General features: G+C 69.6%; 57 protein-coding genes and 1 pseudogene (1 of these 58 cut by a window edge). 26 read left to right on the top strand and 32 right to left on the bottom strand.

Features of this window, described 5'->3' with window-relative positions; all coding sequences use genetic code 11:
• Nucleotides 1-901: the 5' portion of a LacI family DNA-binding transcriptional regulator gene (locus tag E6A26_RS10525; protein ID WP_136611159.1), read on the bottom strand. The gene continues 119 nt to the left of window position 1, outside the view; 901 of the gene's 1020 nt are visible here — the first part of the coding sequence; its start codon is at nt 899-901; its stop codon lies beyond the left edge, outside the window.
• 131 nt (nt 902-1032) lie between these two features.
• Here E6A26_RS10525 and E6A26_RS10520 point away from each other — a divergent pair, with 131 nt between their 5' ends.
• The 4 genes from E6A26_RS10520 to E6A26_RS10505 all read left to right on the top strand — a co-directional run bounded on the left by E6A26_RS10520 (nt 1033) and on the right by E6A26_RS10505 (nt 4263).
• Nucleotides 1033-2070, top strand: coding sequence for an acetylxylan esterase (locus E6A26_RS10520; protein ID WP_136611158.1), 1038 nt, complete (start codon nt 1033-1035; stop codon nt 2068-2070).
• Between the two features lie 333 nt (nt 2071-2403).
• Nucleotides 2404-3642, top strand: coding sequence for a 3-deoxy-7-phosphoheptulonate synthase (locus E6A26_RS10515; RefSeq protein ID WP_136611157.1), 1239 nt, complete (start codon nt 2404-2406; stop codon nt 3640-3642).
• A 139-nt stretch (nt 3643-3781) separates the two neighbouring features.
• Entirely contained in the window at nt 3782-3994 is a 213-nt protein-coding gene (locus tag E6A26_RS10510) for a helix-turn-helix domain-containing protein (RefSeq protein ID WP_136611156.1), read from the top strand.
• Nucleotides 3995-4164: 170 nt separating this feature from the next.
• On the top strand, nt 4165-4263 hold the full coding sequence (locus E6A26_RS10505; protein WP_003792170.1) for a 30S ribosomal protein bS22: 99 nt from the start codon (nt 4165-4167) through the stop codon (nt 4261-4263).
• 425 nt (nt 4264-4688) lie between these two features.
• Here E6A26_RS10505 and E6A26_RS10500 read toward each other — a convergent pair whose 3' ends face one another.
• Complete coding sequence (locus tag E6A26_RS10500) at nt 4689-5498, bottom strand: HAD family hydrolase (protein WP_136611155.1); 810 nt, start codon at nt 5496-5498, stop codon at nt 4689-4691.
• Nucleotides 5499-5547: 49 nt separating this feature from the next.
• Here E6A26_RS10500 and E6A26_RS10495 point away from each other — a divergent pair, with 49 nt between their 5' ends.
• Nucleotides 5548-5802, top strand: coding sequence for a glutaredoxin family protein (locus tag E6A26_RS10495; RefSeq protein ID WP_136611154.1), 255 nt, complete (start codon nt 5548-5550; stop codon nt 5800-5802).
• 113 nt (nt 5803-5915) lie between these two features.
• On the top strand, nt 5916-6638 hold the full coding sequence (locus tag E6A26_RS10490) for a redox-sensing transcriptional repressor Rex (protein WP_136611153.1): 723 nt from the start codon (nt 5916-5918) through the stop codon (nt 6636-6638).
• Between the two features lie 57 nt (nt 6639-6695).
• Here the strand turns inward: E6A26_RS10490 and E6A26_RS10485 are convergent, their stop codons facing one another.
• The 3 genes from E6A26_RS10485 to E6A26_RS10475 form a co-directional block, all read right to left on the bottom strand.
• Nucleotides 6696-7304: a hypothetical protein gene (locus E6A26_RS10485; protein ID WP_136611152.1), complete on the bottom strand. Its 609-nt coding sequence runs from the start codon at nt 7302-7304 to the stop codon at nt 6696-6698.
• A 91-nt stretch (nt 7305-7395) separates the two neighbouring features.
• The gene (locus E6A26_RS10480; protein WP_136611151.1) at nt 7396-8265 is read right to left on the bottom strand and encodes an MHS family MFS transporter; all 870 of its coding nucleotides are present in this window, start codon (nt 8263-8265) and stop codon (nt 7396-7398) included.
• Between the two features lie 179 nt (nt 8266-8444).
• Nucleotides 8445-8993 (bottom strand): YceI family protein, encoded by a 549-nt coding sequence (locus tag E6A26_RS10475; protein WP_136611150.1) that lies wholly within the window; start codon nt 8991-8993, stop codon nt 8445-8447.
• Between the two features lie 234 nt (nt 8994-9227).
• Here E6A26_RS10475 and E6A26_RS10470 point away from each other — a divergent pair, with 234 nt between their 5' ends.
• From E6A26_RS10470 to ccsB, 5 genes are read left to right on the top strand one after another with little or no spacing between them, the layout of a single operon-like run.
• A complete protein-coding gene (locus tag E6A26_RS10470) occupies nt 9228-9896 on the top strand; it encodes a histidine phosphatase family protein (protein ID WP_136611149.1) in 669 nt (222 codons plus the stop codon).
• On the top strand, nt 9897-10517 hold the full coding sequence (locus tag E6A26_RS10465; protein WP_136611148.1) for a TlpA family protein disulfide reductase: 621 nt from the start codon (nt 9897-9899) through the stop codon (nt 10515-10517).
• Nucleotide 10518: 1 nt separating this feature from the next.
• Entirely contained in the window at nt 10519-11271 is a 753-nt protein-coding gene (locus E6A26_RS10460; RefSeq protein WP_136611147.1) for a cytochrome c biogenesis CcdA family protein, read from the top strand.
• The gene (gene resB / locus E6A26_RS10455; protein ID WP_136611146.1) at nt 11271-13073 is read left to right on the top strand and encodes a cytochrome c biogenesis protein ResB; all 1803 of its coding nucleotides are present in this window, start codon (nt 11271-11273) and stop codon (nt 13071-13073) included. Before E6A26_RS10460 ends, resB begins: the two co-directional genes overlap by 1 nt.
• Nucleotides 13073-14185 carry a c-type cytochrome biogenesis protein CcsB gene (ccsB, locus tag E6A26_RS10450; RefSeq protein ID WP_136611145.1) on the top strand — a complete coding sequence of 371 codons (1113 nt, stop codon included), beginning with the start codon at nt 13073-13075 and terminating at the stop codon, nt 14183-14185. The genes resB and ccsB overlap by 1 nt, the downstream gene beginning before the upstream one ends.
• Before the next feature lie 229 nt (nt 14186-14414).
• On the opposite strand, the gene E6A26_RS10440 is transcribed toward ccsB, so the two are convergent.
• From E6A26_RS10440 to E6A26_RS10430, 3 genes are all read right to left on the bottom strand, one after another.
• The gene (locus E6A26_RS10440; protein ID WP_136611144.1) at nt 14415-14948 is read right to left on the bottom strand and encodes a DUF1003 domain-containing protein; all 534 of its coding nucleotides are present in this window, start codon (nt 14946-14948) and stop codon (nt 14415-14417) included.
• Nucleotides 14949-15151: 203 nt separating this feature from the next.
• Nucleotides 15152-15922 (bottom strand): carbohydrate ABC transporter permease, encoded by a 771-nt coding sequence (locus tag E6A26_RS10435; protein ID WP_234865367.1) that lies wholly within the window; start codon nt 15920-15922, stop codon nt 15152-15154.
• Between the two features lie 202 nt (nt 15923-16124).
• Nucleotides 16125-17009 (bottom strand): carbohydrate ABC transporter permease, encoded by an 885-nt coding sequence (locus E6A26_RS10430; RefSeq protein WP_136611264.1) that lies wholly within the window; start codon nt 17007-17009, stop codon nt 16125-16127.
• Nucleotides 17010-17362: 353 nt separating this feature from the next.
• Here E6A26_RS10430 and E6A26_RS10425 point away from each other — a divergent pair, with 353 nt between their 5' ends.
• Nucleotides 17363-18676 carry an ABC transporter substrate-binding protein gene (locus tag E6A26_RS10425; protein ID WP_136611142.1) on the top strand — a complete coding sequence of 438 codons (1314 nt, stop codon included), beginning with the start codon at nt 17363-17365 and terminating at the stop codon, nt 18674-18676.
• A 21-nt stretch (nt 18677-18697) separates the two neighbouring features.
• On the opposite strand, the gene E6A26_RS10420 is transcribed toward E6A26_RS10425, so the two are convergent.
• Nucleotides 18698-18961, bottom strand: a complete 264-nt coding sequence (locus tag E6A26_RS10420) for a PLDc N-terminal domain-containing protein (RefSeq protein ID WP_136611141.1) — start codon at nt 18959-18961, stop codon at nt 18698-18700.
• Nucleotides 18962-18986: 25 nt separating this feature from the next.
• On the opposite strand from E6A26_RS10420, the gene E6A26_RS10415 reads away from it, so the two are divergent.
• Nucleotides 18987-19367 carry a DUF4229 domain-containing protein gene (locus tag E6A26_RS10415; RefSeq protein WP_234865349.1) on the top strand — a complete coding sequence of 127 codons (381 nt, stop codon included), beginning with the start codon at nt 18987-18989 and terminating at the stop codon, nt 19365-19367.
• Nucleotide 19368: 1 nt separating this feature from the next.
• Here E6A26_RS10415 and E6A26_RS10410 read toward each other — a convergent pair whose 3' ends face one another.
• The 4 genes from E6A26_RS10410 to E6A26_RS10395 form a co-directional block, all read right to left on the bottom strand.
• Nucleotides 19369-20247: a 1,4-dihydroxy-2-naphthoate polyprenyltransferase gene (locus E6A26_RS10410; RefSeq protein ID WP_136611140.1), complete on the bottom strand. Its 879-nt coding sequence runs from the start codon at nt 20245-20247 to the stop codon at nt 19369-19371.
• 59 nt (nt 20248-20306) lie between these two features.
• Nucleotides 20307-21491 (bottom strand): AMP-binding protein, encoded by a 1185-nt coding sequence (locus tag E6A26_RS10405; RefSeq protein WP_136611139.1) that lies wholly within the window; start codon nt 21489-21491, stop codon nt 20307-20309.
• Between the two features lie 46 nt (nt 21492-21537).
• Nucleotides 21538-22503, bottom strand: coding sequence for a 1,4-dihydroxy-2-naphthoyl-CoA synthase (locus E6A26_RS10400; RefSeq protein WP_136611138.1), 966 nt, complete (start codon nt 22501-22503; stop codon nt 21538-21540).
• 109 nt (nt 22504-22612) lie between these two features.
• The gene (locus E6A26_RS10395) at nt 22613-23050 is read right to left on the bottom strand and encodes a VOC family protein (RefSeq protein WP_136611137.1); all 438 of its coding nucleotides are present in this window, start codon (nt 23048-23050) and stop codon (nt 22613-22615) included.
• A 440-nt stretch (nt 23051-23490) separates the two neighbouring features.
• Here E6A26_RS10395 and E6A26_RS10390 point away from each other — a divergent pair, with 440 nt between their 5' ends.
• Nucleotides 23491-25056, top strand: coding sequence for an ABC-F family ATP-binding cassette domain-containing protein (locus E6A26_RS10390; RefSeq protein ID WP_234865347.1), 1566 nt, complete (start codon nt 23491-23493; stop codon nt 25054-25056).
• A gap of 148 nt (nt 25057-25204) precedes the next feature.
• On the opposite strand, the gene E6A26_RS10385 is transcribed toward E6A26_RS10390, so the two are convergent.
• The 3 genes from E6A26_RS10385 to E6A26_RS10375 all read right to left on the bottom strand — a co-directional run bounded on the left by E6A26_RS10385 (nt 25205) and on the right by E6A26_RS10375 (nt 28206).
• Nucleotides 25205-26530 carry a ParM/StbA family protein gene (locus tag E6A26_RS10385; RefSeq protein WP_136611135.1) on the bottom strand — a complete coding sequence of 442 codons (1326 nt, stop codon included), beginning with the start codon at nt 26528-26530 and terminating at the stop codon, nt 25205-25207.
• A gap of 82 nt (nt 26531-26612) precedes the next feature.
• On the bottom strand, nt 26613-26996 hold the full coding sequence (locus E6A26_RS10380; RefSeq protein WP_136611134.1) for a hypothetical protein: 384 nt from the start codon (nt 26994-26996) through the stop codon (nt 26613-26615).
• Nucleotides 26997-27441: 445 nt separating this feature from the next.
• Nucleotides 27442-28206 (bottom strand): CPBP family intramembrane glutamic endopeptidase, encoded by a 765-nt coding sequence (locus E6A26_RS10375; protein WP_234865345.1) that lies wholly within the window; start codon nt 28204-28206, stop codon nt 27442-27444.
• Between the two features lie 157 nt (nt 28207-28363).
• Here E6A26_RS10375 and E6A26_RS10370 point away from each other — a divergent pair, with 157 nt between their 5' ends.
• The 4 genes from E6A26_RS10370 to E6A26_RS10355 all read left to right on the top strand — a co-directional run bounded on the left by E6A26_RS10370 (nt 28364) and on the right by E6A26_RS10355 (nt 32383).
• Nucleotides 28364-29602 (top strand): thiolase family protein, encoded by a 1239-nt coding sequence (locus tag E6A26_RS10370; RefSeq protein WP_136611133.1) that lies wholly within the window; start codon nt 28364-28366, stop codon nt 29600-29602.
• A complete protein-coding gene (locus E6A26_RS10365; protein WP_136611132.1) occupies nt 29602-30426 on the top strand; it encodes an enoyl-CoA hydratase/isomerase family protein in 825 nt (274 codons plus the stop codon). The genes E6A26_RS10370 and E6A26_RS10365 overlap by 1 nt, the downstream gene beginning before the upstream one ends.
• 2 nt (nt 30427-30428) lie before the next feature.
• A complete protein-coding gene (locus E6A26_RS10360) occupies nt 30429-31343 on the top strand; it encodes a 3-hydroxyacyl-CoA dehydrogenase family protein (RefSeq protein ID WP_136611131.1) in 915 nt (304 codons plus the stop codon).
• Between the two features lie 317 nt (nt 31344-31660).
• Entirely contained in the window at nt 31661-32383 is a 723-nt protein-coding gene (locus E6A26_RS10355; RefSeq protein ID WP_136611130.1) for a tyrosine-protein phosphatase, read from the top strand.
• Between the two features lie 47 nt (nt 32384-32430).
• On the opposite strand, the gene E6A26_RS10350 is transcribed toward E6A26_RS10355, so the two are convergent.
• Nucleotides 32431-33249: an SGNH/GDSL hydrolase family protein gene (locus E6A26_RS10350; protein WP_136611129.1), complete on the bottom strand. Its 819-nt coding sequence runs from the start codon at nt 33247-33249 to the stop codon at nt 32431-32433.
• A 192-nt stretch (nt 33250-33441) separates the two neighbouring features.
• On the opposite strand from E6A26_RS10350, the gene paaZ reads away from it, so the two are divergent.
• Both paaZ and E6A26_RS10340 read left to right on the top strand, forming a co-directional pair.
• Nucleotides 33442-35565 (top strand): phenylacetic acid degradation bifunctional protein PaaZ, encoded by a 2124-nt coding sequence (gene paaZ, locus E6A26_RS10345; protein WP_136611128.1) that lies wholly within the window; start codon nt 33442-33444, stop codon nt 35563-35565.
• 75 nt (nt 35566-35640) lie between these two features.
• Nucleotides 35641-36009 carry a VOC family protein gene (locus E6A26_RS10340; protein ID WP_234865343.1) on the top strand — a complete coding sequence of 123 codons (369 nt, stop codon included), beginning with the start codon at nt 35641-35643 and terminating at the stop codon, nt 36007-36009.
• A 183-nt stretch (nt 36010-36192) separates the two neighbouring features.
• On the opposite strand, the gene E6A26_RS17910 is transcribed toward E6A26_RS10340, so the two are convergent.
• The 7 genes and pseudogenes from E6A26_RS17910 to E6A26_RS17610 form a co-directional block, all read right to left on the bottom strand.
• Nucleotides 36193-36516 carry a 4'-phosphopantetheinyl transferase family protein gene (locus E6A26_RS17910; RefSeq protein ID WP_234865341.1) on the bottom strand — a complete coding sequence of 108 codons (324 nt, stop codon included), beginning with the start codon at nt 36514-36516 and terminating at the stop codon, nt 36193-36195.
• A 36-nt stretch (nt 36517-36552) separates the two neighbouring features.
• Nucleotides 36553-36816, bottom strand: a pseudogene (locus E6A26_RS18140) (hypothetical protein); the annotation flags it as partial.
• A complete protein-coding gene (locus E6A26_RS10330; protein WP_168928728.1) occupies nt 36813-37997 on the bottom strand; it encodes a lysophospholipid acyltransferase family protein in 1185 nt (394 codons plus the stop codon). The gene E6A26_RS10330 and the pseudogene E6A26_RS18140, both read right to left, overlap by 4 nt.
• 17 nt (nt 37998-38014) lie before the next feature.
• Nucleotides 38015-38665, bottom strand: coding sequence for a 3,4-dihydroxy-2-butanone-4-phosphate synthase (ribB, locus tag E6A26_RS10325; protein ID WP_136611124.1), 651 nt, complete (start codon nt 38663-38665; stop codon nt 38015-38017).
• A 21-nt stretch (nt 38666-38686) separates the two neighbouring features.
• Nucleotides 38687-39556, bottom strand: a complete 870-nt coding sequence (locus E6A26_RS10320; protein WP_168928727.1) for a glycosyltransferase family 2 protein — start codon at nt 39554-39556, stop codon at nt 38687-38689.
• Between the two features lie 14 nt (nt 39557-39570).
• Nucleotides 39571-40281 (bottom strand): SDR family NAD(P)-dependent oxidoreductase, encoded by a 711-nt coding sequence (locus tag E6A26_RS10315; protein ID WP_168928726.1) that lies wholly within the window; start codon nt 40279-40281, stop codon nt 39571-39573.
• Nucleotides 40282-40328: 47 nt separating this feature from the next.
• Nucleotides 40329-40595, bottom strand: a complete 267-nt coding sequence (locus E6A26_RS17610) for an acyl carrier protein (protein WP_168928725.1) — start codon at nt 40593-40595, stop codon at nt 40329-40331.
• A 216-nt stretch (nt 40596-40811) separates the two neighbouring features.
• Between E6A26_RS17610 and E6A26_RS10305 the strand changes: the two genes are divergently transcribed.
• From E6A26_RS10305 to E6A26_RS10285, 5 genes are read left to right on the top strand one after another with little or no spacing between them, the layout of a single operon-like run.
• A complete protein-coding gene (locus E6A26_RS10305; RefSeq protein WP_136611120.1) occupies nt 40812-41801 on the top strand; it encodes an ABC transporter ATP-binding protein in 990 nt (329 codons plus the stop codon).
• Between the two features lie 30 nt (nt 41802-41831).
• A complete protein-coding gene (locus tag E6A26_RS10300; RefSeq protein ID WP_136611119.1) occupies nt 41832-42977 on the top strand; it encodes an ABC transporter permease in 1146 nt (381 codons plus the stop codon).
• A 1-nt stretch (nt 42978) separates the two neighbouring features.
• Nucleotides 42979-43446, top strand: a complete 468-nt coding sequence (gene fabZ, locus E6A26_RS10295; protein WP_211129081.1) for a 3-hydroxyacyl-ACP dehydratase FabZ — start codon at nt 42979-42981, stop codon at nt 43444-43446.
• Nucleotides 43443-44504, top strand: coding sequence for a beta-ketoacyl synthase N-terminal-like domain-containing protein (locus tag E6A26_RS10290; protein ID WP_136611118.1), 1062 nt, complete (start codon nt 43443-43445; stop codon nt 44502-44504). Before fabZ ends, E6A26_RS10290 begins: the two co-directional genes overlap by 4 nt.
• Nucleotides 44501-45721: a beta-ketoacyl-[acyl-carrier-protein] synthase family protein gene (locus E6A26_RS10285; protein ID WP_136611117.1), complete on the top strand. Its 1221-nt coding sequence runs from the start codon at nt 44501-44503 to the stop codon at nt 45719-45721. Before E6A26_RS10290 ends, E6A26_RS10285 begins: the two co-directional genes overlap by 4 nt.
• Here E6A26_RS10285 and E6A26_RS10280 read toward each other — a convergent pair.
• Nucleotides 45711-46361 carry a response regulator transcription factor gene (locus E6A26_RS10280; RefSeq protein WP_136611116.1) on the bottom strand — a complete coding sequence of 217 codons (651 nt, stop codon included), beginning with the start codon at nt 46359-46361 and terminating at the stop codon, nt 45711-45713. The two genes, E6A26_RS10285 and E6A26_RS10280, sit on opposite strands and share 11 nt — an antisense overlap.
• On the bottom strand, nt 46358-47116 hold the full coding sequence (locus tag E6A26_RS10275) for a sensor histidine kinase (RefSeq protein WP_268815399.1): 759 nt from the start codon (nt 47114-47116) through the stop codon (nt 46358-46360). The genes E6A26_RS10280 and E6A26_RS10275 overlap by 4 nt, the downstream gene beginning before the upstream one ends.
• A gap of 267 nt (nt 47117-47383) precedes the next feature.
• Here E6A26_RS10275 and E6A26_RS10270 point away from each other — a divergent pair, with 267 nt between their 5' ends.
• Entirely contained in the window at nt 47384-48826 is a 1443-nt protein-coding gene (locus E6A26_RS10270) for a CoA transferase (RefSeq protein WP_168928723.1), read from the top strand.
• On the opposite strand, the gene E6A26_RS10265 is transcribed toward E6A26_RS10270, so the two are convergent.
• From E6A26_RS10265 to E6A26_RS10245, 6 genes are all read right to left on the bottom strand, one after another.
• Complete coding sequence (locus E6A26_RS10265) at nt 48817-51441, bottom strand: HAD-IC family P-type ATPase (RefSeq protein ID WP_136611114.1); 2625 nt, start codon at nt 51439-51441, stop codon at nt 48817-48819. The genes E6A26_RS10270 and E6A26_RS10265 overlap by 10 nt on opposite strands.
• A 49-nt stretch (nt 51442-51490) precedes the next feature.
• The gene (locus E6A26_RS10260; RefSeq protein WP_168928722.1) at nt 51491-52573 is read right to left on the bottom strand and encodes a lactonase family protein; all 1083 of its coding nucleotides are present in this window, start codon (nt 52571-52573) and stop codon (nt 51491-51493) included.
• Between the two features lie 44 nt (nt 52574-52617).
• Nucleotides 52618-52959 carry a GrpB family protein gene (locus tag E6A26_RS18055; protein ID WP_268815395.1) on the bottom strand — a complete coding sequence of 114 codons (342 nt, stop codon included), beginning with the start codon at nt 52957-52959 and terminating at the stop codon, nt 52618-52620.
• A 10-nt stretch (nt 52960-52969) separates the two neighbouring features.
• Entirely contained in the window at nt 52970-53266 is a 297-nt protein-coding gene (locus E6A26_RS18050; protein WP_268815394.1) for a GrpB family protein, read from the bottom strand.
• Entirely contained in the window at nt 53263-53541 is a 279-nt protein-coding gene (locus E6A26_RS10250; RefSeq protein WP_136611112.1) for an HPr family phosphocarrier protein, read from the bottom strand. Before E6A26_RS10250 ends, E6A26_RS18050 begins: the two co-directional genes overlap by 4 nt.
• 82 nt (nt 53542-53623) lie before the next feature.
• On the bottom strand, nt 53624-55336 hold a 1713-nt coding region (locus E6A26_RS10245; RefSeq protein ID WP_136611111.1), incomplete at its 5' end, for a putative PEP-binding protein.

Genomic DNA, 55336 nt, shown 5'->3' with positions numbered 1-55336 from the left:
CCTCGCCGAGCTGGGTCTGCGGGACCGACGCGGTCGTCAGAGCGGGGGAGGCGAAGCGCGCGAACTGGATGCCATCGAAGCCCGTCACGGAGATCCGTCCCGGCACGTCGATCCCGGCCTCGTGCAGGGCGCCGAGCAGGCCGAGCGCCACGAGGTCGTTGAAGCACACCGCCGCGGTCGCGCCCGTGGCGAGCACGGCGTCCTTGGCCCGGTAGCCGTCCTCGAACATCGCGCCGCACGGCACCTCGACGATCTCGGGGCTCTCCGCGTCGAGGAGGTGATGCAGGGCGTCGAGCCGCGCACGGTTGCCGTACGAGCCGTCCGGCCCGGCGAGATAGGCGAGGCGGCGGTGGCCGAGCCGCTGGAGCTCGGAGACGATCGCACGGATGCCCGCGCCGTAGTCCACGGCGAGGCTCGGCACGCCGTCCACGGGGCTCTCGCGGTTCACGAGCACCACGGGAGCGAGTTCGGGCAGGAGCTGGCCGAGCACCGCCGAGTCCATGCGCGGGGACACGAGCACGAGCGCGTCGCAGCGGCGCCGCGCCTCGCGGGCCAGGATGATCTCCTCGTCGGGATTCTCAGCCGAGTCGGCCACGAGCACGCGGTAGCCGGCCCTCGCCGCCGCGCGGCTGAGCCCACGCAGCGTGTCCTGGAACATGGGGTTGCCGAGGTCCGGGACCACGATCGCGACCGTCTGCGTGCGGCCCATCGCGAGGCTCCGGGCCACCGTGCTGGGGGAGTAGTTGAGCTGCTCGGCGGCCTCGCGGACCCGGCGGCCGATCTCGGGGTCCACCGTCGCGAGGCCGTTCATGACCCGGGATACGGTCGCGCGGGAGACTCCGGCCGCCTCGGCCACGTGCGCGATCGTGATGCGGCGCCCGCCGTGGGCGGTGCGTGCCATGGTGACCTCCTGTGCGGCCCGCCAACGGGCCGATTTCACGGGGCGGACCGCCCCGTCGCGACGAGTGTAGCAACCGGTTACCGCGCGCAGCAGGGATCTAGAAAGCGGTTTCCAGACTAGAATCCGATGTTATGCCAGCCATCGATCTGCCCCTGCCCGAGCTGCGAGCCTATCGCGGCAGCAGCCCGCTCCCGGCGGACCTCGCCGCGTTCTGGGACGCGACCATTTCCGAGGCGCAGCAGCACCCCCTCGACGCCCGCTTCGAGCGCGTCGAGACGCACCTGCCCCTCATCGAGACGTACGACGTGACGTTTGCCGGCTACGGCGGAGATCCGATCAAGGCGTGGCTCCACCTTCCCGCCCGGGGAAGGGGCACCGGGGCGGGCGGAGAGCGCGAGCCGCTGCCCGCCGTCGTCCATTTCCTCGGCTACTCCGGCGGGCGCGGGCTCGCGCACCAGAACACGCTGTGGGCGCAGGCCGGGTACGCGATGCTCATCATGGACTCTCGAGGGCAGGGCTACGGCGGGCAGGTCGGCGAGACTCCCGACCCCCATCCGAGCGCGGGCGGCGTCAGCTACCCGGGGCTCATGACCCGCGGTCTCCTGAGCCGTGAGACGTATTACTACCGGCGCATCTTCACCGATGCGGTCCGGGCCATCGAGGCGGTCCAGGCCCATCCCGCCGTCGACGCCACGCGCGTCGCCGTGCACGGTGTCTCCCAGGGCGGCGGGCTCGCGGTCGCCGCGGCGGGGCTCGCCGCGGGAAGGGTCGACGGCGTCATCGTCTGCCTGGCGGACGTCAACTTCCTCGCGGACTACCAGCGCGCGCTGGAAGTCGCGACCACCGGTCCATACCCCGAACTCGAGCGGTACCTCGTGCGCCACCGCGACCACGTCGACGCGGCGTTCGCGACTCTTCCGTACTTCGACGTGGTCAACCTCGGACGCGCGGCGCGCGTGCCGGCGTACTTCTCGGTGGCCCTGCGGGACACGACGTGCCCGCCGTCGACCGTCTACGCGACCTACAACAACTACGGCGAAGCCGTTGAGGGAGCCTCCCCGGAGCCCGTCGTGAAGTCCATCGAGGAGTACGCCTTCAACAACCACGAGGGCGGCGGAGAACATCATGTCGCGCGGCAGCTCGCGTGGCTGAGCAAGCTCTTGGGCTGAGCGGCTGCGCGGCTGAGCCGGAGGACGTTCCGCGCGAGAGGGCACCTTTCATGCGAGGGCGTACCTCACAACGCGCGGAAACGTACGCTCTGGCAGGTTAAGTGCGGTTTCGCGTAATGACGCCGCCGGGTTGGGCCGATCGGGCCGCGTGCCGTAGTGTGCTCGCATGATCAAGCGTTGGTATGCGTATTTTGCGTTGGCTCTGGAGGGCCAAGCGTAGCTACGCGCATACCAACCTTCAGAGCCGACGGGGCAGGGACTACGGTCCCTGCCCTTCGCCGTTCCAGGCAGGCTCTGACACAAGGGTCCTGTCGGGAGGAAGACAGGAACCCCATGAATCCCATCGTCACCGCTCCGATATCCGGCGCCGGCCCGAAGTCCAGCGCAGCGCAGAAGTCCAGCGCCGCCAGATCCAGCACAGCGCAGGAGTCCAGCGCCCCCAGATCCAGCACAGCCCCCACGGGCAATCTCCGCGTGGCCGAGTTCACGGCCCTTCCCACGCCAGCCGAGCTCCTCGCCGAGCTGCCGCTTACGGCCGGGGCGCAGGCCACGGTGGCCCGCGGGCGCGACGAGGTGCGGGCGGTGCTCGACGGCGTCGACGACCGCCTGCTCGTCGTCGTCGGCCCTTGCTCCATCCACGATCCGGAAGCCGGCCTTGAATACGCGCGGCGCCTCGCCGCCGTCGCCCGCGAGCACCGCGAGGATCTCCTCGTGGTGATGCGGACGTACTTCGAGAAGCCGCGCACCACGGTCGGCTGGAAGGGGCTCATCAACGATCCGCATCTCGACGGCACGCACGACATCGCCACGGGACTCCGCACCGCTCGCGAGTTCCTGCTCGGCGTCCTTGGCCTCGGCCTCCCGACGGCCACGGAGTTCCTCGAGCCCATCTCGCCGCAGTACACCGCAGACGCGATCACGTGGGGCGCCATCGGCGCGCGCACCGCGGAGAGCCAGATCCACCGCCAGCTCGTCTCGGGTCTCTCGATGCCCGTGGGCTTCAAGAACGGAACCGACGGCGGGCTCCAGGTCGCGATCGACGCGTGCGGCGCGGCTGCCGCGGCTCAGGCCTTCCTGGGCATTGACGACGGCGGCCGAGCGGCTCTTGTCGCGACCTCCGGCAACGCGGACACCCACCTCGTGCTCCGCGGCGGGGCGTCGGGCCCGAATTACGACGCCGCGTCCGTCGCCGCGGCGTCCGCGACGCTTGCTGCGAAGGGCCTGAATCCGCGACTTGTGGTCGACGCGAGCCACGCAAACAGCGGCAAGAACCACCATCGCCAGGCGGAGGTCGCGCTCGAGATCGGCGCGGAGGTTGCTGCGGGTGGTCTGGCCGGTGCCGCGATCGCCGGAGTGATGCTTGAAAGCTTCCTCGTGGGCGGGGCCCAGCGGCTGGACAGCGAGGCGGGCGCGGGCCGCGCAGGGAGCCGGGATCAGCTCGTGTACGGGCAGTCCGTCACGGACGCGTGCATGGAGTGGGGCGTCACGGCCGAGGTGCTCGACCAGCTCGCGGGCGCGGCGCGTTCGCGAAGATCGGGCCGAGGGGAACCGGAGCGAGGAATTGGCTCATGACTAGGGCAAATGGCACTTTCACAACAGTCCCTCCTGCATCTAGAGTAGCTAGCACATGCACAGTGAGGGCACGCAACAACAGTCACGCCGTCGAGCGGGCCTCATGGGGAATGCTTCGACGGCGAGCAAGGAACTGAAGATGGCTGGTTCGGGGGAGTTCGCGAACACACGCTTCCTCACGGTCGCCGAGGTCGCGGAGACGATGCGCGTCTCGAAGATGACGGTGTACCGGCTCGTTCACTCGGGGGAGATGCCCGCGGTGCGCTTCGGCCGTTCTTATCGCGTGCCCGAAGCCGCCGTCGAGGAGTACGTGCGCCGCGCCGCCGTCGACGGGCACAGCGAGACCGCGTAGCCCCGCAGCCTCCGCTGGGCCGGCCGGGACTTTCGGCCGGTCGGTGGCTCGCGCTCAGTGCTGTATCCTGTTCAGGAACGTTTTACGTCACGTCACCAGCAGTTGGTTGCAAGCGGCCCCTCGGGCGCCCCGGCCAGCAGCCCGGGGGCACCAAACCGTTAGGAACTTCTGTGGGTTCGGTTATCAAGAAGCGCCGCAAGCGCATGGCCAAGAAGAAGCACCGCAAGCTGCTTCGCAAGACTCGTCACCAGCGCCGCAACAAGAAGTAGGCGCGCCGCCTCGCATCGAGGCCAACACCGAGGCTCGTTCCCCGCAGAGGGGAGCGGGCCTCGAGTCGTTTCGGGTACGCCAACTCGGCCCTCAGCCTGTTTCGGGTACGCCAACTTCGCTCTCTGGCTGTGTCGGGTACGCCAACTTCGCTGTCTGGCTGTTTCGGGTACGCCAACTTCGCTGTCTGGCTGTTTCGGGTACGCCAACTTCGCTCTCTGGCTGTGTCGGGTACGCCAACTCGAAGCGCAACCAGCTGTACCCGAGATGGGTGTGGGGTGGTTTATCTGTACCCGAGATGGGTGTGGGGTGGTTTATCTGTACCCGAGTTGGGTGTGGGGTGGTTTATCTGTACCCGAGTTGGGTGTGGGGTGGTTTATCTGTACCCGAGTTGGGTGTGGGGTGGTTTATCTGTACCCGAGACGGGTTAGCGGCGGAACCTCGTGTAGCTCCGCCACAAGCCGTAGACCGCGCCGCCCACGGTCGCGAGCTTGAGCCCGAGCGTGGCCGCACGCCGCCCAGCCCGGAAATCGTAGATCGGCCAGTTGTGCGCGTTCGCGTGGTGCCGCAGCCGGGCGTCCGGGTTGATCGCCACGGGATGCCCCACGAGGCTCAGCAGCGGGATGTCGTTGTGCGAGTCCGAATACGCCCAGCATCGCGCGAGGTCGAGCCCCTCCCGCTCTGCGAGCTCGGCGACGGCGTGCGCCTTGGCTTTGCCGTGCAGGATCTCGCCGACGAGCCGCCCGGTGTACGCGCCGTCCTCGATCTCGCCGACCGTGCCGAGCGCGCCCGTGAGTCCGAGCCGCTCTGAGATCACGGACGCGACCTCGATGGGCGTCGCCGTCACGAGCCACACCCGACGCCCGACCCGTAGATGCTGCTCAGCAAGCGCCTTCGCGCCGGGCCAGATGCGCGATTCGATCATCTCGTCGTAGACCTCGTAGCCCACGGTCGCGATCTCCTCGACCCGAATCCCGGCTGCGAGCGAGAGCGCGGAAACCTTGACCGACTCGACGTCGGCGAGGTTCTCGCCGCGCACCAGGAACGTGAACTGCTTCCACGCGAAGCCCGCGGCGTCACGGAGCGTGAACGCGCCGCGTTCGTACATCTTGCGGCCCACGTGGAACAGGCTCGCACCGCGCATGAGGGTGTTGTCGACGTCGAAGAACGCGGCCTCGGTGGGCCTCGCCTGCGGGAGTGGTCGCGCCGGCACGGGCACGGTCTTCTCGGCAGGCATGTTCCGAGTCTAGTCATTCCCACAGCGTGGGCCGCGTTACCGTTGTGGCATGCGGACTCCCGAGATCGTCCTGGTCACTCGCCGCGAGTGCCACCTGTGCGAGGCGGCGCGGGAGGTCGTGGCGCGGGTCGCGGCGGACGCAGGCCTTGGGTGGACGGAGCGCCAGACGGACGACGACGCCGACCTCGCCGAGCGCTTCGCCGAGGAGGTCCCGGTCGTGCTGGTCGACGGCGTCCAGCGGGACTTCTGGCGGATCGACGAGGCGCGCCTGCGCCGAACCGTCGCGGCCGCGGCGCAGGGCTGAGCCCGGTGTCGGCGCGGGTTTTTGGCGGCGTGGGGCGGCGGTCCTAGAGTGATTCCGGCCGGCATGATCATGCGGCGCGCCGGACGGCGCCCGCCGACGGGGAGGAGTGCTCCGTGACCTCTCAACCGAAGTCGCCCAGCGACGCCCCCGCCGTGCCGCCCGCCAAGCGGCTGCCGAGCGCCGTCGTCGCCCGTCTGACCATCTATCTGCGGGCGCTCAACGGCTTCGTTGCGGAGGCAGTGGAGCGCGTCTCCTCCGAGGAGCTCGCCGAGGCCTCCGGGGTGAGTTCGGCGACGCTGCGGAAGGACCTCTCCCAGCTCGGTTCGTATGGGACGCGCGGCGTCGGCTACGAGGTCGACAACCTCCTGCAGCACCTCTCGGCCGCGCTGGGCCTCACGCGCGACTGGCGCGTGGCGATCGTCGGCGCCGGAAACCTGGGCCGCGCGCTCGCGCGGTACGGCGGCTTCGAGACGCGCGGGTTCGAGGTGGTCGCGCTCCTCGACACGGATCCGCAGCTCATCGGCAACGAAGTCGGATGGCTCCGCGTGACGGATGCGGTCAACCTCGAGGCGATCTTCCGCCGGACTCGCGCAAACATGGCGGTGCTCGCCCTGCCGGGATCCGCGGCGCAGATCGCGTGCGATCGCGTGGTGGCGGCCGGGGTGCGCAGCATCCTGAGCTTCGCGCCGGCGATCCTGCAGGTGCCGGCGGGCGTGACGCTCCGGAAGGTGGACATGGCCACCGAGCTGCAGATCCTCGCGTACCACGCCCAGCGCGGCGAGGCCGGCGGCCAGACCGGGGAGAACGCCCTCGGCGAGCCCGCCGAGGGCACATAACTGCCGTCTGCCGTCGCCGCTACCCACAACGCCCGCGGGTGGGGGACCCGTTGGGCCCTACCGGCGATAGCCCGAGCGGGCCGCCCTCGACATCGCGAAGAAGTAGTTCGAGGCAGGGAGCCAGATGAGCACGATGATCGTCACCCAGGCGGCCAGCTGAAGGATCGAGAGGATCGAGCTGCCTACCGGCGATTCGCCCATCCGCGCGTACTGCGCGCTTGCGTAGGTGGGCGCTGCGAGCAGGAACACGTAGCCAATGAGCGTCGTCGCGGTCATGATGCCCGCCAGCACCGTGAGCACGATCCGGACCCAATTCCGGCCGGTCCAGATGCCCAGTCCGATCAGGATCGTGACGGCCGCGACGATGAGCACGATGATCCACACGGCCGGGATCATGATCGAGATGATCTGCTCGGCGAATCCGGCGGGAAGGTTCCTTCGCGACTGGACCGGCATCTGCGCGAGGCCGGCATATACCCCGTTGCTCACGTACTGCATCTGGAACGGCAGAGCGATCAGCGGGAGGACAGCCAGGACGACGATGCCCCAGAACGCCACCTTGACGGTCGCGGGCCGCTCGACCCGGGGCGGCGGCGGGGTCATGACGGGGAACGAACCGGTGGGGAGCTGGCTCGGCCACGGTCCGGAATAGCGGCTATCGGACATGCTGCTGCCTCTCGTGCGGGTCTTTTGTTGGCCGGGTTGCTGAATCGCTGGGTCGCTGAATCGCCGGGTTGCTGGCGGGCTGCCGGACGCCCTACCGGCCGTACGGGTTGCCGAACGACTGCGGCGGATCGGTGTACGGGTTCGCGAACGTGTTCTGCCCGGCGATGAAGGCGGAGACGGTGCCGCGGAACAGCATGACGATCGTCACGATTGCGAGCGCGACCGTGACCAGCGCGAAGAGGCCCGAGGAGAGGAAGCTCAGCACCGTGAGGCACAGGAAGATGGTTCCGAGGATGCGGGACCAGCGGCGTCCCCTGCGCAGGAACACGGCGCAGAGCACGAGGATGGCCGCATTGACGAGGGCGCCGACGAACACGATCCAGAGGACGGTGATGACGATCCGGTGGAAGTCTTCGAACGTCATGCCAGTGCCGCGCGTGCTGGTCTGCTGATCGAACATGGTCTGGAGGTCGGCGGTGCTGTTCATCGCCGCCATCAGGCCGACAATCGCAAGCACGACCTCGACCGCCGCCGTGGCGATGAGAAGCCAGAAGGCCACGTTGACCCCGGACTGCTGGGCGGCGGCGCCCGGCGTCGGCGCGCCGTACTGGGGCTGGCCGTACTGGCTTCCGGGGCCGTACTGGGACTGACCGTACTGGGACTGGCCATATTGGGGCTGGCCGTACTGGGGTTGGCCGTATTGCCCGCCGCCCTGCCCGTACTGCGGCTGCTGCCCGTACTGGGGAGGGAGGGCCTGCCCGTACTGCGGCGGCTGGCCCTGTGCGGGCTGGCCGTACCGGGGCGGCTCACCCTGCTGAGGCTGCTGCTGACCGTAAGGAGGGTTGCCGGCCTGCGGCTCGTGGCCGGGTGCGTATTGGCCGTACTTGGGTGCCGGACGAGGGCTCTCCGGCTCGTGGGGCGCAGGGTTCTGCGGCTCTTCGGGCTGTTGGGGCGTGCTCATCTGGCTTCCTCCGGTCGGCTCCGCGGAGCGGACCTGACTGTCCTGCCCCCGCACTGCTCACCATACCGGCATAGCCCCCGCAATCGCTGGGAACTTCGCCCCAATTTCACGATCAAAAAGGACGCGGCGCCGGCCCGGGAATCCCGGACCGGCGCCGCGTCGTGGCGGAGCCGAGAGGCTCAGGCCTGGGGCGCGGTGAACGCGAGGTCGAGCGTGATGACGACCTTGTCGCTCACCAGCACGCCGCCCGTCTCGAGCATCGCGTTCCAGGTGAGGCCGAACTCCTTGCGGGAGATCGTGGTCTCGCCGGCAAGGCCCGCGCGGGTGGTGCCGAACGGGTCGACGGCCACGCCGTTGAACTCGGTCTCGATGGTGACCTGCTGGGTCACGCCCTTGATCGTGAGGTCGCCCGTGACGTCATAGGACTCGCCGTTGTGCTCGATGGCGGTCGAGACGAACGTCATCTCCGGGAACTCCTCGACGTCGAAGAAGTCGGCGCCCTTGACGTGGCCGTCGCGGTTGGCGTCGCCCGAGTCGAAGGACGCGGTCTTGACGCTCGCGTTGACGTGGGTCTCGGCGAGGCTGTGGCCGACGTTGACCGTGCCGGCCGCGTCGGTGAAGCGTCCACGGACCTTGCTGATGCCCGCGTGGCGCACGGTGAAGGCGATGTCGCTGTGCGCGATGTCGAGGGTCCAGATACCGGGGGTGATGCCAGAAGGAACGGTCATGGGGATCTCCTTGAGGGTGGAGGGAGTTCAAGTCGAAATGATTGAAGTATCAATCAACATGGCCATGCTATCCATGCAAATGCATGTTCCACCACCCCTTGTGGCGGAATTCACAGGGAACTTTCGGGATCGGCGAGTAGTTCTACTGCCCGTAGAATGAGGATGCGGGGGCCACGTCCCTTCCCACTCCGGACGATTTCGCCGCGGCCTCCCACATTTGAGAAACTGGATGCCATGCCTTCTTCCACCGTCCATCTGCTGCGTCACGGCGAGGTCCACAACCCCGCCGGCGTGCTCTACGGCCGGCTCCCGGAGTTCCACCTCTCCGAGCGCGGCCGGCAGATGGCGGAGTGCGTCGCCGAGCACTTCGCGCAGCAAGCGCACGACGGCGCCCGGATCGTCCTGCTGGCGGCCTCGCCTCTGACGCGGGCCCAGGAGACGGCCGCCCCGACGGGGGCCGCCCTCGGGCTCGACGTCGCGACGGAGCCGCGCATCATCGAGGCGGAGAACCACTTCGAGGGCCTCAAGGTGAACCCGCGCGAGCTCGCGAAGCCGCGGCACTGGCCGTATCTCCTCAATCCGCTCCGTCCCTCGTGGGGCGAGCCGTACGAGGCTCAGGCGGCCCGCGTCCTCGCCGCAGTCGTCGACGCGGCCCGCGCCGCCGTCGAACGTGGGGGAGACGGCGCGCAGGCGATCCTCGTGGCCCACCAGCTTCCCATCTGGACGGCCCGGCTCAAGTCGGAGGGCCGCCCGCTGTGGCACGACCCCCGCAAGCGCGAGTGCACGCTCGCCTCGCTCACGAGCCTCACGGTCGATTCCGCGACCGGCGCCGTCATCTCTGTCCGGTACACCGAGCCCGCCGCCGCCCTGCTCCCGGGCGCAGCGACCACTCCGGGGGCCTGAATGCCAGACTCAGCCGATCCCACGCGCCGCGGCGTCCTGGCCCTCGCCGCCCTCGCGCTGCCCGCGGCCGCGCTCTCGGCCGTGGGCCTGTCCGGCTGCGCGGCGAGCGATCCGCTCGCGTCGCAGGCCCGCGCCGGCGACAACAAGAACTACGTGGCCGGCGACGGCTCCGTGACGGAGTACGCGAAGGACTCGCGCAAGCCGCCCGTCTCGTTCAAGGGAACGCTCTACGACGGCAAGGCCGTGGACTCGACCTCGTTCGCAGGCCACGTCACGGTGCTCAACTTCTGGTTCGCGGCCTGCGCGCCGTGCCGCGTCGAGGCACCGTCGCTCAAGCAGCTTTCCGACGAGTACGCGCCGAAGGGCGTCGTCTTCTACGGCGTGAACCTGCGCGACGAGAAGGGCACCGCGGACGCGTTCGAGCAGAACTTCGGCATCGCGTACCCGAGCTTCAACGACCAGGACGGTCGCGTGCTCCTCGCGGTCTCCGGCATGGTCCCGCCGGGCGCCGTCCCGACCACGCTCGTGCTTGACAAGCAGGGCCGTGTCTCCGCGCGCATCCTCGGCGAACTCGACAAGAGCACGCTCAAGGCCCTCATCGACACGGCGGCGGCCGAATAGCGTGGGCGCGAACAGCTTCAGCGACGCCGTCCTCAACGGCTCCCTCCTCATCGCGGTGCCGGTAGCGCTCCTGGCCGGAATCGTCTCGTTCCTCTCGCCCTGCGTCCTCCCGCTTGTCCCGGGCTACCTCGGGTACGTCACGGGGCTCACCGGCGTGGACCTCGAGAAGCAGAAGCGGGGCCGCATGGTCGCGGGGATCGGGCTGTTCGTGCTCGGATTCACGGTGGTCTTCGTCGCCACGGGCGCGGTGTTCGGCCAGCTCGGTCAATGGCTCGCCACGTCCCAGACGTGGCTCACGCGCGTGCTGGGCATCGTCGTCGTCCTCATGGGCATCGTGTTCATGGGCGGGCTCGGGATCTTCCAGCGCGAGGCGCGGGTCCATGCCAAGCCGCGTGCCGGCCTCTGGGGCGCGCCGCTGCTCGGGGTGACGTTCGGGCTCGGCTGGGTGCCGTGCATCGGGCCGACGCTCGCCTCGGTCCAGTTGCTGGCCTTCACGGACGGTCCGACCGCCTACAAGGGCGCGTTCCTGACGTTCGTGTACTGCCTCGGCCTGGGCGTGCCGTTCCTCCTCATCGCCCTCGCGTTCCGGCGCGGCATGGGCGCACTCAAATTCTTCAAGAAGCACCGGAGGGCTCTGCAGGTCTTCGGCGGAGGCATGCTGATCCTCATCGGCGTGCTGATCGTCTCGGGCGTGTGGAGCCATTGGATTTCGCAGCTGCAGCTGTGGATCGGAACCGTGAGGCCGCCCATCTGATGAGCCTGAAGACCCAGAACCAGAAGCCCAAGAAGCGGCGCAACGGCCTTCGCGACGACGTCGCCGTGCCCGCCCTCGGGGTCCTCGGCATGCTCCGCTGGGCGTGGACCCAGCTCACGAGCATGCGCACGGCGCTGTTCCTGCTTCTGCTCCTTGCGGTAGCCGCGGTGCCGGGCTCACTCTTCCCGCAGCGGCCCGTCAACCCCGCGGTCGTCACGCAGTACCTCAAGGACCACGCGGACTACGGGCCGATCCTCGACAAGCTCCAGATGTTCGACGTCTATTCGTCCGTCTGGTTCTCCGCCATCTACCTCCTGCTCTTCATCTCGCTCATCGGCTGCGTGATCCCGCGGGCGATCGCGCACTGGAAGGCCTGGCGGTCGAAGCCGCCGCGCACGCCCGCGCGGCTCTCGCGCCTGCCGGTCTACGGCGCGCTCGTGGTCCCGTCGGACCAGGCGCTGGGCGCCGAGGAGGCCGCGAAGCAGGCGGCAGCGCTCCTCAGGAAGCGCGGCTACCGCGTCGACCTGCGGCCGGCGGCGAAGGACGACGACGGCGCAGGCACCTCGGGTGCGGCCGGCACCGCTGCGGCTGGCACCCCTGCGGCCGGCACCTCAGCACCCACCGGCACGGCACCGGTCCGCGCGGCACTCGCGTCCATCGGCGCCGAGCGCGGCTACATCAAGGAACTCGGCAACCTGTGCTTCCACAGCGGGCTCGTCGGGGTGCTCATCTCGGTCGCGATCGGCGGCCTCTTCGGGTACAGCGGGCAGCGCACGCTCGTCGAGGGGGACACGTTCGTGAACACCCTCGTGGGCTACGACCAGTTCAACCCCGGCACGAACTTCCAGTCCTCGTGGCTCGAGCCGTACTCGCTTCAGCTCGACAAGTTCGATGTCCGCTACGACCGCGAGTCGGCCCAGCACTTCGGCCAGCCGCTCGACTTCACGGCGCACCTCACCACGAAGGATTCGCCGGACTCCGCCGCGAAGCAGCAGGACCTCAAGGTCAACGACCCCGTTAACATCGGCGGCACGGACGTGTACCTCGTGGGCAACGGCTACGCCCCGGTCGTCACGGTCCGCGGCGGCGACGGCAAGATCGCGTACCAGGGCCCCATCCCGTCCATCCCGACGGACACGGTCTACACCTCGACGATCGTCGTCAAAGCCCCGGATGCGAAGCCCACGCAGCTCGGCTTCGTCGGCTTCTTCCTCCCGACGGCGGTCGTGGGCCACGACGGCGTCTCCTACAGCGCCGACCCCGATCCGCTCAAGCCGCAGCTGAGCCTCAACTCCTACGTGGGCGATCTGGGCCTGGACAAGGGCACGCCGCAGAACGTGTACGCGCTCGACGTCGCGAAGCTCAAGCAGGTCAACGGGCGCGACCTTCCGGCGAAGGGCATCGTGCTCGACGCGGGCCAGTCCTACTCGCTCCCCGACGGGCAGGGGTCCATCAGCTTCGACGGCCTCAAGCGCTACGTGGCCCTCGACATCCATCACAACCCGGGTCAGGAGTACGCGCTGATCTTCGCGCTGTTCTCGCTCGCGGGCCTCATCTGCTCGCTCTTCGTGCCGCGCCGCCGCCTGTGGCTGCGCTTCGGCGACCACGAAGACGGCCGCACCATGATCGAGTACGGGCTCCTGGCCCGCGGCGAGGACCACGGGCTCGCCGCGGAGGGCCGGTCCGTGCGCTCCGCACTCGCGAAGGCGTGGGACCTGCCGGAGCAGGAGTCGCCTGAACAGGGAGCGTCCAGACAGAAGGCGCACAATAAGACTCAGTCAACTTCAGGGAAGGGCCTGTGATGGGACCCATCAACCAGACGCTCGGCGCCTACAGCGAGCTCTTCATGCTCCTTGCTGCGGGTACGTACGTCATCGCGTTCCTCGCCTTCGCGTGGGACATGGCCACGAGCGGCAAGACCGCTCAGGAGGACGCGACGCGCCTCGCGGAGGCCAAGTCGGAGGGCAAGTCCTCCGCCAAGGTGCCCGCGATGTCGGGTGCCGCCGCGGAGGGCCCGGGCGGCCCGAACTCGGGCATCTCGGCCACGGCGGGAGGCGCGAACGACGGCGGAAGCCGGGTTTCGCCGTCGTCCGCGGTTGCCGCCCGGGTCGCCAGAGTGGCCGATGCCGGCCTCACGTACACGTCGCGCCGCGCTGCCGCGCGCGTCGGGGTGGCGCTCAGCATCCTCGGCCTCGTCATCCACGCGGCGGGCGTCGTGACGCGCGGCGTCGCCGCCGGGCGCGTGCCGTGGGGCAACATGTACGAGTTCTGCACCACGGGTGCGTTCCTTGTGGTCGCGGTGTTCCTCATCGTGCTCATCCGGCGCGACCTGCGCTTCCTCGGCACGTTCGTCCTGGGCCTCGCCGTGGTCATGATGGTGGCCGCGGCCGTCGCGTTCTGGACGCCCGTCGGGCACCTGGTCCCCGCGCTCCAGAGCTACTGGCTCGTGATCCACGTCTCGATCGCCGTGCTCTCCTCGGCCCTGTTCACGCTCACGTTCTCGATGGGCGTCCTGCAGCTCCTCCAGTCGCGCCGCGAGGGCAAGATCGCCGCGGGCGAGCTCGACAAGGGCGGGTTCATGGGCCTCGTGCCGAGCGCGCTCACGCTCGAGACGCTCTCCTACCGGATCAACACGATCGCATTCGTCGGGTGGACGCTCACCGTCATGTTCGGCTCGATCTGGGCCGAGAAGGCGTGGGGCCGGTTCTGGGGCTGGGACACCAAGGAAGTCTGGAGCTTCGTCATCTGGGTCGTCTACGCGGCCTACCTCCACGCCCGCGCGACGCGTGGCTGGACCGGAACGCGCGCGGCGTGGCTCTCGATCGTGGGCTACCTGTGCGTGGTCTTCAACTTCACGGTCGTGAACATCTACTTCTCGGGCCTGCACTCGTACGCGGGCGTCAGCGCGGGCTGACGTCTCGGCGGATGTGAGAAGGGGAGGCCTCCTGCGGGAGGACTCCCCTTCTTGCTGTCTGGGCTTGCTGTTGATCTCGCGGTTTGGTCTTGCGGTCTGGGGGGAGCTACCGGCCGATCTGGCCGGGCGTGACCATCACGGGACCCGGTACTTGAATCCGACGTGCGAGGCTACGAACCCGAGCCGCTCGTAGAAGCGGCTCGGGTTCGTACGAGCGGCGCCAGACGATTCAACTCGTGGGCCGCCCGTCGTCGGACGTCGGCGCGCTCACGGCCTGGCCGTTGGCCGCCTGCCGCGCCTGCACGTCGGCGAGCACGCGGGAATGGATCTCCTCGGAGAGCAGATGGATCACCCGCGTGAGCTCGGTGTTCTCGGTCAGGAGCGTGTCCTGGGCCTGGAAGTCGCGATCGGCCTTGGCCTGCTGGAATGCCGCCTGCCGGTTCTGCCCGATCATCACGAAGGTCGAGAGGAAGATCGCCTCAAGCGAGACGATGAGCGTCAGAGTGGGCCATGGCGAGGGCTCGATCCACAGCATCCAGACCGCGAACAGCACGATGTGGATGTAGACGAACCACATCGAGCCGGCGAAGGCCGTGATCGCGTCCGCGATCCGCAGCTGGATGCTCGCCGCGCGATGCTCGGCCTCCGCGAGAACGGTGGGGTGGACCGCGCTGAGATCGGCTCGTTTCAGCAGGAGCCGGGGGCGAAGGTGGGGAATCGGATGCTTCACGTTGGCAGTGGTGGCGCTGGCAGCCTGGGTCATCGAGGTCTCCGGGGTGTGCGGCAGGCCGTTCCCGCCGTTCTACGAACTGAGACTAGGGCCTGTGGCCGCGGCATGGGCGCAGATCTCCGCGAGGACCCGCCCAGGGGGACCGTTGGGCACCGGCCAGCGCCATGGCGAACGGCGGCCGGCTTCCCCTGAAGCCGGCCGCCGTGGGCGCGTCCGCCAGACGCGGTGCGGATGGCCTACTTGATGCCGGTCGTGGCGATGCCCTTGACGAGGAACCGCTGGCCCACGAGGAAGGCGATGAACACGGGAAGGAGCGAGACCACGGACATCGCGAACATCGCGCCCCAGTCCGTGCTGGACTGGGCGTCGACGAACGCGCGCAGGGCCACGGGGACCGTGAACACGTCGGGTGACGTCAGGTAGATGAGCTGGCTGAAGAAGTCGCTCCACGTCCAGATGAACGTGAAGATCGTCGTCGTGGCGAGCGCGGGCGTCATGAGCGGCAGGATGACGCGCAGGAAGATCCTGGGGTGCCCGGCGCCGTCGATCCGTGCGGCCTCGTCGAGTTCGCGGGGGATGCCGCGGATGAACTGGACCATGAGGAACACGAAGAACGCGTCCGTGGCGAGGAGCTTCGGCACGATGAGCGGAGCGAATGTGTTGATCCAGCCGATCTGCGTGAACAGGATGTACTGCGGCACGATGATGACGTGGATGGGCAGCATGATCGTGATGAGCATGGCCCCGAACATCCACTTCTTGCCCGAGAACTCGAGTCTTGCGAACGCGTACGCCGTCATGGAGCAGGAGACGAGGTTGCCCACGATCGCGCCCAGGACCACGATGGTCGAGTTCAGCAGGTAGGTGCCGAACGGGGAGGTGAGCGCGTTCCAGCCGTTCGCGTAGTTCTCCGGGTGGGCCTCGGTGAGCCGGAGTCCCGGTGCCCGGAAGACGTCGTCGCTCGGTCGGAACGAGGAGACTGCCATCCACAGCAGCGGGTAGATCATCACGATGGCCGTGACGATGAGGATCGCGTGCTTGCCGAGGCTGCGCAGGCGTCCCCGGGCGGTGAAGGTCGGGTCGCCTTGGGGGAGCAGGCGACGGCGGGGTGAGACAGGGCCGCTGCGCGCCGAGGGGCGGCCGACGACGGCGGGAGACTCGGCCGTGGCCGACGTACGGAGCGCTGTGGTCGGGCCGTGCGGGGCTGCTTCAGTCGTCATAGAACACCCAGAATTTCGATGCGTAGAAGTTGATGGCGGTGAAGGCCCCGACGATCACGACGAGGACCCAGGCCATGGCCGAGGCGTAGCCCATGTCGAACTGGCCGAAGCCGCGCTGGTACAGGTAGAGCGTGAAGAACATCGTCGAGTCGGACGGCCCGCCGCTTCCGCCGGAGACGATGAACGCCTGCGTGAAGGACTGGAACGCGCCGATGATCTGCAGCACGAGGTTGAAGAAGATGATTGGGCTCAGCAGGGGGAGCGTGATCTTGAAGAATCGCGTGGCTCGGCCGGCGCCGTCGACGGCCGCCGCCTCGTAGTACATCGAGGGGATCTGGCGCAGCCCCGCGAGGAAGATGATCATGGGGGAGCCGAACGTCCACACGTGCAGCAGGATGATGCTGCCGAGGGCCGTGCTCGGGTCCGAGATCCAGCCCGGACCGTGAATGCCGAAGAACGCCAGGATCTGGTTGACCAGGCCCGAGGTCCCGAACATCTGCTTCCACAGGATCGCCACGGCCACTGACGAGCCGAGCAGCGAGGGCAGGTAGAACACCGAGCGGTAGAACGCGAGCCCCTTGAGTCCCTTGTCGAGGGCCAGGGCCACGGCAAGCGCGAGGGCGAGCTGGAGCGGGACTCCGACCACGACGTACGTGAGGGTCACGCCGAGGGAGTTCCAGAAGCGCTCGTCGCCGAACATGCGCGTGAAGTTGTCCACCCCGATCCAGTTGGGATCCTGGATGAGGTTGTAGTCCGTGAAGGACAGGTACAGGGACATGAGCATGGGGCCGACCGTGATGGCCACGAGGCCCACCATCCACGGCGCGAGGAAGATGAACGCGGCCTTGTTGTCCTTTGGCCGGCGCTGCTTCATGGCCCCCTTGCCACGGTCCGCGCCGGCCTCTCTACCTGCGGTTGACTTCTTCCCGAGGCTGCCCAGCTCCGCGAGCGCGCTCACGGGGTGAATCCGTTCAGAGTGAATCCATTCACAGGGGCGGGCAGGGTTCTGAGCGCGAGTGCCGCGTGTTGTTCGGACACGGAGTGACCTCCTTTGGTCGGAATGCGCTTTCACAGCAAGATAGGGCCCACTGCTCCGGCCGTCAAGGCCTTGATATTGCAGGTGGAATGCGTTTTCCTTGGACCTTGACGGCTGGTGTGACCTCGGACATACTCAGCGAATCAGAAACCGATTTCTCGGTCAACCGTTCGTTCAACATTGGAGAGACGATGACGACTCTGACGCGCCGCTCAGCACTCAAGGTGTTCGCGGGCACCGCGGCAGTGGGCCTACTGGCTGGCTGCGGCACCGGCGGAGGAAGCAAGAACGCCGACGGATCTGTGACGCTCCGCTTCACGTGGTGGGGCAATGACGTCCGCAACAAGCAGACGCAGCAGGTCATCGACGCCTTCCAGAAGGCCCACCCGAACATCAAGATCCAGGCCGAGCCCGGCGTCTGGTCAGGCTATTGGGACAAGCTCGCCACGCAGACCGCGGCCAACGACGCCCCTGACGTGATCCAGATGGACCTCGCCTACATCGCAGAGTACGGCGGGCGCGGAGCCCTCCTCGACCTCTCGAAGCAGAAGGCCCTCGACCTCTCGGCCTTCGACTCGAACACGCTCTCGGCGGGGCAGTACAACAACAAGCTCTACGGCGTCAGCACGGGCCAGAACGCGCTGGGCATCTTCGCGAACGTGAAGGTCTTCCAGGCCGCCGGGGTGGCCATCCCCGACGACTCGAAGTGGACGTGGGACGACTACATCAAGACCGCCGCCGCCCTCGCGGCCGGCGCGTCGAAGGGCGGCACGAACTACGGCGCCTCCTACGGCATCACCGACCAGACCCTGAGCATCTGGCTCCGCCAGCGCGGCGAGCAGCTCTACACCTCGGACGGGGCCACCGGCTTCACCGTGGACGGCGTGGCCTCCTTCATGGCGTTCCAGAAGAAGCTCCTCGACGCCAAGGCGGCACCGCCGGCCAGCGTCGCGCAGGAGGACGTCAACGCCGCCGTCGAGCAGACTCTCGCTGCGACCAACAAGACGGGCATGTCCTTCTGGTGGACCAACCAGCTCGGTGCGCTGTCCAAGGCGGCCGGTACGGACTTCAAGATCCTCCGGGTCCCGAGCCAGGACGGCAAGCCCCAGGACGACGGCCTGTTCTACAAGCCCTCGATGTACTGGTCGGCGTCCTCCCGCACAAAGCACCCGGAGGAGGTCGCGACGTTCATCGACTACCTCGTCAACAGCACCGACGTGGCCAAGGTGATCACCACCGAGCGCGGCTTCTCCACGTCGTCGAAGATTCAGGACGCCATCAAGCCGCTGCTGACCCCGACTGACAAGAGCGCGCTGGACTTCCTCACCCAGATCAAGCCCGAACTCGGCCAGGCGCCGGCCGTTCCGCCGGTCGGTTCGAGCAAGGTGGGCGACGCGCTCCTGCGCCGCCAGACGGATGTCCTGTTCGGCCGCGCCGACGCCCAGGCCGCGGCGGCCGCGTTCAAGAGCGACGCGGACAACCTCATCAAGAACGCCAAGAAGTAGGCCCCCGGGCCCTGCAGAAAGTCAGAGGCCGTGCAGGAAGTCGGGGTCGTCGTCCGGAGCCATGGGGCGGCGACCCCGCGTCCCGCCTGACGTGGGGGGCGCGGTGTGCCGCGGGTGGCCGAAGACGAACCAGAGGGTCGTGCCGATGACGGGGAGCACCGTGATGAGGAACCAGGCGGTCTTCGACAGGCCGCCGCGGATGCGGTCCGGATCGGCCATCGCGCAGTCCACCATGCCGTAGAGCCACGCGGCGAGGATGGCGATGGCGGGCACGAGGCGGAGCATAGGTCTATTTTAGTAGACTTGAGCGGTGGCGTTCCTGAAGTACACCCTCCTCCGTGCGGCCCTGTTCGTGGTGCCGTTCGTCGTCTTCCTGCTGCTCGGGATCGGGGGTGTGCTCTCGGCCGTCTACGCCGCGGTCATCGCCTTCGCAGTGAGCTTCCTGTTCCTCAACCGGCAGCGGAACGCCGCCGCGGGGGACGTCCGCGACGTCTTCGGCGGCCGCAAGGAGGTGCGCACCTCCCAGGAGAAGGAGGACGCGGAGATCGAGGACTCGTTCGATGAGGCGCGCCGCGCCGACGACGAGTACCCCGAGGTCTACCGCGACGACGAGGCTACGGCCCCGGAAGAGGCCCACAAGGCCGAGTTCGGCAAGGGCCAGCCCGGCGGGAACCAGGCCAAGGGCGCGTGAGCTAGACCCGCCCGAGGACCGAGGCGACGGCGAACAGCACGCTGAACCCCAGATTGATGAACCCCGTCTGCTGGAGCACGGGAATGAGACCGGGCCCCGCCGTGCCCGAGACCATGGTCCGGGACGGCTTGATGCACGCCGGGACGAGCACGAGCGCGAGCAGCATCCACGGGTTCGCGGGCGCCAGCAGCAGCGCCGCGAGGATCGCGACTCCCAGCATCACGGGGTAGGAGCGCCGGGCCGCGCGGTCGCCGAGCCGCACCGCGAGCGTGCGCTTGCCCGCGACGGTGTCCGTGGGGATGTCCCGCACGTTGTTGGCCATGAGGAGCGCGTCCGCGATGAGCCCGGTCGCGATCGCCCCAGCCCACGAGGCCGGGCTCAGCGTGAGCGCCTGCGTGTACGTGGTGCCGAGCGTCGCGACGAGGCCGAAGAACACGAACACGAACACGTCGCCGAGCCCGAGGTAGCCGTACGGCCGCTTCCCGCCCGTGTAGCCCCACGCCGCGAGGACGCTCGCCACCCCGACGATGAGCAGCCACCACGCCTGCGAGAGCCCCACGAGCACGAGGCCGAACACCGCGGCCGCTCCGAAGGAGAGGAACGCGGCCCGCTTCACGGCGCCCGGCTCCGCCGCCCCGCCGCCCACGAGCCGGAACGGCCCCACCCGGTTGTCGTCGGTCCCGCGCACGCCGTCGGAGTAGTCGTTCGCGTAGTTCACGCCGACCTGCAGCAGGACCGCCACGAGAGCGGCGAGGACGGCGCGAAGCGGATCGAACGCTCCGAGGCCGAAGGCCGCCGCACTGCCGACGATGACGGGCGCGATGGCCATGGGAAGGGTCCGCGGGCGGGCGCCCTGGACCCACTGGGCGAATGTTGCCACGGGCTGTTCCTAAGGGATGGGTGGAAAGGGGTGCTTGAAGGTCGTGCCGAGAGTCGAGCCTACGGCCCCGACGAACCGGCCGAGCGCCGCGCCGCGTGCGCCCGCGCGAGCGCCTCGCGGATCGCCTGCCGGTCCGGCTTCCCGTTGGGCAGGAGCGGCAGCGCGTCGAGCACGAGCCACGTCCGCGGGGCGAGGCGCCCCAAGCGTTCGACGGCGGCGGCACGCACCCTGGCGAGCGCGCCCGAGTCTTCGCCCGGCTCGGTGAGGACGACCGCGGCCGCGAGCGCCTGTCCCCACTCCGCGTCGCGGACGCCCGCCACGAAAGCCTCGCGCACGCCGTCGACCGTTTCGAGCTGAGCCGCGACCCGCGCGGCGGAGGCCTTGACGCCGCCCGTGATGACGACGTCGTCCACGCGCCCCAGGACGTGGAGGCGCCCCTCGGCCGTCAGCTCGCCTAGATCGGACGTGACGTACCAGCGCTCGCCGTCCTCCTCGAGGAAGTGCTCTGCGGTGCGCTCGGGGTCGCCCACGTAGCCGACCGCGACCACCTCGCCGCCGAGCCGGATCCGCCCGTCCTCGGCGATGCGCACGGACACCCCCTCGAGCGGGAAGCCGTTGTAGACGCAGCCGCCACACGTCTCCGCCGAGCCGTACGTCGTCACGACCTTCACGCCCGCCTCCTCGGCCCGGTCGAGCAGGCCGTGGGGGATGGGCGCGCCGCCGAGCAGGATCGCGTTGAAGCGCCTCAGGACCTTGAGCACCCGCGGGGAGGAGTCCTCGAGCAGGCGCCGCAGCTGAGTGGGCACGAGCGAGGTGAACCGCACGGGGTCGGTCATCTCCTCGCCCGCGTCGGCGAACGCCTCGGGGGTGAAGCCGGCGGCGAGGTCCATCTCGGCGGGGCGTGTGCCCGCGAAGAGCGAGCGGACCAGGACCTGCACGCCCGCGACGTACTCGAGCGGCAGCGCGAGCAGCCACTGGCCCTCGCCGCGCAGTGCGAAGGCAGTGCTCATCGAGGAGGCCGCGAGCGCGTCGATCGTGAGCGCGGTCGCCTTCGGCACACCCGTGGAGCCCGACGTGCGGACGACGACGGCCGTCCCCTCGGGCAGCGACGCCACCGCGGTCGTGGGTCGCCACACGCGCCAGGACCCCTGCGGGGAGTTTGCGCCCGCGGGCCCGAATTCGACGGCCGGTCCCTCGCCGGCGAGGGCCGCCGCGAGGGCCTTGAGGACAGGGTCGAGGCTCATGCGCTGTGCTCCCGGATCAGTCGTGGCCGGCTTGGTTGTGGCCGGATCAGTAGTAGTACGGGAAGTCGGACCAGTTGGGATCGCGCTTCTCGAGGAAGGCGTCGCGGCCCTCGACGGCCTCGTCGGTCATGTAGGCGAGGCGCGTGGCCTCGCCCGCGAAGACCTGCTGCCCGGCGAGGCCGTCGTCGGCGAGGTTGAACGCGAACTTGAGCATGCGGATGGCCTGCGGGGACTGCCGCGCGATGTCCTCCGCGTACTCGAGCGCCACGTCCTCGAGGCGCGCGTGCTCCACGGCCTCGTTCACGGCGCCCATCGCGACCATGTCCTCGGCCGAGTACTCGCGGGCCAGGAAGAAGATCTCCCGCGCACGCTTCTGCCCGATCTGGCGGGCCAGGAGCGCCGAGCCGTAGCCGGCGTCGAACGATCCGACCGTCGCGTCGGTCTGCTTGAACCTCCCGTGCTCGCGCGAGGCGAGCGTGAGGTCCGCGACGACGTGGAGCGAGTGGCCGCCGCCGGCCGCCCAGCCGTTGACCACCGCGACGACCACCTTGGGCATGGTCCGCATGAGCCGCTGGACCTCGAGGATGTGGAGGCGGCCCGCGCGGGCCGGGTCGATGGCCTCTGCCGTCTCGCTGGTCGCGTTCGGCACTGCGTACCGGTAGCCATCGCGCCCCCGGATGCGCTGGTCGCCGCCGGAGCAGAACGCGTGGCCCCCGTCCTTGGGGGAGGGGCCGTTGCCCGTGAGGAGGACGGTCGCGACGTCCGGGGTCATGCGGGCGTGGTCCATCGCGCGGTAGAGCTCGTCCACAGTGCCTGGGCGGAACGCGTTGCGCACCTCGGGCCGGTTGAACGCGATGCGGACGGCCGGGAGATCGCGCACGACCGCCCCGTTCGCGTCCCGCTCGACCTGCCGGTGGTACGTGAGGTCCTCGAAGGCGAAGCCCTCGACCTCGCGCCAGCGGTTCGGGTCGAAGACGTCGGACACTTTCTCGGGCAGGTCGGGGGAAGTCACGCGTGAAAGTCTAGTCGCGCAGTGCCGGGCCGCGTCCCCGCGTCACTGGCACGGTGGCGCCGGGCCGCGTCCCCGCGTCACTGACCCTGCCGCGAGCGCCGTCGGCGGCTCATGAGATGCAGAACTCGTTCCCCTCGGGATCGGCCATCGTGTACCAGGAGTGGGGGCCTTCGGCGGCCTCCCACAGAAACGTCGCGCCGCGGGCCTCCAGCTGGGCACGGAGGGCGTCCTTGTCGTCGCCAGCGAGGCGCACGTCCCAGTGGACGCGGTTCTTGATGGTCTTGTCCTCTGGCACCACCTGGAACAGGATCCGCCGCCTGTCCTTGCGCGCGAGCTCCGCCTGGGGCGCGATCGCCTGCGCCGTGGCCCACACGAGCACGCCGTTCCGGGTCGTGGTGTCCGCTTCAGTCGCATAGCCCTCGGCGATCATGCGCCGGATGAACTCCTCGTTGCTGGGCTCGACGGCCCACCCCAGCGTCTCGGCCCACCACTCGGCCTGGGCGTGCGGGTCGCGCGAATCGACCACGATCTGGATGTCGTATGCCATGGATCAACGCTAGGCCTCGCCACGTTCCGCGGGAAGGCGTGCGGACGCGCCAGAGGACAGGAGGTGTCCGCAGGGGCACGCGTGGGCACGAGTCAGTGCCGGAAACCAGTGCCGGAAAGTCACCAGCTTTCGGACGCGCTCCCCGGCGCGCCGCGGCCAGGCTACGGCGAGTCGCGCCGTCGTACGCGCCAATGTCGGTGAGAGTCCGACGAGCGACAGCCCCGCTTGACACCCGGCCGCCGGCCCCGCCACCCTTGGACGCATGGTCCGCTGATCGCTTCCCCTTCCCTGCGCCGCGGGCACCCTCGCCTTCTGAGCTGCCCCCGCGGCCACGTCAGCCCGGCGCGTCTGCGCCCGCGAGCCGCCGAAGCGAGGCCTCGACCATGCACCACAGTTCTCAGCACAGTTCTCCCCACGTCTCTCCCCACGCCTCTCCTCACGTGACCGTCTCCGGCGTGTCCCATGGCTACGGCGACCGGCTTCTCCTCGACGCGGTCGACCTCGTGGTCGCCGACGGCGAGCGGATCGCCGTCGTCGGCGAGAACGGCGCGGGCAAGTCGACGCTGCTCCGCCTCCTCGCGGGGGAGGAGCGGCCCGATGCGGGGAGCGTCGCCGTCCACGGGCGCGTCTCCCGGCTCGCGCAGACTGCCGACGGCGCCGCGACCGTCCGCGGGCTCCTCGCCTCCGCGGAGGCCCGCGCCGCCGCCGACGGCGAGGACGACGGCGGGACGGCCGCGCGGGTGCGGGCCGTCGTCGCCCTCGAACGGCTGGGAGTCGGCGAGCTGACCCGATCGGGGATCGACCGCCCGCTCGCGACGCTCTCGGGCGGCGAGGCCGAGCGCGTGGGCCTCGCCTTCGCGCTCGCGGACACCGCGCCCATCCTGCTCCTCGACGAACCCACCAACCATCTCGACGCAGACGCGGTCGCGTGGCTCGAGGCCGAGCTCGCGGGGCGGCCCGGCATCGTGGTCGCCGTCTCGCACGACCGCGACTTCCTGGGGCGCTTCGCGCGCGTGATCCTCGAGGTCGACGGCGATCGCCGCGGCGTCCGCCGCTACGGGGAGGGCTACGCGGGCTACCGCGCCGCGAAGGCCCTCGAGCGGCGCGCGTGGGAACGCGAGTACGCCGAGTGGGTCGCCGCGATGGAGCGCGAGCGCGAGAAGGCCGCGGCCGTGACCGACCGCGTCGCGTACGGGCGCAGAACCGACAACGACAAGTCCGGCTTCAACTACTTCGGGCAGCGCGTGAGCGCGGCGGTCGAGAGCCAGGTCCGGTCGGCCCGGGAGCGGTTGCGGCGGCTCGAGGCCGATCCCGTGCTGCCGCCGCCGAAGCCCCTGCACCTCGCCGCGGCGTTCGACGTCCAGCGCGGCGCCGCGGTGTCGGTGCGCGGCGCGGCCGTTCCCGGCCGGCTCGCTCCGGTGGACGTCGAGGTGCCGGCCGGCGGTCGGCTCGCCGTGACCGGCCTCAACGGCGTCGGCAAGACGACGCTGCTCAACGTGCTCGCCGGGCGGCTGCCGTGCGAGGGCGTCGCCGAGGTGCGCACGGCGCCGGCAGCGGACGACGGCGCGGGCGCGCCCGCCGTCGTCGGCCTCCTCCCGCAGGAGCTCGCCCCGCCCACGGACCCGCACGCGCGCCTGCTCGCGGCCTACGCCGCGGGGCTCCCGGGTGATCTCGACGAGCACGCCGAGCGGCTCATGCACCTCGGCCTTTTCCGGGTCCAGGAGTTCTTCGTGCCGGTGGGCTCGCTCTCGGCAGGGCAGTACCGCCGGCTCGCGCTCGCGCGGCTCCTGTCCGGACGGCCCGAGCTCCTGCTCCTCGACGAGCCGAGCAATCACCTTGCGCCGCTCCTCGTGGGTGAGCTCGAAGAGGCGCTCGAGCGGTACCGCGGGACGCTCGTGGTCACGAGTCATGACGCCGCGCTCCTGCGCTGGTTCGGCGGGCTCGAAGGGGCCCGCGAGCTGCGGATCGAGCGGCGGGAGGTTCGCGCTGGCAGCGACGTGCGGTGAGTGGCGCGCGGCGGCAGCGATTGCTCCGAGGCGCGGCCCCGACGCCAAGAGGCCCTCCCCGGGATGCGGGAAGGGCCTCTTGCGTGTCTGACGCCGGTCCGGGATGCAGCGCGGGAAGCGTTGCCCCGGGCCAGCTCGATGGGCGCGGCTACGCGTCGGCGGTGCTGAGTTCCTTGTCCTCGGACTGCCGGCCGCGCTTGCCCTTCGTGGCCGGGGCGAGCGCGGCGTCGGTCTGGCGCTCCACGGCCTGGGCCGCGATGTAGAGGCCCTCGCGGTTCAGGTGGCGCGAGTAGGACGAATCCAGGTAGAGCGTCGGGAAGGAATCCTCCGAGTTCATCTCGGTGGCCTTGTCCAGCAGCGCCGGGTACAGGAATGCCTTCACGGGACCCGCGCCGCCGCCGTAGACGTAGGCGACCTCCGTCGTGGCGCCGACAACGGCGAGCACGCGGCCGAACTGCTCGGCGATCTCCTTGGAGAAGAACAGCATCTCCTCCTCCACGAACTGAGCGACCTTCTGGTAGAAGTTGCGCTTCAGGGCGCTCGGGCCGGCCTGCAGGTACTCGGCGAGCTGCTTCCGGGACGTGAAGCCCGAGACGAAGCCGCGATCGTCCATGGCCTTGAGCGCGCCGGTGAGCACCGAGCCGTAGCCCTTGTTGTACGTGGTCGAGGCGTCCGCGTTGAACTTGCCGGCGGTGAAGACCGGGAAGTTGACCGTGCCCTCGCCGATGTCGATTCCGACGGTGTGCTGGGCGGCCAGCACGTCCGCGGAGGTAATCCCCTCAAGCGTCACGCCGCGGCGGCGCACGTCCGCCAGCATCGCGTCCATGAGGTCCTCGCCCTTGACCGTGATCGCGTACTGGGCCGAGGCGCCCTCGGGGATGACCTGCACGTCTACGAAGCGCAGCTTCACCGTGACCGGAGTGTCGAAGTTGTGCACCGTGGCCGTGTGGGTCCCGTTCATGAACTCGGCCGCGTAGCTCGTGCGATGTGCCATGTACTCGTTGATCGGCAGCGCGAGGGCAACCCGGGCCTGCACGCTCAGCGACTCGTCGGCAGGCGGGAGCGTGCCGTTCTGGCGGACGTAGTCGCGCAGGGCCTTCGCTGCGAAGGCGCCCATGACCAGGACCTTGCTCAGCTCCTGCTGGGCCTTGCTGCGGCGGCCCACCACGTCGAACTCGTCGAACGCGCCCTGGGCGCTCAGCGCGCGGGTGCCGAACAGGCGGCGGTACTGGTCGCCGATGAGCGGCGACGCGAAGCTCACGTCCAGCTCGTTGTAGAAGTCGCCCTCCATCCTGGCCGGGGCGTCGGCGTCCGGGTGGGGCAGCGCGTTGGACCGGGTGATGAGGGCGACGCTGCTGGGAAGGTCGAGCTCGTCGATGCTGGCGGTGTTGGAGGCGCCGGCACCCCGGATGAGCCCTTTGACGTATCCGTTGCCTACGTCGATGCCGCCGGTCAGATTGATCGAGATGGTCATGGGTGGTCCCTTCGTTCAGAAAAAGTTGGTGGTGCCGGTGGGTGGTGCCAAGAGCGGTGCCCGCGGTGGTGCGCTGCGGGAGCTACCGCATTCTGGAGAAGATGTCGTTGACGTCCTGCAGTTCGCTCGACGCCTGCTCTGGTTCCGAAGGTGCCGGGGCGGAGGCCCCGAGCGCTGCGTTCGGCCGCTGCGCCGGCGTCGGGGCCTCCGGCCAGAACTCTGGCTCCGGGGCCGGGACGGACGCCGGCAGCCGAGTCTCGCCAACTGGCGCCTCGACCGCACGTGCCTCCTCCGACGGTTCCGCCGTGCGCGCCTGCCTCGGGAGCTGGCTCACCGGGCGGTTCACGACGTCGACGAACCCCTGGCGCTCGATGCTCTCGCGGATGAGCATCCGTACTGACAGCGAAGGGTTGTCCTGCAACTCCATCCACGCCACCACGGCCTCATCGGCTGCGGGGACGCTCACACGGAAACGATGCGGTTGCGGCTTCGCTGGTGTGTCTGCCTTGCCCTGACGGCCCGTCATCAGCACACCCCTTTCTCTCCACTCCTCGACGAGGCTCTCTCTCGTTCGCCAGCTATATATAGACCGAAGTGCCGATCGATCCCAAAAATGTCCAAATCTGAACTCCGAAGAGGTCAAAGCTGGCCAGAGTCTGGTCACGAATGGGCCGAATCGTCTCTGAGAATCCGAGCGCGCCCGTGTTTGGTCCAATCCTGGCCATCTAGCGGTCAGGCTTGGCCACTGGCGGGCCACTTTCGGCCACGGAAAATAGCCTGACCCACGCCGGCCTCTCGGACGTGTCGTCGGGCTTATGCGCGAGTGAACAGTGTGGCGACATCGGGAATTTAACCCGGGTGGGGCCTTGGCCGAGCCGTTTTAGCACGGGTGGGCTATTAACGGAGCACGCCTACGACTGCAGCGCGGAGATGTCCACTGCGTAGATGAGGATCACGGACAGCAGATTCTTGAGGGCGTGCAGCGAGATGCTGAAGGCGAGGTTGTTGCCCGTCCACGCGTAGGCGAACACGAGCACGGCCCCGAGGCCGAGATAGGGCGCCAGCGCCTGGATCGAGAAGCCCGCGGTGCTGAGGGTGTGGAGCGACGCGAAGAACGCGAGCGAGAGCGCGTAGCAGACCCAGCGGTTGAGGTACCGGCTGAGCTTCCCGATCATGAGGTGCCGGAAGACGTACTCCTCGACGAACGGCCCGAGGATTACGAGGAGCGGAGCGGTGAACCACCACGGGATGCCCTGCGCGAGCGACTGGATGCTCTCTTGGTTCTGACTCACCTGGAGCCCGCCCGCGAGGGCCACGGCGATGGCCGAGACCACGAGCATCGCGACGAGCATGAGCGGCAGGATCCCGGCCGTGAACCACGGCCGGGTCGCGAGGATCCGCACGTCGCGCGCGATGTAGGCGTGGGCCGCGATCGAGGCGACGATGAACACCACCCCGTAGACGCCGAGATTCAGCAGGTACGAGGCGATCTCGGGGTGCGCCCGGACCCATGCCGAGTCCTCGAGCGGCAGGAACGCGACCGCGATCGGCAGGAGGACGTAGAGCAGGACGGCCGCGAGGTCCGTGGGGGTGAAGCGCCCGAAGCGGCGGCCCGGGGCGGGGTCGCCGGGGCGGCGCCGGAGCGCGGTGGGGGGCATCGAGTTGGGAGTGCTCATTTGCCGGTGGAACGAGCGGGCAGCCGAACCGGTTCCGTCGTGCGGTCGTCATGGGTTGACCCACGCGCCGCCGCGGGTAATCTTTATAGAACGAACGGTCGGTAATTTGTTCGGACTTCGAGGCGCCGACCGGGTCCCTACGCATAAGGATGTGCTCATGGCTGAGGCCTTTCTGATCGGCGGCGCGCGTACCCCGGTGGGGCGTTATGCAGGCTCCCTCTCCTCGGTGCGCCCCGACGACCTCGCGGCACTCACGGTGCGGGCCGCCGTCGAACGCGCGGGGATCGACCCGGCCGCGGTGGACGAGGTGATCCTCGGCAACGCGAACGGCGCGGGGGAGGAGAACCGCAACGTCGCCCGGATGGCCTGGCTCCTGGCCGGCTACCCGGACTCCGTCCCCGGCATCACGGTCAACCGCCTGTGCGCGTCAGGCCTCTCCGCCATCATCATGGCGAGCCACATGATCAAGGCCGGTGCGGCGGACCTGGTCGTCGCCGGGGGAGTCGAGTCGATGAGCCGGGCGCCGTGGGTCATGGAGAAGCCCGAAAAGGGCTTCGCGAAGCCCGGCGCGGTCTTCGATACGTCCATCGGCTGGCGCTTCACGAACCCCGCGTTCCTCTCCGGCGAGCTCTCCCGGGACGGGAAGGCCACGTTCTCGATGCCCGAGACGGCCGAGGAGGTCGCGAGGGTGTTCGACACCTCGCGCGAGGACTGCGACGCGTTCGCCGTCCGCTCGCACGAGCGCGCCCTCGCGGCGATCGCGGCGGGGCGTTTCGCCGAGGAGATCGTTCCGGTGACGGTCACCGCGTCGCGCCGCGGCAAGGCCGGGGCGCAGACCGTGGTCGATACCGACGAGGGCCCGCGGCCGGGAACCACGATGGACGTCCTCGCGGGGCTGCGGCCCGTGGTCAAGGGCGGTTCCGTGGTCACCGCGGGCAACGCGTCCTCGCTCAATGACGGCGCGTCGGCGATCGTCGTGGCCTCGGAGGCCGCGGTCGAGCGCTTCGGGCTCGCCCCCCGCGCGCGGATCCTCGAGGGCGCCTCGGCGGGAGTGGCCCCCGAGATCATGGGCATGGGCCCGGTCCCCGCGACGCGCAAGGCGCTCGACCGCGCCGGCCTCTCCGCCGCCGACCTCGGCGCGATCGAGCTCAACGAGGCGTTCGCCTCGCAGTCCCTCGCGGTCATGCGCGAGCTCAAGCTCGACGAGGAGATCGTCAACGCGGACGGCGGCGCGATCGCGCTCGGCCATCCGCTCGGCTCCTCGGGCTCGCGCCTCGTGGTGACCTTGCTGGGCCGCATGGAGCGCGAGCTGCGCGGCGAGGGCCGCAAGCTGGGCCTCGCGACGATGTGCGTCGGCGTGGGGCAGGGCACGGCCCTGCTCGTGGAGGGGGTCTGATGGCGGCCGAGGAGAGCGCCGCGAACGACGGCGGTGCTCGCCTCGACGCGTCCCGCTTCACGACTCTCCTGGTCAACGAGCGAGCCGATAGGCTCCACGCGACGCTCAACAGGCCCGCGGTGCGCAACGCGATCGACCAGGCGATGGTCGACGAGCTCCACGCCGTGTGCGCGCACCTCGAGGCCCACCCGAAGGTCCTCATCCTCTCCGGCACCCCCGCTGATCCCGCGAGTGCGACGAAGGGTGTCTTTGCGTCCGGCGCGGACATCGCTCAGCTGCGCGAACGCCGCCGCGACGACGCCCTCGCGGGCATCAACTCGACCGTCTTCGACCGCATCGCCAAACTGCCGATGCCCGTCATCGCCGCCCTCGAGGGCTACGCCCTGGGTGGCGGCGCCGAGCTGGCCTACGCGGCGGACTTCCGGATCGGGACCCCCAGCCTGCGCCTCGGGAACCCGGAGACGGGCCTCGGGATCATGGCCGCGGCCGGCGCAACGTGGCGGCTACGCGAGCTCGTCGGGGAGCCGCTCGCGAAGCAGATCCTGCTCGCGGGCCGCGTGCTCACGGGCCCGGAGTGCCTTGAGGCGGGCCTCGTGGGCGAGCTCGTCGACCCGGCCGAGCTCGTCGACGCCGCTAATGCGCTCGCCGACCGGATCGCCGCACAGGATCCGCTCGCGGTGCGCATCTCCAAGGCCGTCTTCCACAGCCCGCGCGAGGCCCACCCTCTCATCGACACGCTGGCCCAGGGCATGCTGTTCGAGTCCCAGGCCAAGTTCGACCGCATGCAGGCGTTTCTGGAGAAGAAGAACAGCAGGAAGAAGTAGCGATGAACATCGAACAAGCCCTGAACGAAGCACTGGGCGTCAAGACGGGCGGCAACGTGCCGCTCGCCGAGGGCCTCCCGGCCACGGTCGGGGTCCTCGGCGGGGGCCGCATGGGCGCCGGGATCGCGCACGGGTTCCTGACCCGCGGAGCCAAGGTCGTCGTCGTCGAACGCGACGCGGAGGCCGCCCAAGGCGCGCGGGGGCGCGTCGCGTCGTCGGTCGAGGCCTCGCTTGAGCGCGGCACCGTGCAGGGGTCCGCCGAGGACTACCTCGAGCGCTTCGCGACCTCGGTGGACTACGCCGACTTCGCCTTCTGCGACCTCGTCGTCGAGGCCGTCCCCGAGGACGCCGAGCTCAAGACCGCCGCGCTCGCCGCCGTCGAGCAGCAGATCTCCCCGCACGCGTTCCTCGCGACGAACACGTCCTCGCTCTCCGTGAGCGGCCTCGGCGCCTCGCTCGCGCGCCCGGAGCAGTTCCTGGGCCTGCACTTCTTCAACCCGGTCCCGGCGTCGACGCTCATCGAGGTCGTCGTCGCGGAGCGGACCGCCGACGAGACGCTCGCGGCCGCCCGCCGCTGGGTCGAGGCGCTCGGCAAGACCGCCGTCGTCGTGAGGGACGCGCCGGGCTTCGCGTCCTCGCGCCTCGGCGTCGCGATCGCGCTCGAGGCCATGCGTATGGTCGAGGAGGGCGTGGCGAGCGCGGAGGACATCGACAACGCGATGGTGCTCGGCTACAAGCACCCCACCGGTCCGCTCAGGACCACCGACATCGTGGGCCTCGACGTGCGCCTGGGCATCGCCGAATACCTGCACGCGACCCTCGGGGAGCGCTTCGCCCCGCCGCAGATCCTACGCGACAAGGTGGCCAACGGGGAGCTCGGCCGCAAGTCGGGCAAGGGCTTCTACGACTGGTCCTAGCCGTTGTGGGGTCCCGTCCCGAGGGTTGTGGGGTCTCGTCCCGAGGGTTGTGGGGTCTCGTCCCGAGGGTTGTGGGGTCCCGTCCCGAGGGTTGTGGCGTCTTCTGCAAGGACGGGGACCCTGCAACTGGATGCCAGAGACCCCGCAACTGGATGCCAGGGACCCCGCAACTGGATGGCAGGGACCCCGCAACTGGGTGGCAGGGACCCCGCAACGGGGTGGCAGGGACCCCGCAACTGGGTGGCAGGGACCCCGCAACTGGGTGGCAGGGACCCCGCAACGGGGTGGCAGGGACCCCGCAAGGTAGGCTCGGCGTCATGAGCGCCGTCGCGTGGGAGGGTGTCGCGTGGGAGGGCGCCGTCAACGCGCGGCGCGTGCTGGGCTCCGTGTACCGCATGGGCCGCAGCGAATGGCTCACCGAGCGCGGCTGGCGGCAGATGTACGACGACGGCGTCCGCACCGTCATCGACCTTCGGAACCCCGGCGAGCGCAAGCGTCGCCCGACGGACCCCGTGGTGCGCCCGGAGGCCATGGCGGGGATCGCGATCGTCAACGCGCCGACGGAGGACCCCGATCACCCGGAGCACGCCGAGGCCTTCGCGGGCCGCGTCCCACCGTATCTGAGCCACCCCGACGGCTACGCGGGCGTGGTCCGGCTGTTCCCCGAGCGGATCGTCGAGGTGTTCCGGGCCATCGCGGAGGCGCCGGGCGGCGTCGTCGTGCACTGTTCGGCGGGCCGCGACCGCACCGGGATCATCGTGACGATGCTGCTCCAGTTGGCCGACCCGGCCCGCGCCGCCGAGGCGGCCGCGAGCCACTACGAGGCGAGCCTGCGCGGCATCAACGAGTGGCATCGCGTCAGCCCCGTCAAGCACCCGTACGAGCGGTACCAGGACGACGACGAACTCGAGCCGGCGCTCGCAGAACGTCAGGCCGCGCTCGCGGAATTCGTGGCGTCGATCGACGCCGAGCGATTCCTCCTCGACCACGGCCTCACGCGTGCCGAGCTCGAGCGCGTGCGGGCGCGCCTGCTGGGTTAGTCCGGCTCCTCTGGGTTGGTCGGGCTCCTCGCCGTTCTCCGGGCGCGCTACCTCACGAACGGCGCGACGGCCGGGGCGTAGCCGAGCGCGTACCCGGTCGCGGTCGGGTGGAACGAGGCCGGATCGCCCGCGACGAACGGGTGGATCCACGGCGACGGCGAGCCGAGGCCATGGCCCAGGAACGCGAGGGTCACGTCCGCGTAGGAGGCCCCGTCGGAGAGGGAGGTGAACGCGATCGTCGAGTTCAGGAGCGCCACGGCGCCGTTGATCTGGGCCGCGACGGGCACCTCGGCGGCGGGGAGCCCCGAGAGCGTGAACAGGAGCGGGTAGCCCGTGAGCGTGATGTGCGCGCCGGGTGCCTTGGCCCGCACCGCCGCGATCGTCGCGCGGAGCTTGGCGGGCAGCTGCGGCAGCAGGACGAACACCGAGTTGTGCAGCGCCTCCGAGCAGGCCGTCGTGGCCGGGCCGGTGGCGCAGGCGGTCGCGACGGCGCGGTCGCCCACGTCGTTGGCGCCGACGGTGATCGTCACGTTCCGGGTGCGCGCGGGCACGGCTGGCACCTGCCCCGCGATCACTTCCGCGGTCGTCGCGCCATAGCAGCCCAGGTTCGCGCTGGCCCCGAGAAGCGCGGGGTAGGAGCCGGCCGTCTGGAGGCACTGGTTGAGATAGGGACCGCCGCCAGTCCCGGCAGCGATGGAGTCGCCGAGTGCGACGTACGACGGCGGGGGAGCGGCTTGGGAGGCCAGCGCCTGGGCATCCAGGGCTTGGGCAGGCAGCGCGGCGGTGCCTGCGACGAGGCCGACTGCCGCGAGGGCGGCGAGGACGGCCCGCATGATGCGCACGGTGAAGGGGCGAGCAGCAGTCATGCCGCTCAGGGTAGGCCCGCCACGGCCGCGGAACTAGGCCTCGCGACGCCCAGTCGGGCGGGTGTTGCCGGACCGCCCCGCCGTGTATCCTAGAGCCATTACCGAACGGCCGGTCAGTAATTGCGCTCGACCCGCAGTGGGCCCAACGCCCGGCCGTCGCCCGGAGCCCCGCATCGGAAGGAACCGTCGACGATGACCACTGCCGCGCCAGCCCCCGTGAAGGCCAGAATCGTCCCGAGCTACATCCTCGACGCCTGGTGGACGCCCACCGAGCAGTCGGTGGGCGCGGCAGGAAAGGCCGCCGAGGTCCGCGACGCGAGCACGGGCGAGCCCCTCGCCACGGTCAGCACCGAGGGGATGGACCTCGGCGCCGTCGTCCGTCACGGCCGCACCGCGGGTCAGGCGGCCCTCGGCGAGCTGACCATCCACGAGCGCGCGCTCAAGCTCAAGGAGCTCGCGCAGTTCCTCAACGGCCACCGCGACGAGGTCTACGAGCTCTCCTACAAGACCGGCGCTACGAAGCTCGACTCGATGGTCGACGTCGACGGCGGCATCGGCGTCCTGTTCACTTTCGGATCGAAGGGCCGCCGCGAGCTTCCGAACAGCCACGTCATCGTGGACGGGCCCACGGAGACGCTCTCGCGCGACGGCTCGTTCGTGGGCGAGCACCTCTACACGCGCATCCCCGGCGTCGCGGTGCAGATCAACGCGTTCAACTTCCCCGTGTGGGGCATGCTCGAGAAGTTTGCCCCGGCGTTCATCGCAGGCGTCCCGACGATCGTCAAGCCGGCCACCCCGACGGGCTACGTGACCGAGGCCGTCGTCCGGCTCATGATCGAGTCGGGGATCCTCCCCGCTGGCTCGCTCCAGCTCATCTCGGGCTCCGCCCGCACGCTCCTCGACGAGCTCGACTACCGCGACATGGTGTCCTTCACGGGCTCGGCGACCACGGCGAACCTGCTCAAGTCGCACCCGAACGTCGTGCACGGCGGCGTGCGCTTCACGTCGGAGACCGACTCGCTCAACGCCGCGATCCTCGGGCCGGACGGCGTGCCCGGCACCCCCGAGTTCGACGCGTTCGTGAAGTCCGTGGTCACCGAGATGACGGTCAAGGCGGGCCAGAAGTGCACGGCGGTGCGGCGCACCATTGTGCCGGCGGGCATCGTGGACGACGTCGTTGCCGCCATCGGCGAGCGGGTCGCCCAGAAGGTGGTCATCGGAGATCCGCGCGCCGAGGGCGTGACGATGGGCGCGCTCGCGTCCATGGACCAGCTCGAGGACGTGCGCGGCGCGGTCGAGTCGCTCGTGGCCGCCGGCGGGCGGATCGCGTTCGGTTCCCTCGAGGCGCCGGAAGTGCTGACGGCGGCCGGTGCCAAGGCCGTGGTCGCGGACGGCGCGTTCATGTCGCCAGTTGTGCTGACGTGGGATGACGTCCACTCGGCGGCCCTGCACGGCACGGAGGCGTTCGGTCCCGTGTCCTCCGTGGTGGGCTACTCGTCGATCGACGAGGCCATCGAGCTCGCGGCCCTCGGCGCCGGCTCGCTCGTCGCGACGGTCTGCACGAACGATCCTGCCGCGGCCCAGGCCTTGACCCTCGGCATCGCGTCGCACCACGGCCGCGTGCTCGTGCTCAATCGCGAGGACGCGCGCACGTCGACGGGCCATGGCTCGCCAGTCCCGCACCTCGTGCACGGCGGGCCGGGCCGCGCGGGCGGCGGCGAGGAGCTCGGCGGCATCCGCTCGGTCAAGCACCACATGCAGCGCACGGCAATCCAGGGTTCGCCGAACATGCTCACGGCCGTCACAGGCGTGTGGCACACCGGCGCGGACCGGCAACTCGCCGACCCCACGGACCCCTCGACGCACCCGTTCCGCAAGTCGCTCGCCGAGCTCCGCATCGGCGACGCGGTGCGCTCGGAGCTGCGCCAGGTGACGCTCGAGGACATCTCGGCCTTCGCACGCGAGACCGGCGACACGTTCTACGCCCACACCAACGAGGAGGCCGCCGCGGCCAACCCGTTCTTCCCGGGCATCGTGGCGCACGGTTACCTGCTCGTCAGCTGGGCCGCGGGGCTCTTCGTCTCGCCCGAGCCCGGTCCGGTCCTCGCGAACTACGGTCTCGAGAACCTGCGCTTCGTGACCCCCGTCCCGGCCGGCGACTCCATCCGCGTGACGCTCACCGCCAAGCAGATCACGCCCCGCGTGACGGACGAATACGGCGAGGTCCGCTGGGATGCCCTCATCGAAAACCAGGACGACGAAATTGTCGCGACCTACGACGTCCTGACCCTCGTGGCCAAGGAGTGGCCCGCCTAAAATTGGTGGCGTCAGTTCCCCTCGTGGAGGTGCGCCATGACTCTGGCGACAAGACCGGCAACAACAATCTTGACCGTGGCCGACGAGGCCCGCGCCAAGGACTTCTACGGGGGAGCGTTGGGGCTCCCTGTCCGCGGAAAGGACCCGACTGGGATGATGATCCTTGGTCTGGACGGAACCGCATCCCTGGGCCTCATGGTGGACGCTCAGGCGCTCCACTCAGGCCACACCGCCATCACGTTCGAGGTCGACGACCTCGACGCGACCATGGCGGATCTCGAAGGGCACGGCGTGCACTTCGAGGACTACGATCTGCCCGATCTCAAGACGGACGACCATCACATCTACGCCATGGGCGGCGGCGATCGCGCCTCGTGGTTCGCGGATCCCGACGGAAACATCATCTGCCTGCATCAGGGCGGCGCGATCGAATACAACATGTGAGGACTGCCGTCCGGTCGCGTTCCGCGAGAGCGAGCGGGCGACGGCGGAGGGCCGGGCTTGGTGCCCGGCCTTCCGTATGCCCGGGATCGCCATCGCGCACAGGGCTAGAGGCCCAGGAGGTCGGCGAGCACCTCGAGATGGCGGAGGAACACTTGCTCAGGGGCGGCCGACGTCGCGGTGTACCTACTGGCTTTGCCAACAGATGGCCTGCACAGAGGTGCCGTTGAAACCGAATCGAGCCGAGAAATTCGCCTCGGCCATGGGCATGACCGACACGGCACACATCCCCCGGCGCCAATCGGTCTCGAACCGGACGTCTGACCAGTCCATTGGCGCGCGCAGCGAAGGGAAGACGCATTTGTAGGCAGCCTCACGAAGTGCACAGAAGACGGTGGCGACAAGATCCGGCGAAGACTGTGGTCCCGCCGCCGCGGCGTCTTCGGGCATGACGGCGCGCTCAGCCAACAGGGCTCGGCGAGGATGGACGGCCTCGACGTCGATGCCCACTCCCAGCACGCCGTGCCGCTCCCACGCGACCGCTGCCGCCGCCCAGGGAGCCGAGTGGGCTATGCTGCCAACCACTCCGGCGGGCCACACCGGGCAACCGTCCGGGTCCGCCGTCAGCGCGGCGGCCGCCAAGTCAGAGCCACCCAGCAGACGCAGTGCTTCGCGCGCCGTGGCTCTCCCGTGCGTATGTTCGGCACTACGGCGCCGCCACCGGGGTTCCTGCGAAGTGTCGCGACGGCGCAGCGCAACGCGCCCGGGAAAGTTCTGCGGGGGGACTCCCCACGAGCGCGCGAGATTCACGGCCCCGCCTCGGCCAATGCATCTCCGCCAAGAAGCTCGTCCCGCAGCGCTAGTCCCCGGTGGAGCCTCGTGGGGGTGGCCGCCGTCGGGTCGAGTCGAAGGAAGAGCATGAGCCAACGTGCGGCCTCGTCGGTACGTCCGGCGTCCCGGAGGCTGAGCGCGGTGTGGAGGAGGGTGCGGTGGTCTTGTACGAGTGAAACCGCGACGCGATGGCCCATGCGGGCGGCCTCACGGTCGCCGCCGAGCCACCTCGGGAGACGCTCCATGAGCGACGCCCAGACATGCCACGCGAGGGCGAGACCGGGAAGGCGGCGAACGGAGCGCCAGATGAGGCGCTTGCTCCGCAGCGCCCAGACGATCAGCGCGAACGGATTCCGCGTGAACTGGACCATCTGCCCGGCCGCGCGGCCCCGCTCGAGTCGGGCGTAGTCGCAGCGCACGCCGCGGGTGATGGTGAGCGCGCGGCGTAGGTACCGATGGGCCTCGTCGCCCGAGGAGCCGAGCGCTCGCTCGACGAGGATGTGCGCCGCCGAACCCCTCGACGGCCGGCATGGGGCTTCCGGGGACGGCATGAAACTGGGATCAACGAAGGCGGGCCACTGTCCTGCACACCCGGCGACGCGGGCGAAGACTCGGAGGATGAAATCCTGGCCGGCTGCGCGGCCCAGTTCGGGCGGCGGAACGGGAGGGGCAACGTGCACCGCGATGCGACGGCGACGGCGCGGCCAGCGAGAGCCGATGGGCAGGACAGCGTTGACGCCGAAGAGTCCGACGGGGACCACCGGGACACGCGTCTCAGCGGCGAGGGCGGCGACGCCGCGCCTTGGGGCGCGGATCCAACCGTCACGGCTTCGAGTCCCCTCCGCGTACATGACGATGATCCCACCGCCTTCGAGGACGGCCCGGGAGGCATCGAAGGCATCCGTGTCGGCTCCGCCCCGCTCTACGGGAATGCCTCCCGCGCGTCGGTTGAACCACGCAGACAGGGGAGAATCGAAGAGCTCGGACTTGGAGAGGAACTTCGGGTAAGGCAGCCCGCTGCAGAGGAGCCACCAAGCGAGGACGACGTGGTCGAAGTAGCTCGTGTGGTTCGCCGTGACGATGAACGGCGGGGCGGGCGGCTTCTCGCCGAGCACTCCGATGACGCGCCGGTCCACCCACCTCTTGAGGAGGGAGAGCATGATCCTCCGGAGGACCGTCATCGGGGTTCGGCCGTTTCGACGAAGCGAGTGGTGGCCGCGAGGCGGGCCTGGACAACATCGTCGACCGAGACGGTGATGAGGCCGTGGTCATGCGCGAACTCGTCCAGGGTCGAGTCGCGTGCCATCCGCCCGTCGGCCCCGAGCACCTCGACGATGACGGCAGCGCGGCGCAGCCCGGCGAGGGCGCACAGGTCGGTGGATGCCTCGGTGTGACCGCGTCGGCCCAGCACACCCGTCGGATGGGCGACGAGGGGGAACACATGCCCGGGGCGGCGAAGCGACTCTGGACCAAGCCCGCTATCGAGCAGGACCCGAATGGTCTCGGCCCGATCGAACGCGGAGATCCCGGTTGTGACACCGAATTCGGGCGCTGCGTCGACGGACACGGTGAAGGCCGTCCCCAAGTGGTCCTCATTGTGCCGGACCATCTGTGGGAGGTCGTTCGCCTCCGCGATGGATCGTTCGACGGCGACGCAGATGAGCCCGCGGGCCTCGCGCGCCATGAAGTTGATCTGCTCGCCGGTCACGAACTCGGCAGCCGCGACGAGGTCGCCCTCGTTCTCGCGGGTGGCGTCGTCCACCACCAGGACCATCTTGCCGTCCCGCAGGTTTCGGAGGGCCTCGTCAAAGTTCTCGCTGTCAAACATGATGTGCTCCTTGGAGGTCTTCTAGCAAAAGAGGACGATGTCGGGTGAATCCCGGTCGATGAATTCCTGTTCGTTGAACAGTTCCCCGGCATGTCCTCTCTCGACCGCGAGCTCGACGTAGCGCACGAGCGCGGAAATTCCCTTGCTGTCGGAATGGATTTCGCCGAGATGGCGGAAATTGTCGAGCCCGCTGCGAAATTTCTCGCCAGAATCGTTCGAATGCTCGAGGTGGAGATTCTTCGCCGACGAGGTGAGACGGATCCCCGCGCCCGCGAGTTGGGCGCGGTAGCCGAATTCGGTGTCTTCCGCACCCCATCGCGTGCCGAAGGACTCGTCGAAGCCGCCGATCCGATCGAACGATGCGCGACGCATTGCGAGGTTGCTCGTGCAGGTCTGAAGGAATCGGTATTGGTGATTCGGGCTCGCCGTGAGGGCGTCGAGCGTCCACTTTTCGGCGACGGTCATCCGCGCGCGGGACCAGATGTCGACGTACAGCCTCGGGTCGACCACGTGCCCAAGGAAGAGTGGCACTACGTCGACCGGCACCGTCCAGCGCTCGCCCCGCGACAGCACGTCGTGATCCGAACAGGCCTCGACGTGGCGCGAAATATATCCGGGCGCCGGGACCATGTCGTCGTCGTTGAACACGAGGACGCTCCCGCGCGCCGCCCTGGCAGCCCGGTTCCGCGCCGCGCCGGCGCCTCTGCGCGAACCGGATACGGTCACGAGGGGGTAGGGCACGTTGCCACGCAAGCGGTTGAGCACGGCCGAAGTTCCGTCGGTTGATCCGTCATCGCAGACGACGACCTCGAAATTGCAGTCCCGCTGGTACGCGAAGCTCTCCAGGGTGAAGGCCAGACGGTCCCGCTTGTTGTAGGTCGGCACGATCACGGACGCCTCGGGCCTCATGCTGACGTGCCTCCGTCCACCGGAATGATGGCGCCGTGGAGATACTCGGCGTGTTCCCCTGCGAGGAATTGGACTGTGCTCGCCACTTCGTCCGCCGTCGCGAAGCGGCCAAGCGGCACCCTTTCGACGAAGTCCACCCGGGTTCTCTCATCGAAATCGCTGATCATCGGCGTCTCGACGAAGCCCGGCGCCACGGCGTTGACGCGGATCCCGAAGCGTCCGAGTTCGATCGCGAAGGACTTCGTGAGCGATACGACAGCGGCCTTCGTGCTCGCGTACACGCTGCGCCCGGGAGAGTTCACCGTCGCGGCGACCGAGGCGACATTGATGATGCGCCCTCGGCGGTGATACGCCATGTCCCGCCCGACAACGACCATCGCGAGCCACGGCGCGGTGACGTTGATCCGATACTGGCGGGTGAACGCCTCGATGCCGACGTCGAGGCACAGCGCGTCGTCGCTCGCTCCGGCCGCGTTCACGAGGAGGTCGATGGGCTCGGCCTCGACGAGCGAACGGAGCGCCCCCTCCCACGCTGACGGGTCGTCGAGATCGGCGCGGACGGCGGTCGCCGCAACATGGTCGGCTGCGAGCTCGTGCTCGAGCGCGAGGGCAGCCTCTTCCTGACGGCCGTACGTGAACAGGATCCGCTCACACGTGGGTGCGAGCCGGCGCACGATCGCGGTGCCGATCCCTCCCGTGCCGCCCACGACCAGCGCCGTGCGGGGCGGGCCGAGGGGTGTGGCGGGACGCCGCCTCATCTGGCCGCGGCGAGACGCCGCTCGCGGCAGAACTCGTGTAGCGACTGCAGGGTCGCAAACGCCGCTGTGTCGTTCTGAGTGATCTTGACCCTGTAGGTTCGCTCAATCCCGATGGCGACCTCGAGAAGGTCCACGGAGTCGAGGCCGAGATCCTGCACGAGAGAAAGTTCCGGGAGGATGTCCGCGGGCTCTATATCGAGATTGAGCCGAGAAATCATAAGTTCCTTGAGTCCGTCAAGAGTGATTTCGGGGGTCATTTCCATGTCGAATTGAGCCTTTCCAATGGGTGCGTGCGAGGCGCTTGTGCCGCGGGCATTCGCAAGTGAGGGCACAACGTGCGACTTGGACTCTACAGGCCGCACTGGCAGCGGGTACCCGGTAGAAACACTGGAAGAGAACCTGCAATTTATGCGGTGTATCCCGATCGTCCCGCGTGAGTACGGTGAATCACATCGTGCATTCCGGGGGAGAGGGACTCCATGACCACAGCGCAGGAAGCGATGGCAGGCTGCGCAGCGTCCGAATCGGCCGCTGCGCTCGAGCTGAGCGGGATCGTCAAGAGCTTCGACCATGTGCGGGCGGTCGACGGCACCTCGTGGACCGTTCAGCAGGGAGACTTCGTGGGCCTGCTGGGACCCAATGGTGCTGGCAAGACAACCCTCATCTCGATCATCGCGGGATTGGTCAAGGGCGACTCCGGCCAAGCACGCGTCCTCGGCATCGACATTGCCGAGGAGCCGAACCGGGTCAAGGGCGTCCTGGGGGTCGTGCCGCAGGATCTCGCGATCTATCCGGAACTCGGCGCGCGCGAGAATCTGCAGTTCTTCGGCGCGATGTACGGATTGCGCGGTCAGGAGCTCAAGGATCGCGTCGCCGATGCCCTGCGCCGAGTCGGCCTTGAGGATCGGGCCGCTCGGCCCGCCGTCGGCAAGTTCAGCGGCGGCCAGAAGCGGCGGCTCAACATTGCGGCTGCCCTCCTGCATCGGCCCCAGGTCTTGATCCTCGATGAGCCGACGGTGGGGATCGACCCACAGTCGCGCAACTACATCTTCGACACGCTCCGTGAGCTGAACAGCGAAGGCATGACGATCGTCTATGTCACTCACTACATGCAGGAGGTCGAGGCGCTCTGCCGCACGGTCGCCATCGTGGATCACGGCCGGATCATAGAAGAAGGCTCGCTCGACGGCGTTCTCGCGCGGCACGGCACGTCTCTCGTTCGCCTCACGCTCCACGCTGAAGAGCAGCGACGGGCTCTTGCCCTGCTGGAGAAGCACCCGGGGGTCACTTATCGCGTCACCGACGACGGCGTCCTACAGCTTTCGACGCGCGTCCTCCAGGACGCCGTTGACCTTGTCACGACGATCCTCAAGGACATCGCTCCGAACCCCGAGACCTGCCAGATCCTTCCGCCCTCGCTCGAGACGGTCTTCATCGGGCTGACGGGCAACCAGCTCCGCGACGTCTGATCGGCCGACCACAGAAAGGCATCACCGTCCGTGAAAACCCTTCACGTCTTCTGGAAGGACCTTCTGATCCTCTCCAAAGACCGCGGAACATACATCAACCTTTTCGTCCTGCCGCTCATGTTCAGCGTCGTGCTGACGATTGCCCTCGGCGGCGTCTTCGGTGGCGGCAAGTCCGACTCTCCCGTCGCGATTCCGGTCGCAGCATCCGGCGTCCAGGCCGAGGCTGTCGCAAAGGCCATCACGTCCATTCCGGGCATCACGTGGCGAACGGCGAACCCCGACGATGCCAGGGCTGCCGTGGATCAGGGCAAGTCGATCGGAGCCGTCCTCGTAGCCGAGGACGGTAAGGGCATCGACTTCTACGAGGATCCGTCACAGCTGACGAACGCCCAGCTCCTCTACGGCCAGATTTCGGCGGCCCTCGAGGCGAACCGTGCAGCTTCCCAGGCAGCCCGTCTGGGCCAGGTCGCCAAGGCGTCTGGGAACCCGCAGACTGAAGCCCAAGGGGCGTCGATCCTGACCGAGCCCAGCTTGCGCCTCACGACCAGCCAGTCTGGCACTCGAGACACCTCAGCGCAGCCGACGGCCGCCGAACAGTACATTCCGGGCTTCACTGTCGCCTTTCTCTTCTTCATCGCCTCGACGATCGCGCAGTACCTGTTCATGGAGCGCGAACGCGGCACTCTCCGTCGCTTGCTCATCAGTCCCGTGAGCCGGTCCTCGATTCTCGTGGGCAAGCTCCTGCCAACCGTTCTCATCGGCTTCGTCCAGGTTGTGGTGATCTTCGCCGTCGGGCGCCTGGCCTTTGGGATGGCGCTGGGGAATCCTGCCGCACTCATCCTCGTGACGTGTGCTGCCGTTGCAGCCGCCAACGGCTTCGGCCTCATGATTACCTCGCTGAGCAAGACGCAGGCGCAGGCCACGGGCCTAGCAACGCTGCTGGTGTTCACGCTCGCGACAGTGGCCGGCTGCTACGTGCCGCTGTCCTTCATGCCGGGCTTCATGCAGAGCATTGCCCTCGCGACCCCGCAGGGCTGGGCGATGCAGGCCTACCAGAGCATCATCATGAAGGGAGCCGACAGTCTTGAGGTCCTCCCGAGCGTGGCAGTGCTCATCGCCTTCTCGCTCGTCTTCTTCGGGATCGGCCTCGTGCGCTTCCGGTTCGAGGAGCGCTGACATGATCGAACAAGGCACCACCGCCTTGACGGCGGCGAGCATGGCCGAGTACTTCCCCCACCGCCACCCGTTCCTTCTCCTCGATCGCATCGAGGAGGCAGGTCCCGACCGGGCCGTTGCGATCAAGGCGGTGAGCGCGACCGAGCCGTGGTTCACGGGCCACTTCCCGGGGCGACCGATTCTTCCCGGCGTGATCCTCCTCGAAGCCATGGCTCAAGTGGGCCGCTTCCTCAAGCCCCTCGACCAGGAACTCATCTCGTCGAGGCTCGCAAGGATCGACGGAGTCCGCTTCGTTCGCGAGGCCGTGCCCGGTGACGTGATCCGCATGGAGGCAGTGCGGAAGGGCGAGCTCGGTGAGGTCAGCAAGTACGGTGTTACCGCGAGGATCGACGGCGGTCTCTGCGCCGCAGCCCAATTTACAGTCCACTCGGTGCTGAGCAACGTGCCGGATGCGAAGGCCCTGGGATGAGCGTCGTCGTCACGGGATATGGGCTGTGCACGAGTTCGGGGCACGCGGCCACAGACATCCTCAAAGCCGTGGTGGGCGGCACCGTCGAGCCAGGCGCGCCGAACGGCGGGATGCCCGTGCGGCGCGTAGACGACGGCAGTGCCGTCGCCTGGGTTCCCCAGCGGCTCCGGCGCAAGATGGACCGCATCAGTCGGATCACCACGGCGGCCGTCGCGCAGGCACTTCGCCATTCCGGCATCGATGATCCCGAAATGGCCCAGACCACGGGCCTCGTCCTCGACACGAGCTTTGGCTCTGCGGGAGTCGTGAGCAAGGTCCTCGCTGACGTGCTCTCCGACGATCCGGTGATCTCGCCGCTCCTTTTCCCCAATGTCGTGGCGAATGCCGCGGCCGGACAAGCTGCCATCTCCTTCGGTCTCCGCGGTCCGAGTTCGGTTCTCGGCGGCACGGGAAGCCTCATGTACGCGCTCGACCTACTGCGCGCGGGGCGCGCACAGCGTCTCGTCGTCGGGGGATTCGACGAGATGACCGACGTGTACGAGCGCGCCCTCGAATCCACAGGCTTTCCTCGGATCATTCGGGCGCTCGGTGAAGGGGCGGCCGTCGTCGTCCTCGAGAGGGAGGACGCCGCGCGCGAGCGAGGTGCTGCTCCGCTGGCCGAACTGGTCGAGGCATCGGTAGCAACAGACCTCAATTTCGAGCTCGACGGCGCATCCGCCTACGCGGGCGATGGCATCACGCGGGCCCTCGAGTCGGTGCTCCGCTGCCCGCCCGCCCCCGACGCGTTCATCGGTTCGGGATGGCCCGGGACGCTCCTGCGTGAGGCCGAGGAGCAGTTCGTCCGGAGCTCGGACGTCGCGCGGGGCACATGGCCGAAAGACGCAACAGGAGAGATGTTCGCCTGTTCGGCAGCGCTCAACGCCGTGCTCGCCGTTTCGGCACTGTCCGCCGCCGACGTCGGCCCCCGGCCTCGCGCCGTCGTCGTCACCGGGCATGACAGCACGCGAGGCCAGTCCGCAGCGGCCCTGTTCAAAGCGCCCTCAAGGAGGCCCTCATGACGCGAATTGTGATCACAGGCATGGGCTGCGTTTCGCCGTTCGGGGCCGGCGTCGACGCGTTGCGAGAGGGGATTCTGACCTCGAGGACAGCATTCGCTCCCGTCCGGAAGTTCGATGCCACGCAATACGGGATCGACGCCGCGGCCGAGATCCCAGAAGACGTCGACCTCAGCGGGGTGGCGGGGAGCCGTCCGTCAGGCCTCCTGCAGATCGCGGCAGAGGAGGCCATAACCGACGCCCGGCTCGGTCCCGACGAGCTCCGAGACGCCGCCATCGCCCTCGGAACGACGCTTGGTTCGGACGAGATCAGCTCGGCGCTGTGGCACCGGAGGCACGGCTACAAGCCCGACTACGCCGCGGTCATGAATTCGATGTCCGCGTGCGGCGGCCGGGCCCTTGTGGACCGGTGGAAGATCGCGGGCCTATGCCTGACGGCTATCACGGCCTGCGCCGCGGGGACGAACGCCATTGGGCTTGGCGTCGATCTTCTCCGCACAGGGCGGGCGGAAAGCGTTCTCGTCGGCGGACTCGACACCCTCACCCAGCTTATCTATGGGGGTTTCGCGAGCATCGGCGCATTGGGAAACGTCTGCAGGCCCTTCGCGGAGGACTCGCACCGACAGGGCACCGTCCTTGGCGAGAACGCCGCACTCATCGTCCTTGAAACTGCGCCTCGGGCGATCGAGCGCGGAGCGACCATCTACGCCGAGGTCCTTGGATACGGCCTCTCGAATGACGCACACCACATGACGGCGCCCGATCCCGAAGGACGTGGAGCAACCCTCGCCATGCGGCGCTGCCTCGATGACGCCGGGCTCGCACCTGAGCAGATCGACTACGTCAATGCCCACGGCACGGGCACACGCCTCAATGACCCTGTCGAGGTTGCTGCGCTGCGAGAGGTCTTCGGCGAGCGCCTCATGAGGATCCCGGTCAGCTCCCTCAAGTCGCAGATCGGCCACGGCCTGAGCAGCGCGGGCGCAACAGAGGCGATTGCGACGGTTCTCGCGCTCAATGAGCAGTTTCTGCCCCCGACGGCGCACAGTGCCCCGCCACTCGATCCAGGGCTCGACCTCGTGCGCAAGCCTCGGGGCTCCTCGGAACTCCGAAGGGCGATGTCGAATTCGTTCGCCTTCGGGGGCCATAACGCGAGTGTCGCGCTTGGCGCATGGGATCCCGCTTGCGTGCCATCCGGCGCCGAACCTCTCAGTCAGTGAGCCAGCCGAGTTCGCGGGCGCGGGCCAGCGCCTGCGTTCGGGAGACTGCCTGAAGTTTGGAGAGGAGATTACTCACGTGGAAGTGGATTGTCCGCTCGCTCACCACGAGCTCCCGTGCGATATTCCTGTTGCTCAATCCGGCCCGGATGTGCGCGAGCACTTCCAGCTCGCGGCGGGTGGGCGCGGGAAGAGCGGGAACCGGACCGCCTCGTGCGAGGACCTCGGGCGCAAAGCGGAGCCGCCCGGCTCGCACATCCGCGACGGCGGCGGCAAGCTCGGCGCTGGTGCAGCTTTTCTGGACGTAGCCGGATACGCCGATCTGGAAGGCGGTTCGCTGGTACTGCAGCTCGCTATGACCGCTCAGGATGAGGATCTTGGCGTCGGCCCAACGGGCCAGAAGCGTGCGCGCCAGGGCGAAGCCGTTCTCGTCCGGAAGGTTCACATCGAGGATCGTCACCTCGGGGGAGACGCGATCGAACAGCGTGACGGCGGCCTCCGCGCAGGAAGCCGTGCCTTCGAGGCTCATCAGGGGGTCGCTCTCGAAGAGCTGCGAGATCCCGGCGACGAAGAGGGGATGGTCGTCGACGATGATGACCCGGACGGGCAGTCTCCCCGGCCCTCCCCCGAAGGACGGACTCATGCGACCGCCGCCTTGCCCGCGAGCCCGGAGGCGACTGCGCGGTGTCCGCTCGCGCGTGGGATGCTGACTCGCAGTTCTGTGCCACGGCTCGCGCGCCGCTCGATGCTGGCGGTTCCGCCGATTTCACGGGTCCGCTCGAAGATGCCGGCAAGGCCCAGATGTCCCTCTGCCGTCAAGACGAGGAGTTCATCTGCGGTGACGGCGAATCCCCTTCCATCGTCAACCACGGCGAGCGAGATGAGATCTGGCCGCAGGTCTAGCTGGAGCTCGGCGTGCTCGGCCTGCGCGTGGCGTAGGACATTCGATATTGCCTCGCCCGCCACACGATAAAGCACCGTGGCGAGATGACCTTGCGGCGGCTCGGCGTCTCCCGTGACGACGAGGGTCACGTCCATGCCGAACGTGCTCCGATAGCGGTTGGCGAGGGCGTCGAGAGCGAGCGGGAGCGAGAGCTGATCCAGCATGGGCGGGCGCAGGTCTTCGGCCACCTGGCGCAGCTCGAACGCGATGTCTTTGGCGAGATCCGTGATCCGAGCCAGCGCCGCCAGCAGCCGGTCTTCGACTGATGCATGGCCCACTGTCGGTGGGTAGGGGCCTTCTGCGATCTTCACAAGATGAAAGAGGGACTGGAGCGCCCCATCGTGGAGGTCGCGGGAGAGCCGCGCTCGAGTTTTCTCCTCGCTTTCCGCCAAGCGCCGATGAAGGATCGTCGTCGTTCGCCGGGCCGCTGCCAGGCTGTCTGTGCACGGACTCACCGAGTCGATGAGGGCGTGGTTCTCGTAGGTTAGTTGGGCGTGGCTTGTGAGCAACTGGTCCCCCGTGAAGTGACTGAACCTGCTCCGAGAGCGGGCGCGATGCACTATGAAAGCTACCAGCAGTACCGATTACATGGTGCACTGCTAGGAAAAGTTAGGCAGAAGTTAGGCACCGCTGTCGCGTAGGTGCTCCCACCGTGGCGGAGACGCGCTGTGCGGCGACTCCAGCCCATTGACCCGGCGTACTGCGACGGCCACTCTGGTCCCGTGGCGACCGATCTGCTCGAGCTGTCCCGCTCGCTCGAACCGCTGCTCGGGAAGGCGGCCCCGAGCGAGTCCTTCTGGGCTGGGCCTCGAGTGTGGTGGGGCGGTCCGCTCGACGTCGAGGGGCTCGCGCTGGGCTCAGTCGGCGCGGTCGCTGCGGCGCTCGGAGCCCACGCAGCCGCTTCCGCGACGACGACGTCGGAACTTGTTGCGGCGTCCTTCGACTCGATCCGCCAGCTCCGCCTCAACGGCTCGGCCGCGGACATCTGGGCGCCGATGTCCGGCTTCCATGAGACCGGAGACGGCTGGCTCCGCCTCCACGCCAACTACCCCCACCACGCTGCGCGCCTTCTCTCTGCACTCGGTCTCTCGAGGCCCGAAGACCTCGGCCCCGCGCTCCGCTCCCACACGGCGCTCGAGGCCGAGGCAGCAGTTCGAAGGGCCGGTGGTGTTGCGGCCGCGGTCCGCACTCCAGCCGAGTGGGCGGCCAGCCCCATGGGGCAGGCCGCGGCTGACGAGCCGTGGATCGCCGTCGCCCTCGACGACCTTGAGGGGCCCGTGCGGGCCGGCACCGCGCCGTCGTCGAACGCGCCCCTCGCAGGCGTCCGCGTTCTCGACTTCACGCGGGTCATCGCGGGGCCAAGCGCAACCCGCCTTCTCGCGGCGCTCGGCGCCGACGTGCTGCGGGTTGATCCTCCCCAGTTCCCCGAACTCCTCGACGCCCACCTCGACACGGATTTCGGCAAGCGGAGCGCCGTTGCCGATCTGGGCGTGCCCGAGCAGCTCGCTCGGGTGCGGTCGCTCGCCCGGCAGGCCGACGTCGTCCTGCTGGGTTATCGTTCTGCGAGCCTCGCGCGCTTCGGCCTCGACGCGGCGTCGCTCCGCGCCGACTTCCCGCACCTCGCCGTCGTGGCGCTCAACGCGTGGGGCTGGGACGGGCCGTGGGCGGACGGGCGGGGCTTCGACAGCCTCGTCCAGGCCGCGTGCGGGATCGCGCAGCTCTACGGGCGGCGTGCTGGCGGATCGGCCCAGGCGGGTCCAGCGGGCGACGGCGCGTGGCGGCCGGGTGCGCTGCCGGTCCAGGCGCTCGACCACGCGACCGGAATGGGAATGGCCGCCGCCGCGCTTGCCCTCCTCGCGGGCCGGCCACGTGGAATCGGCGGCAGCGCGCGCCTGAGCCTCATCGCGACGGCGAACGAGCTGCTCCGCGCGGGCCCTCCGCGGGAAACCGAGTCGGCTGCCCTGCGCGGCGAGCTGCCGGTATCCGTCCGGACGGCCCAGAGCCCCTACGGCGAGCTCAGTTTCGTGCCCCCGCCGCTCCGCTTGGACGGGCGCCAGCTCGAGTACCCGCACCCGCCGGCGCGCTACGGATCGTCGGAGCTCGAGTGGCAGCCTGACTGTAGGCGGCGCGCTCCGGTCCGGTTGTTCTTTCCCGATCACTTGTGAACGCGGCGTGTTTCGCAGCCGTTCGAATTCGGCGGCGAAGAAGCGGACAGGAACGCGGGAGCAGCAGGGGCAGGCTGGCCGCGCGTGGCCCGGATCCGTCGCAGCCAGCCGTCGACCCACCAGCCGAGCTCGACCACCGCGATGCCCGCCGCCGCGCAGGCCAGGGCGGTGGCCGTGTGGCCGGCGTTGCCCGGATCCAGCTCGAACAGCTGCTGCGTGACCGGCAGCGCGAACATGGCGAACGAGGCGGCCATCATGGCGACGACCAGGAGCACCTTCCACCACTCGAAGGGCCGGGCCACGATTGCGAGGACCCAGAGCGCGATCGCGATCAGGGTGATGAGCGCGGAGGTGCTGGCCTGCACCTGGGTCGCGACGCCGTCGGCCACCGAGGGGCGGACCAGGAGGTAGCACGCGAAGGACGCGACGGCGATGACGAGGCCCGCGGGGATCGCCATCCGCAGGACGCGGCCCACGAAGCCCGGCCGGGCCCGATCGTGGTTGGGCGCGAGGGACAGCACGAACGCCGGCAGGCCGATCGTGAACCAGCCCGTGATGGTCACGTGCCGAGGGAGGAACGGGAACGGAAGCGGGTCGAGGCCGATGAGCCCGGGGACGCCGACCAGGAGCGCGAGGAGCACCGAGTAGACCGTCTTGGTGAGGAACAGGTTCGCGACGCGTTCGATGTTCCCGATGACGCGGCGGCCCTCCCCGACGACGTGGGGGAGCGTGGCGAAGCTGTTGTCGAGCAGCACGATCTGCGCGACGGCGCGCGTCGCGGGGCTGCCCTCGCCCATGGCCACGCCGATGTCGGCGTCCTTGAGCGCGAGGACGTCGTTGACCCCGTCGCCCGTCATCGCGACCGTGTGGCCGCGCGCCTGGAGCGCGCCCACCATCGAGCGCTTCTGCGCGGGCGTCACGCGGCCGAAGACGGCGCGTTCGTCGACGACGCTTGCCAGCCGCCCGCCGTCGTCCTCGGGGAGGGTGCGCGCGTCGACGGGTGCGTCCGCCCCTGGCAGCCCGAGCTGGCGCGCGACGGCGCCGACCGACGCCGCGTTGTCGCCCGAGATGACCTTGACGGTCACGCGCTGGGCGGCGAAGTACGCGAGGGTCGCGGGGGCGTCGGCGCGCACCTTCTGCGCGAGCACCACGAGGGCCAGCGGCTCGATGCCCGGTGGGACCGCGATGCCCGGTGGGACCGTGCCGCTCGGGTCGAGGCTGCTCGACGCGTCATCATCCCCGGGGCCGAGGGCGTCGACGCTCGCCGACAGGCGGTGCACCCGGGCCAGGAGCAGGACGCGGAGCCCGCGGGTGCCGAGATCTTCGGCCTCGTCGCGCGCCGGGGAGCCCGGGGGCAGGAGCACGTCCGGCGCGCCGAGCAGCCACGACCCGTGCCCTGCGAAGCCCGCGCCGCCATACTTGCGCGCGGAGGAGAACGGGAGCGTCTCCTCAACCCGCCACCGCGGGTCGTCGGGGAACGCCTCGGCGATCGCGCGCAGGCTCGCGTTGGGCCTCGGATCCGCGCGTGCCAGAGCAGAGAGAGCCAGAGCCGAGAGAGCGTTCGCGGCCAGCGCGGGTTCGCCGCCGCCGTCGGCCGTTTCCGTGCGAGAGCCCGGGTGAGGCGCCCCGCCCGATGCCGTGAGGGGGAGCGCACGCACCTCGGCGAGCTCCATCGCGTTCTCGGTGAGCGTCCCGGTCTTGTCCGCGCACACCACGTCGACGCGCGCGAGCCCCTCGATCGCGGGCAGTTCGTTGACGAGGCACGAGCGGCGCCCCAGGCGGACGACGCCGACGGCGAACGCGATGGTGGTCATGAGGACGAGGCCCTCGGGAACCATCGGCACGAGCGCGGCGACCATGCCGCGCAGGGCATCGGGGAGCGTCTGGCGGCCGGAGAGCTGGTTGTACACGGACAGCAGGCCGGCGGGCACGAGGAGCCACGTGATGACCTTGAGGATCGTGTTGATGCCGTTCCGCAGCTCCGAGTTCACGAGCGTGAAGCGGCTCGCCTCCTCCTCGAGCTGCGCGGCGTGCGCCTCGCGGCCCACCTTCGTGGCGCGGTAGAGGCCCGAGCCGGACGCGACGAAGCTGCCCGAGAGGACTTCGCTGCCGGGGGCCTTGACGATCGGATCGGCCTCGCCAGTCAGGAGGGATTCGTCGACCTCCAGGGCCTCGGCCGCGAGGACGTCGCCGTCCACGACGATCTGATCGCCGGGCCCGAGCTCGATCACGTCGTCGAGCACGATCTCCGCCGGGGCGAGCGGCACCGTGCGGCCGTCGCGGCGCACGTAGGGCTTCGCCTGGCCGACGATCGCGAGGCGATCCAGCGTGCGCTTCGCGCGCAGCTCCTGGACAATGCCGAGGATGCTGTTGGCGACGATGAGGCCCGCGAAGAGCCCGTCGAGCAGGTATCCGGTCGAGAACACGATGACCGCGAGCACGGCGAAGATCGCGTTGATCCGCGTGAAGACGTTCGCCCGGACGATGTCCCAGGTGCTCCGTCCGGCCCGCGGCGGCACGTTGTTGGTCGCGCCCTCGGCCACGCGCTGCGCGACGTCCGCCGCGTTCAGGCCGCGCTCGGCCACGGCAGATTCGGTCCCCACCTCATGCCCCATGGATCAACACTAGGCGGTTCTCACGCCCTGTCCTTGAGTTAGGCAGAAGTTAGGCGGGCGCCCACGTCTCAATCCAGAGCGGACCGACCGCGGTGGCCGCGCGGGAGGCAGAAGTGAGCGAGCCGTCCACGCCAATCCGGTACGAGCTCACGTGGTCGGAGCGCTCCCCGCACACCAGGAGGTACCGCCCCGACGGGTCGATCGCCATTCCCCGGGGCTGAGCCTCGGTGCGCGTGTGGCCGAGGAATTCGAGCAGGCCCTCGCCGCGGACGGCAAACCGGGCGACCGAACTCGTGGAGCGTTCGCTCGCCATGAGGAACTTGCCGTCCGGGGTGAGCCGGAGGTCGGCGCACCACACGACGCCGGCGCCGGGATCGGGCGTGCTCGCCGAGCGGACGGGGCCCGGCTCAAGCGCCATCCCGTCGACGGCGGAGACGCGTTGGAGGAGCGCGAGCTCGCCGGTCGCGGCGTCGCGTTCGTAGACCGCCACGTCGCCGGACAACTCGTGCAGCACGTAGGCGCGGCTGCCGTCGGCGCTGAAGCGCAGGTGCCGCGGCCCGGAACCCTGCTGGGTGGCGACGTGCCCGCTCGGGGCGATCGCGCCGTCGTCCGCTGTTCCAGCCGGGCTCGCCGGATCGATGGCGACGTCGAACCAGCTGATCCGGTCGTCGCCAAGCGAGGCGGCGTAGACGAACCGGCCGTCCGGGCTCACCACGGCACAGTGCGTGTTCGCGCCCGCGGCATAGGTGCGGACGGGGCCGTCCGAAGTCGGAATCGGGACGCGAAGGAGCGTCCCCTCGTGGTACGACGCGCCGAACAGCTCGAGCCGGTCCGGCGTGAGCGCGATGTAGCACGTCGTGGCCGGCACCTCGCGGACCGGGCCGGCCTTCGCCTCGCCGGTGCGCGGGTCGAGGGAAAGGGCGACGACGCGCGGCGGCACCTTCGGGCCCGGTTGGTCCGCGTTGCACACGGCGTAGAGCGCGGGTGCGTCGGGATCGAGCGCCAGGGCCGAGACATCGTCGACGCCGTCCGTGCGGCCGAAGGGCTCGAGCGCACCCGTCTCGGTGTCGAGGGAGAGCACGTCGACCGTGCCGCCGGCCGAACAGGCGATGTAGACGAGGGTGCGGCTCACGCTTACTCCTTGCGGTCGGAACGGTCGCGGCGAGGACCGCGGGCCTACGAGTCGTCGCCGTCCAGCCACCCGGCCGCGCGGAACATGCGCGCGTAGAGGCGCTGGATGGTCGGCTCCTTGTGCCTGTTGTAGTCCATCACAAGCTGTTCGCCGGTGGCGCTCGCCGCCGCGAGTTTCGCGTCGCGGTATTCGTCGCGGTCCTCGGGATGCGCGCGGAGCCAGTCGCGGAACATCCGGTGGCGCTCGTTCTCGGGGCAGTTCGGGCCGAACACATGGAGGTTGACCTGCGGGACGTCGGTCGCGTCGCGGCGCACGAGGGCCCGATGCTCGTGCCAGCCGGGCTCGCGGATCCGCAGCGTGTAGCCGGCCTCCTCGAGTGCGGGCACGTACGCGGCTTCATCCGCCGGGGTCGGCGATCGTGAGGTCGACGTCGATCACGGGTTTCGCGGGCAGGCCGGGCACCGAGGTCGAACCGACATGGTCGACGGCGATAGCGGCGCCACCCAGCGCGGCGCGGATCCCGGCGGCGACGCTCTCGAACTGACCCGGCCACGCGTCGTCGTACGCGACGACCCGGACCGGCGCTGGCACCGGAGCGCCGCCGACCCACTCGAGCCGGCCGTCGGCCGGATCGTGGTGGGCCATGACGGCGTCGCGCCACCGCTGCGTGGCCTCAGCGGATCCGCCCATCATTCGGCGTCGTGGTCGGTTTCGAGGATGGTGACGAGGTGGTCGAGGGCGGTTTCGGCGTTGGGGCCTTCGGCGCGGAGGGTGACTTTTTGGCCGTGTTCGGCGCCGAGGGACATGAGGGAGAGGATGCTGGAGGCGTCCATGGCTTCGTCTTCGGGGTCGCCTTCTTTGGCGATGGTGATCTCGAGTCCGGTCTCGCCGGCGGCTTCGGCGAAGATCGCGGCGGGGCGGGCGTGGAGTCCGACGCGGGAGCCGATGGTGGCGGTGCGTTCTGCCATGGGGTGTGCTTCCTTCTTCCTGGTGGGGCGGGGTTCAGGGTGGGGCGGGTTCTGGTGGGGCGGGGTTCTGGTGGGGTGGGGTTCAGAGGCCGAGCTGGTCGAGGATGGGGAGTTGGGCGCGGACGGCGGTGCGGGCTGTGGCGGCGGTGGGGGCGGCCAGGGCCAGGGCGGCGAGGTGCTGGGCCTGGGGCAGGGTGAGGGTGGCCAGGACGGTGTGGACGGCGGGCAGGGCCCGGGGGGTCATGGACAGGGTGGCCACGCCCAGGCCGGTCAGGACGGCGGCGAGGGCGGGGTCGGCGGCGGCTTCGCCGCAGACTCCGACGGGTTTGGGGGCCCCGGCGGCGTGGGCTGCGGTGGCGGCGCCGTCGCAGGTGGCCTTGACCAGGTGCAGGACGGCGGGCTGCCAGGGGTCGTTCAGGGCCGCGAGGGGTCCGAGCATGCGGTCTGCGGCCATCGTGTACTGGGTGAGGTCGTTGGTGCCCAGGGAGGCGAAGTCCGCGTGGGCCAGGACGTGGGCGGCGGTCAGGGCCGCGGAGGGGACCTCGACCATGACCCCGGCGGTGTCCAGCCCGGCGGCGTGGGCGAGGCCGGTGAAGTGCGCCGCCTCCTCGGGGGTGGAGACCATGGGGGCCATGACCCAGACCTGGGCGTGGTGTTCCTTGGCGGCCTGGGCGATCGCGGCGAGCTGGCGGGCCAGGACCCCGGGGGAGGCGGCGTCGGTGCGGTAGCCGCGGACCCCGAGGGCGGGGTTGGGCTCCTGGGTGTCGGTCAGGAAGGGCAGGGGCTTGTCGGCCCCGGCGTCCAGGGTGCGGATGACGACCTTCTTGCCGGGGAAGTGGGCGAACACGGCCCCGTAGGCGCTGACCTGCTCGTCGTGGGCGGGCTCGGTGTCCCGGTCCAGGAACGCGAACTCGGTGCGCAGCAGGCCCACGCCCTCGGCCCCGGCCGCGGCGGCGCGGGCCGCGTCGGCGCCGGTGGCGACGTTGGCCAGCAGCGGCACGGGGTGCCCGTCGGCGAGCCGGTTGTCCCCGGCGAAGCCGGCCAGGGCCGAGGAGGACTGCGCCCAGGCCGCGGCCGCGGCGGCCTCGGCGGGGCCGGGGTCGGTGGCCACGGTCCCGGCGGCGCCGTCGACGAAGACCTCGGTGCCCTCCGGGATGGACTCCACCCCGGCGGCGGCCACGACCGCGGGCAGGCCCAGGGCCCGGGCCAGGATCGCGGTGTGGGACTGCGGACCGCCCCCCGAGGTCACCAGGGCCAGGACCTTGGACGGGTCAAGGGTCGCGGTGTCGGCCGGGGCCAGGTCCTCCGCCGCCAGGACGAACGGGACCTCCGAGGCCGGGATCCCCGGCGCGGGCAGCCCGGACAGCTCGGCCACGATCCGGCCCCGGACGTCCAGGACGTCCGCGGCCCGCTCGGCCATGTACCCGCCCAGGCCACGGAGCTTCTCCGCGACCGCGGCACCGGACTCCCACACCGCCCGCTCGGCCGTGCGCGCCCCGCCCTCGGCCCCCGGGCCCAGCAGCTTCACCGCGCCCTTGACCAGCATCGGGTCCGCGGCCATCAACGCCGTGGCCTCCAGCACCGCCCGCGCATCCCCCACCGCGCCCGCGGCGCGGGCCTTCAGCCCCGCCTGCACCGCCCTGGACGCCGCCCGGATCCGCTCACCCTCGGACTCCACCGTCGCCCCCACCGGCAACCCCACACCCGCAGCAGGCTCACGAACCGGCAACGGCATCTGCCGCACAGGCCCCACCACACGCCCCGCCGTCACACCAACACCGTGAAACTGCTGCAT

The sequence above is a fragment of the Sinomonas albida genome (assembly GCF_004919045.1).
GTDB classification, from domain to species: domain Bacteria; phylum Actinomycetota; class Actinomycetes; order Actinomycetales; family Micrococcaceae; genus Sinomonas; species Sinomonas albida.
This window is presented reverse-complemented; position numbering and strand designations above follow the sequence as displayed.

Bases quoted from the DNA above. Each gene is read 5' to 3' on its own strand.
- E6A26_RS10330 (WP_168928728.1), bottom strand. From the start codon at position 37,997: ATGCTCTCCCTCCTCAAGAGGTGGGTGGACCGGCGCGTCATCGGAGTG.
- E6A26_RS10350 (WP_136611129.1), bottom strand. From the start codon at position 33,249: ATGACTGCTGCTCGCCCCTTCACCGTGCGCATCATGCGGGCCGTCCTC.
- E6A26_RS10440 (WP_136611144.1), bottom strand. From the start codon at position 14,948: ATGACCCAGGCTGCCAGCGCCACCACTGCCAACGTGAAGCATCCGATT.
- ribB (WP_136611124.1), bottom strand. From the start codon at position 38,665: ATGTTTGACAGCGAGAACTTTGACGAGGCCCTCCGAAACCTGCGGGAC.
- E6A26_RS10485 (WP_136611152.1), bottom strand. From the start codon at position 7,304: ATGTCCGATAGCCGCTATTCCGGACCGTGGCCGAGCCAGCTCCCCACC.
- E6A26_RS10480 (WP_136611151.1), bottom strand. From the start codon at position 8,265: ATGAGCACGCCCCAACAGCCCGAAGAGCCGCAGAACCCTGCGCCCCAC.
- paaZ (WP_136611128.1), top strand. From the start codon at position 33,442: ATGACCACTGCCGCGCCAGCCCCCGTGAAGGCCAGAATCGTCCCGAGC.
- resB (WP_136611146.1), top strand. From the start codon at position 11,271: ATGAGCCTGAAGACCCAGAACCAGAAGCCCAAGAAGCGGCGCAACGGC.
- E6A26_RS17610 (WP_168928725.1), bottom strand. From the start codon at position 40,595: ATGGAAATGACCCCCGAAATCACTCTTGACGGACTCAAGGAACTTATG.
- E6A26_RS10360 (WP_136611131.1), top strand. From the start codon at position 30,429: ATGAACATCGAACAAGCCCTGAACGAAGCACTGGGCGTCAAGACGGGC.
- E6A26_RS10405 (WP_136611139.1), bottom strand. From the start codon at position 21,491: ATGAGCCTCGACCCTGTCCTCAAGGCCCTCGCGGCGGCCCTCGCCGGC.
- E6A26_RS10385 (WP_136611135.1), bottom strand. From the start codon at position 26,530: ATGACCATCTCGATCAATCTGACCGGCGGCATCGACGTAGGCAACGGA.
- E6A26_RS10465 (WP_136611148.1), top strand. From the start codon at position 9,897: ATGCCAGACTCAGCCGATCCCACGCGCCGCGGCGTCCTGGCCCTCGCC.
- E6A26_RS10355 (WP_136611130.1), top strand. From the start codon at position 31,661: ATGAGCGCCGTCGCGTGGGAGGGTGTCGCGTGGGAGGGCGCCGTCAAC.
- E6A26_RS10420 (WP_136611141.1), bottom strand. From the start codon at position 18,961: ATGCTCCGCCTCGTGCCCGCCATCGCCATCCTCGCCGCGTGGCTCTAC.
- E6A26_RS10510 (WP_136611156.1), top strand. From the start codon at position 3,782: ATGGCTGGTTCGGGGGAGTTCGCGAACACACGCTTCCTCACGGTCGCC.
- E6A26_RS10305 (WP_136611120.1), top strand. From the start codon at position 40,812: ATGACCACAGCGCAGGAAGCGATGGCAGGCTGCGCAGCGTCCGAATCG.
- E6A26_RS10470 (WP_136611149.1), top strand. From the start codon at position 9,228: ATGCCTTCTTCCACCGTCCATCTGCTGCGTCACGGCGAGGTCCACAAC.
- E6A26_RS10430 (WP_136611264.1), bottom strand. From the start codon at position 17,009: ATGAAGCAGCGCCGGCCAAAGGACAACAAGGCCGCGTTCATCTTCCTC.
- E6A26_RS10265 (WP_136611114.1), bottom strand. From the start codon at position 51,441: ATGGGGCATGAGGTGGGGACCGAATCTGCCGTGGCCGAGCGCGGCCTG.
- E6A26_RS10435 (WP_234865367.1), bottom strand. From the start codon at position 15,922: ATGATCTACCCGCTGCTGTGGATGGCAGTCTCCTCGTTCCGACCGAGC.
- E6A26_RS10250 (WP_136611112.1), bottom strand. From the start codon at position 53,541: ATGGCAGAACGCACCGCCACCATCGGCTCCCGCGTCGGACTCCACGCC.
- E6A26_RS10395 (WP_136611137.1), bottom strand. From the start codon at position 23,050: ATGGCATACGACATCCAGATCGTGGTCGATTCGCGCGACCCGCACGCC.
- E6A26_RS10515 (WP_136611157.1), top strand. From the start codon at position 2,404: ATGAATCCCATCGTCACCGCTCCGATATCCGGCGCCGGCCCGAAGTCC.
- ccsB (WP_136611145.1), top strand. From the start codon at position 13,073: ATGGGACCCATCAACCAGACGCTCGGCGCCTACAGCGAGCTCTTCATG.
- E6A26_RS10500 (WP_136611155.1), bottom strand. From the start codon at position 5,498: ATGCCTGCCGAGAAGACCGTGCCCGTGCCGGCGCGACCACTCCCGCAG.
- E6A26_RS10365 (WP_136611132.1), top strand. From the start codon at position 29,602: ATGGCGGCCGAGGAGAGCGCCGCGAACGACGGCGGTGCTCGCCTCGAC.
- E6A26_RS18050 (WP_268815394.1), bottom strand. From the start codon at position 53,266: ATGATGGGCGGATCCGCTGAGGCCACGCAGCGGTGGCGCGACGCCGTC.
- E6A26_RS10475 (WP_136611150.1), bottom strand. From the start codon at position 8,993: ATGACCGTTCCTTCTGGCATCACCCCCGGTATCTGGACCCTCGACATC.
- E6A26_RS10370 (WP_136611133.1), top strand. From the start codon at position 28,364: ATGGCTGAGGCCTTTCTGATCGGCGGCGCGCGTACCCCGGTGGGGCGT.
- E6A26_RS10280 (WP_136611116.1), bottom strand. From the start codon at position 46,361: ATGAGTCCGTCCTTCGGGGGAGGGCCGGGGAGACTGCCCGTCCGGGTC.
- E6A26_RS10425 (WP_136611142.1), top strand. From the start codon at position 17,363: ATGACGACTCTGACGCGCCGCTCAGCACTCAAGGTGTTCGCGGGCACC.
- E6A26_RS10375 (WP_234865345.1), bottom strand. From the start codon at position 28,206: ATGAGCACTCCCAACTCGATGCCCCCCACCGCGCTCCGGCGCCGCCCC.
- E6A26_RS10285 (WP_136611117.1), top strand. From the start codon at position 44,501: ATGACGCGAATTGTGATCACAGGCATGGGCTGCGTTTCGCCGTTCGGG.
- E6A26_RS10495 (WP_136611154.1), top strand. From the start codon at position 5,548: ATGCGGACTCCCGAGATCGTCCTGGTCACTCGCCGCGAGTGCCACCTG.
- fabZ (WP_211129081.1), top strand. From the start codon at position 42,979: ATGATCGAACAAGGCACCACCGCCTTGACGGCGGCGAGCATGGCCGAG.
- E6A26_RS10290 (WP_136611118.1), top strand. From the start codon at position 43,443: ATGAGCGTCGTCGTCACGGGATATGGGCTGTGCACGAGTTCGGGGCAC.
- E6A26_RS10520 (WP_136611158.1), top strand. From the start codon at position 1,033: ATGCCAGCCATCGATCTGCCCCTGCCCGAGCTGCGAGCCTATCGCGGC.